The following is a 57,226-nucleotide window of genomic DNA, read 5'->3' as shown; positions in this document are numbered from 1 at the left end:
TCGCGCCCCGCCGGAGGCCTCGCGGTCCATCCGCATATCGCGCTTGATCGCGCCAAGCCGGGTTCCCTGATCGTCAACCGCCATGGCGAGCGTTTCGCAAACGAGGCGCTCAGCTACCACGATTTCTGTGAAGAGGTGTTCCGGCACGGAGAGGACGCGGTGCCGGCCTGGATGATCGTCGACCGCGACTTCATCCACCGGTACGGTCTCGGTGTCATCCGTCCGCGCACCCGGTCGCTTCAGCCCTATGTCGAGAGCGGATATCTCAAAGCGGCATCGAGCCCGGAAGCGCTGGCCGCACAGATCGGCGTGCCGGGTGAGGCGCTGGCAAGAACGATCGAACGATGCAACAGCTTTGCCCGCAGCGGACAGGATGAAGATTTCCACCGGGGCGAAAGCGCCTACCAGAGGTCGAACGGCGATCCGGACCGCAGACTGAAAAACCCCTGTCTGGGCCCCATCAATCCGGCCAGGCTCCACGCGGTTTCCCTGTGGCCGACGCCGCTGGCGACGGCGCGCGGCCTCGTCTGCGGGACGAACGGCGAGGTGCTGGATCAGGCGGGCGATCCGATCCACGGCCTCTATGCAGCGGGCGGTGACATGCAGTCGGTATTCGGGGGCCAGTATCCCGGCGCAGGCGCCCAGATCGGCCAGGCCATGACGTTTGCCTGGGCCGCAGCGCGCCACACGGCCAATGGCCTGAAACAGGAGTAGCGAGACATGAGCAAGATGAAGGGCGGCACCTATATTGCCGAAGCGCTGGTGCGGGAGAAGATTCCCTATGTTTTCGGCGTGTGCGGCCACGGCACTGTCGGGTTGATCGATTGCCTGTACGAGGTGCAGGACGAGGTCAAGATGATCTCGCCACGCCACGAGCAGACCGCCGTGCACATGGCAGACGGGTTCTTCCGCGTCTCGCACCGCCCCGCTGCCACCCTTACCTCGACCGGGCCGGGTTCCTGCAACCAGATCATGGGACTGGCGGTCGCCCAGACGGACAGCTCCGCTATCCTGGCGATCACGGCAAACGTTCCAACGCAGCAGTTCAACCGCGCGCCGTTCCAGGAACTCAACATGCACGGGCAGGCCGACTTCTCGCAGGTGATCCGGCCGGTCGTGAAGCGGAGCTTCCAGCCCGTCCGGGTGGAGCAGCTGCCGTTGATGATCCGCCAAGCGACGGCAACAATGACAACCGGACGCCCGGCGCCGGTCAATCTCGACATTCCATACAACCTGTTCCAGGAGGAAGCCGATCTTTCGCCCGAGCCGCCCGGATCCGCCTTCGGCAAGCGGCGTCCCGGCGCTTCGCCCGAAGATGTCGCGACCGCCGTCGACTGGCTGCTGGCATCCAAACGGCCAGTCATTTTCGTCGGGCACGGCATGGCGCTGTCGGAGGGCGGCACGGAACTCACGGCACTCGTCCACAAGCTCCGGATACCAGTCATCTCGTCGCCGAACGGGATGGGAACGCTCGACATGGAGGATCCCCTCTCGCTCGGCTTCATCGGGCGCAACGGCGCCTACCCGGCCAATCAGGCCGGCCGCCACGCCGACCTGGTTCTGGCGATCGGCGCGCGTTTCGACGACAGGTCGGCATCAAGCTGGAAGCCCGGTTACTCTTGGAATTTCCCGCATTCACGGCTGATCCACGTCGATCTCGTTCACGCCGAGCTGACACGCAACGCAACTATACGCCCGATCTCGCCATTCTGGCCGATGCAAAGACATTCGTCCGGCAGCTGCTGCAGGAGCTTGAAGCGCGCTCGTTCGTCCCCGACGACAATCGCCTGGCGGCCTGGCATGCCGATATTGCGCGCTGGCGTCAGGAGTGGGAAGCCTATGTCGGTCCAAACTTCGAGCTCCACCAGTCGCCGATCCGACCCGAGCGGATCGTTACGGACTGCCAGAAGGTGTTGCCGGAGGACGTGATCATCTCTTTCGACGCCGGCATCCATCACAACTGGTTCATGCAATTCTGGAAGGCCCGCCGTCCGCAGAGCATGCTGAATTCGTGCGGCTATTCCGGTATGGGGTTCGGCCCCTCCTCCATCCTGGGCGCCAAGCTCGCCGCGCCGGATCGCGTCTGCGTGTCGGTGTGCGGTGATGGCGGGTTCACCATGGTCCCGCACGTGCTGTGCACTGCCGTGGAGTACAACATCCCCGTTGTTTGGATCGTCTGGAACAACTTCGCATGGGCCGCGATCCGGGACCTGCAGTACGGCTATTTCGACGGCCGGGAATACGGCACGGCCTTCTACCAAGGGCCGAACGGTGCCCCATACAATCCCGACTTCGCGGCATGGGCCCGGGCGGCGGGCGTCACCGGCTATACGGTCACGCGCTCGGAGGACTTCGCAGGCGTGCTCGCGGAGGCGATATCGCTCAACCGTCCGGTGCTGATCGACGTCCACGTCGACGCCAACATCCGTCCTCCGTCGACGGGAACCTGGGAGCTGCCGCCTCTCACGCCCAAGGAACCAGCCTTCGGCTCAGCCTGGCGGCCGGATTGAAATCAAGGAGACCCGCATGACAAAGACAAGGGCCATCGTCCGCAACATCGCCGAGGAACCGTGGCAGCAGTTCCCCGCCCATTTCGGCGGAGCGCTTTCGAAGGCGCTCGTGGCGCCCTCCACGACCGGATCCGGTCTCCTCGACTACCGCATCTCCACATACGCCCCGATGGCCTATGTGGAACGCCATGTCCACAAGGTGCAGGAGCAGGTCTACCACATCCTGGATGGTGAAGGGCTGATGGAGCTTGATGGAGAAAAGAGGGTCGTACGCAAGAACGACGTCATCTTCATCCCGCCTGGCTGCTGGCACTCGATCAGGAACACCGGCCTCGGACAGCTGACCTTCATCGTTGTCACGACGCCTGTCACCGACGAATAGCCACGTCGGCCGGCCAGAGAGCGGCCGGCCGAAGCTGAGGATACCGATTTCGAAAGGACGCCGGATGCGACCTCCATTTGACGTTTCCACTTCCGCCGCAGATCTGCCCCAGGTGGCCGCGCTCCTGGCTGGCGAGTGGGCACTGGGAGAAGGGAACAGGATCACCGTTCTCGACAAGTATACCCTGGAGCCCTTTGCGGAAGTGCCGGCAAGCTCGCCGGAACAGATCCGGCGGATGATCGACGCGGGGCAGACCGCATTCGAGAACGACCGCCTCACGCCATATGAACGCGGTCGCATTCTGGACGGCGTTGCCGACCTGCTCTCATCAAGGCGCAGCGAGGCCCTTGCCATCATGCAGCGGGAAACGGGCTTCACCGTTTCGGACTGCAACGGCGAGATCGCGCGGACGATCGATACCCTCCGCCTGTCGGCCGAAGAAGCGCGCAGGCTGGCCGGAGAGGTCATTCCCCTTGCCGGAGCGGCTGGACAAGGCAACAGGTTTGCCTACACACTGCGCGTTCCGCTCGGCATCGTCCTCGCGGTAACCCCGTTCAATGCTCCCCTCAACACCGTCACGCACAAGATCGCGCCGGCACTCGGAGCAGGCAATGTCGTTCTTCTGAAGCCCGCCGGACAGACGCCGCGCTCAGCGTGCTTCCTTGCCTCGCTGTTTGTCGAAGCGGGCTTGCCGCCCGCATATCTTCAGATCTTCCACGGCAGCGGAGAAGAGGTAAGCCTGGCGATAGAGGACGAACGCGTCCGGTTCATCGCCTTCACCGGCTCGACCGAGGTTGGCCGTCTCATCCAGGCCCAGGCGGGCCTCCGGCGAACCCAGATGGAGCTCGGCTCCATCGCATTCACCATCCTGGCCGAGGACGCCAATCTGGATGACGCTCTGCCAAAGGTCGTCTCTGCCGGATACCGCAAGGCCGGCCAGGTGTGCACGTCCGTTCAGGTGCTGCTGGTCCACGAGACCATCGCGGATGAGGTCGAGGAACGCCTGTCCCGCATGGTGAGCAGTCTCGTCTTCGGTGACCCGCGCGATGCAAGCTGCAATACCGGCCCGTTGATCTCGCTGCGGGATGCCATGCGTGTGGAGGAATGGATCCGCGAAGCGGTCAGCAAGGGAGCGCGGCTTCTCGCTGGCGGCGAGAGAAACGGCGCCGTCGTCGCACCGACGCTGCTCGCCGATATCAGCGGAGACATGAAAGTGGGCTGCAGGGAAGTGTTCGGCCCGGTCGTGTGCCTCGAACGATATTCCGACTTCGATGCGGCGATCGCCCGGGTCAACAGCACGCCCTACGGCCTTGCCACCGGTGTCTTCACCTCCAGCCTGCCGAAGGCATTCCAGGCCATCCGGGGCCTGCGGGTGGGCGGCGTGCATATCAATCAGACCTCGTCCGCCCGCGTGGACATGATGCCCTACGGCGGATCCAAGGAAAGCGGGTTCGGCCGCGAGGGGCCCCGCTATGCCATGCAGGAAATGACCGAGGAGCGGCTGGTCAGCATCACACTCTGAAGCGCACAAGGGGAGCCCGGAATGACCGACCTGCTGGCCATGGAACGGCCGCCTGCCATCAACACCTATGGCTATCTCTGGAGCCATCGCGCCGACGAGGCGGTGGCGATCCTGGCCAGCAACGGCTACCGGGAATTCGAGCTGATGCTGCAGCCTCCGCACATGAGTCTCGATCCGCAAAGTGCGGAGGCACGCAACCTGGCGGCGCAGGTTCGGGACAGGAGCATCGTTCTGCATGCGCTGAACATGCCGAGCCTGGACCAAAACCTCGCCTCGGCGATGCCGGAGATGCGGTCGTACACGCTGGACCTCTTCATCCGGCAGATCCGCCTCGCCGGGGCCATCGGTGCCCGGCGGATCGTGGTGGCGCCCGGGCGCGTCAGCCCGCTCTTTCCCGCACCCCGCGACATGCTGAGGCAATGGTTGCTCGACGCCCTGGCCGCGCTGCTGCCGGTGGCGAAGAGCGAAGGCGTCGTCCTCGCGATCGAAAACCTGCCCATTGCCGCCCTGCCACGGGCGGCCGACCTTCTCGAATTCATGGAGGCCATCGGCCCCCATCCTAACCTTGGCATCTGCTATGATGCTGCCAATGCTCACTTCGTCGGCGAGGATCCGGTCGAAGGCATCCGGCTCCTCCGGAACCACCTGCAGATCATCCACTTCTCGGACACAGGACGACAGGTCTGGCGGCACGACATGATCGGCAGGGGAGAGATCGCCTTTTCTCCGATCTGCAAGGCGCTGTCAGGCATCGGGTGGACGGGTCCGCTGGTGCTCGAGATCATCTCTCCCGACCGGGAACCGCTTGCGGCAATCACAGGCAGCCATCGGGCCCTCAGCGGACCGGAGCATTCCTTCGGGCTCACGTAAGCAGCCTGGACGCCGTCCATCTGCACCCCGGCTCCGGCCCGACCGGCCGGAACGCTGGCCTGATCAGGCACCGTCAGCCGCAGAATAAACCGGTCGCGCCATGCGGGCGCCTGCCGGTCCGCATGCTGATCGCCAGTCTCACCCCAAGCGCCAGACCCGGCATGTGCGACTCAGCGCGTCAATACAGCCGGCATCACCGCGCCTCGAGTTCGTAGGCGCCCCAGTGTGCCGAACACGGGTTGCCATGGCTGAAGGTGAGCTTGCGGGAGCGGCAGGCATAGATTGCCGTGGACAGGGTTACGCTGCCAGCCTTTTCCCTGTGCTGACAAAGAGATCCGGGCCCTTCCGCAACATGACTGGCCATCAGTGCTTTGGCATCGTCGACGGACCAGAAACGCCCCGGCAATTCCCTCTCGAGAAATGCGAACCGCCGGGTGGAACTTGCATCAACCGCATCGGCAACGGGGGCTTCCCCGGTGCCCGGATAATGGTTGGTCCTCCAGCAAACAGTTCCTCGCGTGACGTAGGCCCTGGGGCCAGAGAAATCCACCGCGGCCACACCACCCTCGCTATCCGCGAGCATCAGGGTTCCCCCGCCTGCGTGCACAGTTCCTTCAATAATCCCGAGGGCCTCCCCGACGGTTCTGCATGTCATGAGGAGTTTTGTCATGAGGAAATAGCGGTGCCACCCCACATTGACCGAGGGGGGGATGACATGCGTGTCCGCGACCACAAAGCCCCACGCGTTTATCCCGCTGGAATAGGCACCCGGGTTGCCGAGACTGCCTATGCAGAGCATGGTGCCGGCCCCCACATCCGGTCCCTCGTGGAAGAACACCCGCTGCGTTCCGTAGTCGGGGCCAGAGGTATCCCGGTTCTTCGCCAGAAGAGGACCGTCGGCGCTGGCCGACGCCGCCCATGTGCTGCAACCGTCTGTCTCCCGGGAACCGGTTTGCTTCAACCTTTCCAGCAGCGCGAAGTGCAAATGGGCGAACAAATCCCCGGGGTCCAGTGCAAAGGCCTCGGCGATGCCGCGCACTTCCTGAAGCAGCTCTGCGTCCTGCGCCTCGTGAAACTCCCACTGCTGACGGAGATAGCTTTCGGCCCGCCCGTCCAGCAGGCCGTCGTTGCGGGCCTTCTCAATCCGCCCCACCGTTGAGGCCCTGACGGCAGCAAGGTCGATGTTCCCCGCTGCTGCCTGTTCTCGCCCCCTTTCGTAGGCGTTGCCGCGCAGGAAAACGGCTTCATTCTGGCCGACTGATCCGCTATTCGTCATGCGCCCTCCTGATCAGCATTACTGGAGCCTGCGGGGCTGCGCAGAACTCCCGTCCCGGAAATGCAGGAGGGGGTCTCGCCGCCACACCAGATCGAGAATTTCACATAACGGGGCGCTTCCGGGTTGATGTCAAAGCGCGGCCAGTTCGTATTGGCGACCTGCAGGCGCAGCCTGTGACCGACACCAAAAACATTCGACAGATGGAGCGGACCGATTTCAACTCTCCTGGGCTGCCCGTCATCGGCGGGCAGCTCCGAGGTCCAGGACGCGAAGCGCTGGTAATGCTCGGCGATGTTCATGGCAAATCCATCCGGCCAGTCGGCGCTCGGCGGATATTCGTCGACGATCTTGACCGAAAGATCACAGGCGGGGGCGCTTGCCGTGATCCAGAGCGTGACAAAGACCGGTCCGGTCATTTCCACCGGCTTCCCGAACGGCTCGGTGCGGAAGACTGCGACGTCATGACGGCTGGAAAGCGGCAGCCCGGTTCCCGGTGAACGATGGACGTCGGGGCGCTCCACCTGATTGCACGCCCCCGAGCTCAGGAAGCCCGGCATGATATCGGGATTCCGGATGGAGCTTCCAACCGTGGGGACGGGAGCCTCGTGATCGATGCTGATCGTCCGTCTTTCACTCCGCGCTGGGCCATTGCCGTGCTCGAGCGATCCGGAAGCCGCAAGGAACAGCTTCAGGTCCTGCCCGCCTCCTGGCGGCCAGGCCGCAGCAAAACGCCAGGCGCCGCCATGTTCCAGGCGTCCGGAAGCATCACGCCTGCCGCTGCCTCCGCCCATCACGAAGTAGGCGATGCGGGGGGAGGCCTCCAGTTCCTCCCGGTCGATGCCGCGCAGCGTGGCATCGAACCACCGTTTCTGAATCTCCGTCATGTTCAGGCTTGCCGCGGGGCCGAACGAGACATCGCCCGAGAACGGCATCTCGCCATAGGGATCGGCGTGAATCCAGGTGCCGATGATGACACGCTTCGGGGACGCGTGGCGGGAGAAATATTCCAGCTTCCGGAAAGTGGACCAGACGTGATGTCCATACCAGCTGCTGACCATCAGCACAGGGATATCCGGGTACTTTTCGATATGCGCCTCGATGTTCATCTGGGGATTGCGCCAGCGCTCGTCCTCCCCTGGCGTGTTCTGGGCGAAAAGCAGCCAGTCCTCGTACCCAGGCAAGGCCGAGACGGGCGTATCGCCCTTTCGCCACGGCAGGCGCGAAAACCATTGCGGGGCATTCCTGGCTGCCTGCTCGAGGCGGGCGCGAACCAGCGGGTCACGCCTCGCCTCCGGAGAGGTCAGGGCCATACGCAAGGCATAGGTGGCAAGCTGGCCCGGGACGAAGGCGCCCTTCTCGCGCACCGTGCTCTTAAAGTAGTTGATGCCCGCATCCAGGATCACCTGCGATTTCAGCGCAGGATGCTGCATGATCGCCAACGCCTGCTGGTTGGAGCCGGTGTAGGAAAACCCAGTGGTGCCGACAGTCCCATCGGACCAGTCCTGGGCGCAGATCCACTCCAGAAGGTCGTATCCGTCCTCGCCTTCGTGCGGCGTGGCTATGTAGTGCTGGAAGGATCCTTCGGAATCGCCCCGGCCGCGCGTGTCCTGCAGCACCACGTTGTAGCCGCTTGCCGCCAGCGCAGACGCCAAGCGGAGATTGTCCACATTTCTTCGGTCGTAGGGGGTGCGCTTGACGATTGTCGGTCCGGAGGCCCTTCTTGCCGCAGGAATGTAAACATCTGTGGCCAGACGAACCCTGTCGCGAACAGGGACCATGACCGTCATGCGGCGGATGTTGCCTCGCAACAGCCAGTCGGAATTGTTCTTGTTCACATGAGCCTCCGTGCGGGGAAACGCGGACATTGATCAGGCCACCATGGCAACGCTGCTGCGCGGATCCAGAAGATCCCGCAGGATGTTGCCGAGGTAGTTGATGGCCAGAACAACGATGGAAATCACGATGCCCGGCAGGGTCGCGAGCCACCAGGCCGAGGAGATATAGGCCCGACCTTCGGAAAGCATCGCTCCCCAGGTGGGCTGGGCGGCCGAGACTCCGAGCCCCAGGAAGGAGAGCGAGGCCTCCGTGACGATCACGACGCCCACCTCCAGCGTGGCCACAATGATCACCGACGGCCACACCGCCGGGAGAATATGCTGCACGGCAATTCGCACATCGCTTACGCCCAGCATACGCGCCGACGTGACGAATTCGCGCTCGCGCAGGGAAAGGACCTGCCCCCGGACGAGCCGCACATAGATGGCCCAGTGGCTCGCGACCAGGGCAATGATCAGGTTCTCGATTCCGGGCCCCAGAACCGCAACGAACGCAATGGCCAGCAGGATGAAGGGAAAGGCAAGCCAGGCATCGGTCAGGCGCATCAGTATGGCGTCGACAGCGCCACCGACATAGCCGCTGATCAGACCCACCGCCACGCCGATCAGGATCGACAGGGGAACGGCCGTCATCGAGACAATCAGCGGTACCTGCGCTCCGGCAATCAGGCGCGAGAGCACGTCACGCCCAAGGGCGTCCGTGCCCAGCGGGTGCCCCGGCGAAAATGGAGGCAGGAGGCGTGTCAGCAGGTTCTGGAAGTTCGGATCTTTCGGCGCGAGCCAGGAACCGAACACGCCGACGAACACGAAAACCGCGCAGACCAGGGCCGCAATCCAGGCGCCTGCCGGAAACCGACGGATGATCATTTTCCTTCCCTCCCATCCCGTATCCGGGGATCCAACAGGATGTGAATGATGTCCGTGATCAGGCTGACGATCACGAAGGCCATGGCCATAAGCAGCACCCCACCCTGCACCAATGGATAGTCCCGGGCACGGATGGCATCGATGATGAGCCGCCCCAACCCAGGCCAGGAAAAGACGGATTCGGTAATGATGGCGCCGCCCAGAAGGCCTCCCAGCTTCACGCCGAGAATGATCACGGTGGGAGGAGCGGCATTGCGCAACATGTGCCGGTATATCACGTCCTGCGTGAGGCCCCGCGATCGCAGCGCGTAGATGAACTCTTCTTCCTTGACGGCAATCAGACTGCCCCGCAGCACCTGCATCACCGAGGCTGCGAGGGCCACGGCGATCGTCAGCGCCGGCAGGGCAATGTGCAGGAGGCCCGATCCGAGAGCCCGGAGATTGCCGGTGAGAATCGAGTCGAGAATGACGAATCCCGTGATCTTCTGGAGCGCCACGTCACCACCAATGCGTCCGCCCGTCGGGAACAGGCCGAGGTGCACAGAAAGCCCCAGGATGAGGATGATGCCCAGCCAGAAGGTGGGAATGGAAAACCCAAGCAAGGCACCGGCGCTCAGAAACCGGTCGCTCAGCCGGTTATGGTTCATCGCCGCCACCAGTGCGGCCGGCACGCCCATCGCAACCGCGATCAGCACCCCCACGACGGCCAGCTCCGCCGTGGCAAGAAACGCATTGAAAACGAGACTGCTGACGCTCGCCCTCTCATAGATGGACTGACCAAGATCGCCCTGAACGGCATTCCAGAGAAAATTGAGGTACTGGACAAAGATCGACTGATCCAGGCCAAGGGCACGACGGTAGGCTTGCCGCTGCTCCGGACTGACATTCTGCTCGCCAAGGAAAATATCGACGGGATCGCCCGGCGTAAGCCTGATCAGGAAAAACACAATGGCCGAAACGAACAGGAGGACGACTACTGCCTGGCCAAATCTGTAGAGGATGAGCTTGAGCATAATCCGGTCTTGCCGATACTGCTGGTAGGACCGGCAACACTCGTGCTGCCGGTCGAAAGGGTATTTCGCGCCTACTTCAGCGTCGCGGTCGTCATGAAGTAAAGACCCGTGGACTGCGGCTCCCAGCCGGAGAGATTCGCCGACACACCGTAGACCTCCGAGGGGTTGACGAGCGGCGCCCAAGGCGCGTCGTTGTTCAAGATCTCGATAACCTTGGCGTAGAGAGCCAGGCGCTCGTTCTGATCGGTGGTGCCGCGGGCGGCAGCGAACAGCTCGTCAAGCTCCGGATTCTCGTAGTTGGTGTAGCGACTGGTTGCGCCACGACCGCTCCAGAAGTGACGGTAGAGAATGGCATCCAGATCGCCCTCGGCAACGCCCCAGGAGCTGACATAGGCCTGGCTGCGGCCACTCTGGATACTGTCATTGAATGCCGAATCCTCGACCACCTGGACTTCCGCCTTCAACCCCGCCTGGGAAAGGAAACCCTGGGTGGCCTGTGCCAGCATGAGGTCGGCCTGGCGGACGTCGATCCGAATGGGCGTGGTAACCGAGGACAGAACCGCCTTGGCAGCCTCGGGATCGTAGGTGACGCCTTCAATGGAAGCCTGATACCCGAACATTTCGGGGAACGCGGGCTGGTTCAGCGGACGCGCCTGCCCCTTGTATAGCGCGGACACCATCAGGTCGCGGTCAATGGCCTTGGAAACGGCCCGGCGCACTTCCGGATCCTTGAACGGATCCTGGTCGACGTTCATGCCCAGGAAGTAGATGCGCGTGCCGGAAGCTACCGCCGGCTTCACGTTCCCCGTCAGCTCATCGGTCAGATCGTTCGGAATCCTGTCGGCGATGTGGATCTCTCCGGCCTTGAGCGCGGCTATGCGTGAAGACACCTCGGGAATGGTCTTGAAGACAAGCTCTGATATCTGCGGCGCGCCACCCCAGTAATTTTCGTTACGCGCAAGGGTCACGGTGCTGCCGTCGCGGCTCACGAACTTGAACGGACCAGTGCCGACGGGCGCGGCCTCGAAACCTTCGGGCCCCTTCTCCATGTAGTACTTGGGCGCCACCATCTCCTGGAAAGCCAGGATGACCAGCAGTGTAGGCGCAGGCTTGAAGGTCGTGACCTGCAGCGTATACGGCCCAATGACCTCTACCTTCTCGATGAGGGAGCTGAGCTGCGAATGCCAGGCGGACTTGCTGTCGGGCGCAATGATCATGTCGAGATTGAACTTTGCGGCCTCGGCGTCAAACGGCTCGCCGTTATGGAAGGTCACATCATCGCGCAGGTGGAAAGTCCATACCGTGCCATCCTTGACCTCCCAGGATTTGGCAAGCTGCGGCTGCGGCTGCAGCGAGTTACCCTGAACCACAAGCGCGTCAAAGATCTGGCGTTTGATGGCTCTTGTCTCTCGGCCGCCCGCAGGCACCTGGAGCGGATTGATGAGGGCAGGCTTGTCCGATTGGCCGACTACCAGCCTCGATTGCTGAGCAAGCGCGCTACTGCCAATGCCGATTGCTGCGATTGCTCCGATAATCAAAGAAGCTACTTTCATCTGCAGACCTCATGGCTCTTTCGGAAGTTACACATGTGCAGGACGCCGACGTCTCGAGGGTTCAGGGATTGGCGTGGCCTCGACGAGGGTGCGGGTGTATTCGTGCGACGGATAATGGATGACCTCTTCCGTCGGGCCGGTTTCCACGATCCGGCCCGACTTCATCACGATCAGCCGGTCGCACAGTTGCTCGACCACCGCCAGGTTGTGGGAAATGAACACGTAGGTCAGGCCCAGCTCGCGCTGCAGCGTCTGAAGAAGAATGAGAATCTGTGCCTGGATGGACACATCCAGAGCAGAGACCGGTTCGTCGAGAACGAGGATCCTGGGCTCGACAGCCAGGGCGCGGGCTATGCAGATGCGCTGCCTCTGACCACCCGAGAACTCGAATGGATACCGATTGGCCGCATCGGATGGCAGCCCGCACTGGTCAAGCAGAGCCAGGACCCGCTTCCGCCTCTCGCGGCGGTCTCCGATACCATGCACGCGCATGCCCTCGGCGATCAGATCACCCACCTTCCAGTGAGGATTCAGAGCAGCATAAGGGTCCTGAAATACCAGCTGCAGGATCTTGCGGAACTTCAGCCGGTCACCACGCCGCAAACGGCCGACATCGATCCCATCGACAATGATGGATCCGGAGTCGAACCGTTCCAAACCGCAGATCATGCGCGCGGTCGTGCTCTTGCCGGACCCTGATTCCCCCACGATGCCGAAGGTCTCGCCGCGCCGGACGGAAAAGCTTATGCCGTCCACGGCCTTCACGATCCGGGGCCGCCACGAGAACGTATGCCCGCTTCGGAACGTGCGCCGCACATTGTTCAGCGTGATGATATCGGGCGAGCTCATCATGTGTAGGGATTGATGCATCTGTAACGGTGATCGGGAGACACGGTTTCCGGAGGTAGCCGGGCGCCGCATTCAGGAAGGGCACGGTCGCAGCGCGGCGCGAACGGACACTGCTCCAGCTGCTCGACGACCTTCGGCGGCGACCCCGGGATCGCCTTGAAGGCCTTCCTCACCCCAAGCACAGGCAAGGATTCGATGAGCGCAACGGTGTAGGGGTGCCTCGCCTCCTTGAAAAGCGTGAAGGTGTCAGCTTCCTCAACGACCGTTCCGGCATAGAAGACGGCCGTACGGTCACACACCTCGGCAACCACGCCAAGATCGTGGGTGATGAGAATAACAGCAGCGCCGCGGGCCGCCGCAATCTTCTGCAGCAGTTCGAGGACCTGCTTCTGGACGGTTACGTCGAGCGCGGTCGTGGGCTCGTCAGCAATGATGAGCTGCGGATCGGCGATCAGCGCGGCCGCGATGACGACGCGCTGTTTCATGCCCCCCGACAGCTGATGGGGGTAACTTGCGAGGCAACGCTCCGGATCCGAAATTCCCACTTCGGCGAGCAGGGAAAGCGCACGGCTGTGCGCCTGTGAGGCCGACACCCCCGGCATCTTTGCTCGGCAAGCCTCGACCAGCTGATATCCGATCGTATAAACTGGGTCGAGTGCGGCAACGGCATCCTGAAAAACGAAACCGATCCCCGAACCGCGGAGCTGGCGCAGCTCGTCGGGAGAAGCGGAAAGGATGTCCGTCCCCTCGAAGGTAATCCGGCCCTCAACCCGTGCGGAGGGCGGCAGCAGCTTTATGATCGAACGGGCGGTAATACTCTTCCCCGAACCGGATTCTCCGACGATGCCAAAGAACTCGCCTCTGGACACCCTGAAGGAGACATTGGTCACCGCCCTGACGGAGCCGAACCGAACGGAAAGATCGCGCACATCGAGTATGGGCTCCCCCTGGGAGGGCGACGAGACGGCGAGGCCGTTGCTTTCACATGCATCCGTTGATGAAATGATCATTACCGACCCTGGTATTCCGGCAAGCCCGTCAAGATTAACCAGGCGGGATCAGAGCAGATGTTGCAGCGATCTGCCCGGTCGAAAAGATAAAGCAGCGGAGAATGGGCCTGCATTTCTCCTCCTGAAATCGTGGCTACTTGCGGATTTTCCGCGGTTATGTTCCCCTGCAAATATCCATACCATCATCCGAATGTACGAACAATATAAATATTGGCCACACTCCCCATCTGTTGAACCATCACCAAAGGAATTCTTGCAACTTCCAGGATATTCGGTCGGCGCTTCTTCCTGGAACCGCCCGCACAGAGCTCTCCCTGCCATCAGGATCGCGGCTATCGCCTGCTGACTGTTCAGCGCATCGTCCGGATACCCAACGGTTCAGAGGGCTGTGCACGGCGAGAGACGTTGGCAATAGGATCGATTCAGGAGCCAGACAGACTAAGATCTGTCACCGGACCGGGAAGCGTCCCTTCCGGGCCAGTCTATATCGTCCAGCCCGTCACCTGCCAGCGTGCGCAGCAGCCCCACGATGGCGGCATGCACATCCTCGGACAGACCGTCTGACGACGTGCCCGTGGTGCCGGTGACGCCATCGATCAAGCCCTCGAAAGAACTTGCCGCCAGCATGCGCCTTTCGGTCGCCTCGTCATGCATGATGGACGGGTTACGCAGCAGGCCAGCCAGTGCGGCCGCCAGCCCGTACCCACCCCAGTTCGAGACGGTGGCCGGTATCACGTAATCCGTTTCCTGCGCCGGCACGATGCCGCCGTTGTACTTGGGATCGCCATATTCGAGCAGGGTGCGGAGAATGCCGCCCGCGTTCCCCATCCCCATTTCATTACCGCCATCACCGATGCCGATGGTGGGAATGCCTCGCTCGCGGCAAAGCCGGACCAAGGGATCGATCTTCCCCACCGTGGGCGTGCAGATGCGCCCGCGACTGAAGAGGATCTCGCCCTGCGGATTGCTCGCCCCCTTCTCGATGGCAATGAACGCGCCAACAGACTCCTGGTGCAGCAGCGTCCGGGCCTGTTCTTCAGCGGCAGACCAGTCGGTCGGCGATGCGAGAATTGCCGCCGCGTCCATCGTGACAGAAGGATCCGCGCATTTCTTCGCATTTGGAAGGTCCAGAACCCGCAGGCCGCAGCTGTGCAGGATACGGATCATGGCCGGTATAATCTGTTCCTCGACGAGGAGCACCGGAACAGCGCCAAGCCCGACATGAACGGCTCTCGCAAGCACCGCTGCGCCAACCGGCCCGTCGGACTCGGCAATGATCGTGTCCACCTTGGGTCGATTGACAAAGCCGGTGGCAATCAGAACCAGCTGCCCCCGCTCCACACTGGCCAGCGCCCTGGCTGCGAGATAGGTGAGCGGCAGGCCATAGTATTCCCTGAACGCCCGGTAGGCGATGTCGATCACTTCACGTTCAGGAAAATCGATCGACAGCAGCCGATCTATGCATTCGTAGAGACTCAGGTCAGGCGTATCCTGCCGCTCAGCGAGCATCTTTCCCTCTCTCGGCAGCCAGTTTCTCCAATCTGTCCGGATAGTTGCGCCATGCCGCGGTATTCACCCCGTCATTGACAAATGTCCTAAGCAGACGCACGAGGTTGAGATGCACGTCGAGGCTCAACCCATCCGCCGATGGACCCACATACCCCGTCACACCGTCAATGAAGCCCGCAGCCGCGCAGGCCTCCAAGATTCGCTGCTCCGTTTCGACGGTGTGCAGGACGCCTGGCCGGTCGAGCAACATGGCCAGCGCCGCGGCCACGCCATAGGCGCCCCAGTTGGATACGGTGGCTGCGACGAGCGCGTCTGTCCTGTTAACCGGAACGACACCGTCATCGCTGGTGCCATCGGAGCCAATGGAATTCCTGAGCCTGCCGGCCAGCCGCTCATGGATCAGGCCCATGCCGATCTCGTTGCCACCATCGCCGATGCCGAGAGTGGGGACCCCTCTGGCGCGGCAGGCTTCGAGCACCGCGTCGGCCTTGCCCAGCGCGTCCGTGGTGTCGGCGCCGCGACTGGTGCGGATCCGCCCGCGTCGGTTCTCGCCACCCTTTTCGATGGCGACAAACGCGCCGACATCGAGCCTGTCCAAGAGATTTACGGCGAGACGCTCGGCTTCGCGCCGCTCCTTGGGAAGAGCAATCACCGAGGCAGGGTGAAGGGCGCCCGATCCGCCCGCCGCCATCAGGGCCTCGTCTGGCGCCACGCACCGCAGGCCGGCGGCATGCATGACCGATGTCATCGGCCCGAGAATTTCCTCCTCGACGAGAACAACGGGAATGGCGCCCAGCCCGACGTGCAGTGCCCTCGCCAGTACTGCAGCCCCGGGCGGACCATCGGTTTCGGCAATACTCAGGCTGACGTGGGGACGGTCGAGCCAGCCGGTGGCGATCAGGACGACCCGGCCAGCCGAAAGCCCGTTCTTCAGCATTTCCGCAGCGTGGAGACAGAGAGGACGTCCCAACTCCTCGCGCGCCGCCTCGTAAAGCAGGCCTATGACACCCCGCCGGGGAAAGTCGATGGTGACAAGACGGTCTATTCGCTCAAACCGTCGCTCGACAGCACTGGATGCAGTGTCGGATGGCATTTGACCGTTTCCCGTTCCAATCATGACAGACTGACCGCCGTCACCCCGGCGCTCGGTGCCGCCGGACCGACAACGTACGTGAGCCGTCACTCATCGAGGCTACTCGGAACACCGATATCCAGCAGCGGCGCATATTGCTGCGAGCCGAAGATGTCGCTGTCGCCGGGACTGCCGCTTGGCCGCTCCCTGTAGATGGTGAACTTGATGGCCATGGCTGGGTCAAACTCGACGAAATCTGAGATCCTCTTCTCCGGAATGTTATACAGCTGGGCAATGGTCTTGCGGGTGAGGACGCCAGACTTGCGCACCAGGTCGTAGGCAGACCTGTCCGTGAAGATGATGTCAAACGTGATCTTATCGACGCCCGCATTCTTGCTGCGGATGGTCTTGGCCAGTTCGGAAAGCGGAATCGTGTTACGCATCGGCTCCCCCCTTATTGCACAAGGATCGTATGGGTCGGGAAGAATTCAAGAGGATCCCCGGCACGAATAGTGTGATTCAAGGTCCACTCATAAGCGGGAGAAGCAGGCATCACCTCATCGAGGGGGAAAGCAACACCTCCCGCGGTTCCCTTCACGTTCGGCAGACGAGCATAGAACATCTGCCTGGTTCCGGTCATGCAGATTTCCTCGGCAAGCTCCTTCGTGGGTGCCACGCCCTGGACCAGAATGCACAGTTCGTGGGCCGGCGTGCGGACAGCCTCCAGAGCCCCCATCACGCCATTCCTGCCGTAGACGGCATAATGCAGTTCATATCCCGTCCTGCCGAAACGTGCCTCGACCTGCTGGCGGGCCCAGGCGATCACGGCATCGATATTGGCGATCGTGTACGGGTCCCGGATCGCGGCGATGCCGACATAGCGCTCGCCGATCTTGCCCGCGCCTTCCAGCTTGATGCGCAGCTCCTTTGCCGAATGATAGGTCTGGCCGGTTACATAGGTCGTCTTCTCGTCAAGCTGGGTGTACCTGCAGTTGGTCATGTCGAGATGACCGCCGGCGAAGTACTCGAAATAGGGGTTCGACCGCTCATACATGGCATGTCCGGCAACGGAAGCGATCGTGCACCGCTGATCGGGGTGCATGGCCGTAACGGCAACCCCCTCCCCGTCGATCCGGCCCAGGACCGTCTCCTTGCCGCCATAGGGCTCGGCGCAGAAGGAGGCACATTCCAGAACCTTGCCCAGGAAGTAGGAGTCGGCTTCGCTGCACCCCTTGTGCAGGGCGGCGGCGGCGAAAATGGCACAGTCGCTGGAGCGGCCACCGATTATCACGTCAGCCCCTTCCTCGAGGAGCTTCATGTAGGGGTGGACGCCAGCGACAGCGACGATCCTGTCGGTGCAATCGAGCTGCTCCAGCGTCAGGGGGGACCTCCCGTCTAGACCCTCGATCACTTCGCCGGCTTCAAGCTTTTCCCGGATGAAGGACTTGTCCAGCTCGGAATAGAAGTAGCCAAGCTTGAACGGCGCGAGATTGTGCTTGCGGGCCAGATCCTTGATGATCTGTACATAAAGGTCCACGCGGCTGTTGGTGCCTGTGTCGCCCGCTGAGCCGATGATCATCGGCACCTTCAGTTTGCGTGCCGCCAAGAGCATCATTTCCAGGTCGTGCGTCTGCCACGCGACAGGACTCGTCGACGTGTCGCTGCCCAATGGTCCCGGCCCGATGTCGTCACTGCCGGAGTCCGCAGCTATGAAATCCGGATTTTGCGCAATACCCAGCGCAAAGCTCTCGGGTTTTGATGGAGCAAATCCAAGGTGCCCGTTCGGGCAGATGATCTTCACGGAAGGCATGGTCTTTCCCGTCTGATGATAACCGTCAAAGAAGAGGACTCTCGGTGCGGCCCGGATTGAGGCCAAGCTGAACAGTCGTGCGGAGCAGCTCCACCACGGCTTTCTGCGCGGGTAGTGGAATGCCGTCCGCGCTGGGTTCAACCCACCCCGTCATTCCGTCGATGAGTCCTGCCCCGGCTGCCGCGCGGAGCATGTCCTCCTCGATGGTAGCGGTATGAAAATTGTCGATGTCTTGGGTGAGAGCGGCGATGCAGGCCGCGATGCCATAGGCTCCCCAGTTGGAGACAGCAGCGGCGACGAGCACATCAGGAACCAGATCCGGTGCGAACTTGTCGCCATGACGCAGGTGCTGCCGGATCTCCGCAGCGATGAGGCCCATGCCGAGCTCGTTACCTCCGTCGCCAACACCGATGGCCGGCATGCCGGCAGCCAAGGCCCCGCGCATGAAGAAGTCTGCCTTGCCGTGAGAGCTGGTGGTGTCCGCTCCCAGGCTCGTGCTGATCCGCCCCTCGCTGTTCAGGCCGCCCTTCTCAATTGAAACGAACGCGGTGGGTGCATGGCGCCGGAAGAATTCCTCTGCCGCCCGCATCGCCTCATCCGGATCAACCGGAAGGGGAAGTATCGCCGCAGCATGAATGGGAGCGCGGTTCTCCGCAGCCAGAAAACATTCCTCGAGGGCCTGCGCGCGCAATCCAGCCGCCTGCAGGACCGTCCGCATCGCCGGAACAAGCTGCTCCTCAATGAGGATCACGGGAACCGCCCCCGTCGCCCTGTGCAGCGCTCGAGCCAGAGCGGCAGCACCAACGGGGCCGTCACTCTCGGCGATCGAGACACTGACGTTGGGACGGTCGGGCCAGCCTGTGGCGATCAGAACCGGCTTTCCCTTCGCGGCGCGTTCAAGCAGTTTTTCCGCCGCCAGCAGGCAGAGGGGCCGCCCCTGGCGCGCGCGGGCCCATTGGTAGAGAGGATCGATGACCCGCCGCGCCCCGACATCCGTCGTGACGATCCGGTCGATTCTCTCCGCGATTCCCAACACAGCGCTCGTGTCCATTTGCCAACTTCAGCATTATTGTACGTACAATCGAACAACATAATTTTATGTTTGACAAGACCTTTTCATGATGCTTTCCTCAATCATGTTGAACGCACGGGAGGAGCAGCAAAAATGCGTATAAGCCGGAGGAGTGTCCTGTGTTCAATCGCCGCTCTGGGCATCCTCGCGGGACCGATGAGGGCGGCAGCTCAGGACGCGGCATGGCCCACGCCTCCAGACGCCGGAGAAAAGGGCTCGCCAGAAAATCCCATCAAGCTTGGAAGCAACTGGACCGTCGGCTTCCTGCCTGCCTATTCGATCGGGGAGATCGCAAAGGCGCACGGCTGGAACATCGAGGTGATCGACTTTGCATCGTCCAGCCAGCGCGCCACAGCTCTGGCTCAGGGCAGTCTGGATGCGGCAATGCTGGGCTGGGCCGCTTCAATCAAGCTCGCTGCTGATGGCTTCCCTGCCGTCGTCATCGCGAATTCGTTCTCCAACGGATACGCCATCATAGCCGGAAAGGACACCGGTATTAAATCCGTCGAGGATCTCAAGGGAAAGACGGTGGCCATCACGATTGGCTCGATGAACGAGATCCACCTCCTGAGCCAGCTCGAGCGTGCGGCCATCGCGAAGGAGTACGTCGACATCGTCCAGATGAACCTCTCGGACATGTCCCTTGCACTCGCCCGCGGCGACATTGACGTCATGGTGAGCGATGAGCCTGCGTCTTCCGTCGCCCTGACCTCAGGTTTCGGCGTACTGGTCAAGCATCCCAACGACACGGACATGGGCGGCATCAACGCCAATGTGACCACTACACGAGACTTCATCGAGAACTCGGAACCGGCGGTTCAGGCGCTGGTGACGGCGTTTGTCGAGGCCGCGGACCATCTCAAGGCCAATCCCGACACGGTGCTGGAGCAGGCCAAGGAGATCTTCAAGCGTGATGAAGACGTCGTGAAGCTCGCCCTGCAGAACATTTCGATGGACTATCAGATCAATCCGACCCAGGTCCGCGCCCTCATCGACTGGCAGATGAAGCTTAATCAGATCAAGAGCGAGCCAGACATTTCAACGCTGATCACGACCCAATATCTCGAGGCGGCCAGCGAGTAAGCGCCGGGTCAGGACGGGGACTGCTCTCGCTTCTCGGCCAGGTCGAACCGAGGCAGTCCCGATTTTTCAGCGGAAATGGCCGCAAGTTGCAGAATGGGAGACGAGCAATCTCCAGCCAAAGGAAACGCTTAGGAGAACCCTATTTCCATGAGATTGTGAAGGATTTACCCTTCATCATCTTCCTCCGGAGAAGAACGAAGAAGCTCCATTACGTGATGATAGCGGTCTGAACGGTAGTAGTTCTCGGCATATTCAATAGCGAGACCATCATTCGTAAAATATGTTCTTTGGACGAGCAGAACAGGTTCCCCCGTTTCAACGCCAAGATTCTTGGCGATCTCCCGCTCTACCGCCACCGCTAGGGTTATCTGTGTCGCACGGGCTGCACGATGCAAACATTCCTTCTCGATAAGGCGAATGACAGGCTGCGAGGACAGCTCGTCGATGCTGAGCCGGCTGCCGAAGCGGTGAGGCACGAAGATGTAGGAGAATCCGTACGGCCCGCGGCCGTTCTCCCGTGCCGTGGTGATGAGGGTGATCTTCTCGTTCAACGCCAGCGCGAGCTGCCGGGCGGCCGCGGAATGCACCTTGCCGGTGGTCGTCGTGACGCTGATCACGCGTCGGGTGCCTTCGACAGGCGTGGCGAGGACATCCTCCAGCGTCCGGATGGTCCATCCTTCACGCTTGTCCGGCGGCTCAGTGACGAACGTGCCGCGGCCGGCGGTACGCGTGATGATGCCCTCGTTCACCAGCGCCAGCAGCGCAGTCCGCACCGACTGGCGGCTCACTTTCAGCTCGGCCGCCAGAACATTCTCCGGCGGCAGCTGCTGGCCAACAGCGTAGGTACCGTCGGCTATGCGGGCCCTCAGCAACTCCTGGATCTGAAAGTACTTGGGAATAGGGCTTCTCAGCATGGAAATCTCCTATCGGCATGCATAGCATGTGCAACCCCTACGGGTTATTGACTGAATATTCGTACAAATCAAGTTCAAACTTCCGGAGGGGTCGGCTGGATGCTGAAGATTGTATACCGATTACTGCTCTCCCTGGTACCGCTAGCGATCCTAGTAATCCTCTGGTATTGGGCGCTGAATTTCGGTAGTCCATACCTTCGTCAATTCATGCCGTGGCCAGGACAGACTTTGGCAAGATTCGTTGAACTTGTCCTGTCCGGAGAATTGCTTAGAAATGCTTTGAGCAGTATAGGTCGAGTTTTCTTCGGCCTGTCCCTGGCTGCCGTCGTGGGCATCCCCCTGGGCATCGTCATCGGCCGCTTCCAGACCGCTCAGGCCATCCTGGGACCGACCTTCGATTTCCTGCGTCCCATACCCATCGCTGCCTGGGTTCCGCTGTCGATCATGCTGTTCGGCATCGGAGAAATTCCCGCTATCGCACTGATCTTCCTCGGCTGCCTCTATCCCATCGTCCTCAACGCACGCGATGGCGTGCAGGCCGTGGAGCCCATTCACCTTCGGGCTGCAGGCATGCTGGGCGCGGGGCCGATGCAGATCCTGACGCGCGTCGTCCTTCCGTCCGCCCTCCCCGACATCATCACGGGCCTGCGCCAAGCGCTGGCGATCGGCTGGTGGGTGGTGATTCTGGCCGAGCTTCTCGCCGTCCGCTCCGGCCTCGGCTACATGATGATCCACGCCCAGCAACTCTGGGAACCGGCCACGATCATATCCTGCATGGTGGCCATCGGGCTTATCGGCATCGCGATGAACGTTCTGACGGGCCTGGGGGAAAGATATCTGCTGCGGTGGAGGGCATAAGTCGTGGGAAACACATCAGTCGTTCTCAGGAATGTTTCCAAACAGTTTCACCGCAAGACAAGCGGTCCTCTCACCGCCCTGTCTGACGTGAATCTCGAAATCGCCCCAGGCGAGATCTATGCCCTGGTCGGGCCCAGCGGCTGCGGCAAGTCAACGATCCTGAATCTGGTTGCCGGGTTTGATCATCCGACCGGGGGCAGCGTGACGGTCGACGGGCAACCTGTTTCCCGCCCGGGGCCTGACCGGGGCGTGGTGTTTCAGGAGCATGGGCTGTTCCCCTGGCTGACGGCGATGGACAATGTCCGCTTCGGACTGGATGTGCGCAAGATTCCGGACTCGGCCGAAAAAGCCCAGTATTTCCTTCGCGCTGTCGGGCTTGCGGGTTTTGAGAAACACTATCCGCGCGAGCTCTCAGGTGGAATGCGCCAGCGTGTGGCTCTGGCGCGGGTACTGGCCAACGGCCCGAGCGTCATTCTCATGGACGAGCCCTTCGGTGCCCTTGACGCCCAGACGCGGCTTTCCATGCAGGAGCTTCTTCTGGACGTATGGACCGAATTCAGGCCAACGATCCTCTTCATCACCCATGATGTCGATGAAGCCATTTTCGTGGCCGATCGCATCGGCGTCATGACGACACGGCCGGGTCGCATCATGACAGAGCTCCGATCCGCCCTACCGCGGCCCCGAACCTATCATGATCTGGCCAGTGCCGAATTCGGCCGGCTGAAAGAGCAAATCCTGATGAGCATCCGTGAGGTCATCGCGGCCAAGACCGAGTGATGCTTTCCTGTCTGGATCTGGCTGAAGCCGTCGCCTGCAGCCGCTGGGCCCTCAGGGGCCCGGGTCCCCATCGGCCTTCCGGCGTGACGTGGCCCCGAGCAAGTCGATGCCCGTTTCCGGCCGAATGGCCTCGGCCACCTCCCTATGTCAGACCCCGGATACGGCCCTCGCCTTGTGCATGGGGCGCGCAGGCTTTTCCAGTTCACCGATCCATTCCACGCCAAGCCACCGGCGAGATGTCACTTCCTCATGGACTAGGCCAAGAAGCTCCTCCCGAACCGCAGCGACGGCCGGAGCCAGCGTCTCGCGAGGCGGAGAATAGAGATAGTTGAGCCTGGTCATTGACGCCCCCCGGAAGGGAAGGCAGCGCCACTGCGACGCCTGTGCGGGACCATGCACGTTGATCGCAGCCATGGGCTTCACCGTGGCGCCCATGCCCCTCAGAAGGCATTGCATGAGGATCGACAGGCTGTCGATCTCCGCCACCGGATTGCACGTCAAATTCAGGCGCTCGTATTCGAGATCGACCCTCCGCCTCAGTCCATGCTGGGGGCTGGGCAGAATGAGCGGAATGTCGAGCAGATCAGAAATGGTCACGGAGGTGACGTCGTCGGGAAACAGCTTGTGCTCGCGCGGGTAGACCAGAAAAAGTTCCTCGCGCAGGAAGGGCGTATCTTCCCAGTTCTCGACAGCCGATGGCGTGAAAAGGACGGTCAGGTCCAGATCGCCGGCCAGAGCCAGATTCCGAAGGTTTCCGCTGAGCCCCTCGATCAGGTTGAGAACGATGCCGGGATAGCGCCGGTTTAGTCTCTGCACGAGCTGCACGCCGATCTGCGCCGAGGTGGTGGGAGGCAGGCCCAGCGTGACGCGGCCGGCGATCTGCGTTTCCGCCTCGCGCGTTATGACTAGGGCCTGCTCGATCTGCCTCAGGATGAACTTCGCCTGGCGGTGCAGGGTTATGCCTTTTGCCGTGGGGGTGACGCCACGGCTCGACCGCGTGAACAGCGGAGCACCAACCTCATACTCCAGACGTGCGATCTGCTGGCTGAGCGCCGGCTGGGCAACGTTGAGCTGGCGGGAGGCCTGGGAAAAGCCTCCACAGTCGACGATCGCGACGAAGTACTTGAGTTGCTTGACATCCATTCGCGTGGTGCTCCCCTCCCGAGTCAGCGAGGACGCGCTTGCCCGCCAGACGACCAATTAACAAGTATATTCCGGCTTCTCTCCCCTGGACAATTGCCACGCCTCCTTTCGATCACCGGAGTTCAAAGCCAGAGGATCTTCTTGCGGTATTCCATGTCCTCGCAGAGGGGCTGGGCCGGGCCGCTATGGAACACCCTCCCGTTCTCGAGTGCAAACACCTGATCGGCAAGCGCCAGCACCAGGTCCAGATTGTGCTCCACGATGATGATGGGCACTTCCTGGCGCAGACGGTCGAACACCCTGAAAAGATCCTCGACGACGGCGGGTGCGAGCCCCTCGAACGGCTCGTCGAGCAGCAGCAGGCTCACATTGCCCGAAAGCGCCCGCGCCACGGCCAGCATCTGCTGTTCACCTCCGGACAGGTAATCCGCGTGGCTGTTGATGCGCTCCTTGAGCCGCGGAAAGAACTCGAAGATCCTCTCTTCGCTCCAGACCGTGCCGGTTGATCCATCGGTCGCCCGCGCCAGGCGCCCGAGCGCAAGATTGTCCCGCACGGTCATGCCCGCGAATACACCGCGGCCTTGCGGGACATAGCCGATGCCGGCCCTGGCCATCTGCCAGGCGGGATAACCTGTCACATCAAGGCCGCGCAGAACGAGTTTTCCGTCGGCGGCCTTCACGATGCCAGCGATGGTCTTGAGGAAGGTGGATTTTCCGGCGCCATTCCTGCCGAGCAGGGCCACAATCTCACCTTGCCGAACAGTGATGCTGGCGCCATTGAGGATGTGGCTCTTGCCGTAATAGGTGTGAATGTTTTCGGCCTGCAGGACGATATCGCCGACCTTCGCGGCGCTGTCCCGCCGCCCAACAACAGGCGGGGTTCCGGTACCCGTGTAGATCTCCTGAACCTTCCTGTTGTTGCGGACGACTTCGGGCGATCCATGCACCAAGACATTGCCTTCGTTCATGACGGTGACCTCATGGCCGAACGAAAGCACGCGGTCGATGTCATGCTCCACGATGAGCACCGGAACGTAACGGGACATGGTGGTGATGAGGCGGACGACACGCTCGCGCTCGGCCTGGGCAAGGCCGGCGAGCGGTTCGTCCAGCAGGATGACCCTGGGCTTGGAGGCTAGCGCAATGCCAAGGTCCACCAGCCGCTGGCCACCGTAGGACAGGTCGCTGCACTTCACGTTCTCGATGCCTTCCAGTCCCAAGAAGCGGATGAGCTCGGCAGTCTCGCGATTGACGTACTGCAGCGACCGCGCGTCGCGCCAGACGGCGTAGCGGCGAGAGTCCTTCGCCTGGAACGCAAGACGCAGGTTCTCCTCGATGGTTAGGTTATTGAAGAGAGACGTGATCTGGAACGAACGGGAAAGCCCCGCATGACAGATCTCCTGCGGCGGCAGCCCGGCAATGTCACGTCCAAGCAGCTGCACACGTCCCGTCGCGGGCGTGTAGAGACCGGAAATGAGGTTGAACAGTGTGGTCTTGCCTGCACCGTTGGGACCAATCAGGACATGGATCTGGCCGGACTTGACCGAGAGCGAAGCCTCCTGGACAGCCTTTATACCGCCGAAGCTGATGGACACCTTGTCGACCACCAGCACATCGCCGGCAGCGGGCTGCGGTCGAAGGGGTTCCGGCAGCTCCAGGCCCTCGTAGATCTTGCGGCGGCTCATGGCGGCGCTTTCCTCCGGAAGCGGCCGGAACCGGCGCCAGATCTTCTCGCCGATGCCGACGATACCCCCGGCAGATACATGACGAAGGCGATGAAGATCAGTCCGAACCAGAACATCCAGTTGCTCGTCGTGATGGAGAAGAGCTCCCGGAACAGGATGTAGAAGAGAACGCCGACTCCCGGGCCGAGGATATGCGCATGCATTCCGCCGATGACCACCATGGCCATGAGTTCTCCGGAAAACTCGATCGAGGTGCTCTCGGCGGTGACGATATAATGAAGGAAACCGGATAACGCGCCCGCCAGACCCGTCACGGTCGCTGAAATCACAAAGGCGATGAGCTTGTAGCGCTGGACATCGTAGCCCTGGAATTCGGCCCTCAGCTGGTTCTCGCGGATGGCGACAAGCACCGTTCCGAAGGGTGAGTGAACGAGGCGCAGAAGCGCATAGAGCACGCCAAAGCCAATGACGGCAACAACTGCATAATATGTGAAATTGTTCGCAAGATCGATTGGGCCGATGAAGCCGCGCGTAAACCCGCCGAGCCCGTCCTCGCCGCCGGTGAGCGCCGTCCAGCGATAGGAGACGGTGTAGACGAGCGCAGTGAAAGCCAGAGTGAGGAGCGCGAAATAGACCCCGCGCCGGCGCAGGATGAACCAGCCCACGATGGCCGACATCGCGGCAATGATGATCATGGAGCCGATCACCGGAAGGATGAGCTGATCGGGCAGGAAGTTCTTTTGCAGCAACGCCGCCGCATATCCGCCCATGCCAAACCAGGCGGCATGGCCGAAGCTGATCAGCCCCGTGTAGCCCATCAGGACATTCAGGCCGAGGGTGGCGATACACAGGATCACGACCATCGTCGCTGTGGTTGCCGTCAGCCCGATCGCCTGAAAAACGAAGGGCAGCAGGCACAGAACGATCGCGCCGGTCAGAAGTGTACGGGTCTTGGAACTCATAGCTTCTTCAGCTTTCGAATTTCACCATGCGCTCGCCGAGGAGCCCGCGCGGACGGAGCAGCAGGACAAGGAACATCAGAATGTACATGGAGGCGTCGGCAGCGGCGGGGACGTACTGAACGGTGACGGAACGGACCACGCCCACCAGAATTGCGGACAGCACAACTCCCCAGAATGAGCCCAGCCCGCCGATGATGACGACGATGAATGCGATCGTCAGGATCTCCGATCCCATCGCGGGATGGACCGTCGTGATCGGCGAGAAAAGCGCGCCGCCCACGGCAGCGAGGCCGACACCAATCATCACCACCGTCGTCATGTAGGGTTGCAGCCGGATGCCCAGCGCACCCACCATGTCCGGATTCTGTATGCCTGCCCTGATGACGCGGCCGAAGGAGGTGCGGTTGAGCAGCAGCCAGATTGACGCGAGAAGTGCAATCACCACACCCAGCATGATCAGCCGGTATTTCGAAAAGAGCAGCGGTCCGATCTCCACGCCACCCTTAAGGAAGGATGGCAGCACCTGCGACAGCGGCGAGGCTCCCCAGATCATGCGGATCGCCTGTTCGGCCACCATGGCGAGCCCGAAGGTGACCAGCAGGCTGAGGATCGGATCCTCCCGGTAGAACCGCTGCAGGATGAACCGCTCGAAAAGAATACCCAGAAGGGCGATAAGAAGGGGAGACGCAACGACGGCCGGAACGAAGCCCAGCTTCGGCGTCAGTGTGACGGCCAGATAGGCGCCGAGAGCGTAAAACCCTCCATGCGCCAGGTTCACGATCCCGCCCACAGAAAAGATCATGGACAGCCCGAGGGCGATCAGCAGGTAGTAGCCCGCGAGCACAAGCCCGTTGACGATCTGCTCGAACAGGAAAAAGAGTTGCATGAGCTCATCCCGGTAGCGGGCCCTGCGGAAGCCACCTTTCGCAGGGCCGTTTGACCATCGACCGTTACAGCTTGCAGGCGCCGGTATCCGCCGGATAGATCGACTCCAGGGCCACATCCGGAGCCGGCACCACCTCGCCGAGCTCCAACATGTCATAGACGCTGGTGTAGGTGCCTTCGGACTTCACCGAGAAGGAATAGGCTTCCTGGATCAGCTGGTGATCGAACTTGCGGAAGTAGGCCGGCCGGTTCTTGAGGATGTCGAACTCGACTTCGGACTCGAAGTAGTCGATGATCGCCTCGTTGTCGGTTCCGCCGACAGCCTCGAAAGCCTGCGCGAGGATCTTGCCTGCAATGTACTCGATCCAGGCGTGGTTCTCCGGTACCTCCCCGCTGTAGGCCGCCTTGTAGTCGGCCACGAACTGCTGAGTGCCGGACGTATCGATCGTATCAAACCACACCGTGGGCCAGACACCGCCGAAGTTGCCCATCCCGGCAGCCCATGCGTCCGCAGTGTTCAGGTTGAAGCCCACGGTCGGGATGGACAGGCCGAACTCGGCGTACTGCTTCAGGAAATTGGTAACCTGGTTGCCGCCAAGATTGAGGCACACGATGTCCGGCTGTGCCTGGCGGATCTTCAGAATGTTGGCCGAAAAATCGGTTGCCTCGGTGGGCACCAGCTCGTCGCCGATGAGCTCGGCATTGTTGGCGGCGAAGAAGGCCTTGGCAGCCTTGAGCAGGTCATGCCCAAAGACGTAGTCGGACGTGATGGTAAAGAACCTCTTGCCGTCCACCATGCCCTGCTGCTTCAGCGCCGTGCCGACGGCGTTGACCATAACCGCGTTCGGAATGTCCGTGCAGAACATGTAGCGGCTGCAGCGTTCCGCTCTCAGCACGTCCGAGCGCGGGCCCGTGGCGATGAACAGTTTCCTGTTGCGGGTGGCCACCTCGGCGATCGCCAGCGCCGATGCGGACGAGATCTCGCCGATCAGCACATCGACATTGTCACGCTCGATCATGCGCTGGGCCTTGGCCGAGGCCGTTTCAGGATTGATGGAATCCTCGGCGATGATCTCGATCTTGCGACCATTGACCCCGCCCGCCGCACTGATCTGGTCAACGGCCAGCTTCAGGCCGTTGATCGCATATTGCCCCAGCGTGCCGAGGAATCCCGTAAGCGGCACAAGGTGTCCAAGAACGATCGGCTTTTCCTGTGCCCGAAGAATGGTCGGCGCGGCAATCCCGGCCGCCAGCATTGTGCCAGCGCCCACCCCGGTCTTCAGCACCTGACGCCGGGAAAGGCCCGATTTGCGTTCGATATCCATTTGCTCCTCCCTTTGGCTCCTGTATCAGTCGTTTCGGTAAGTGACAGTCACGCAGATGCCGGGTATTTCGTCTCCCGCATGAGCGCCGTCTGCGCGAAATCCGTCACCCAGTCCGATAGTGCTGGCCACGCGGCGCGCCATTCAAGGTCTGGATGCCGGAAATCGAGGTACTCGAGGGCCGCCGCCGTCGCGAGCGTGCCCAGGTGGGATGCTGCAAGCTGGGGAATGCGCCCCGAAAGGTGGCGGAGAACGGCGTGGATACGCGCCCTCTGGGCGTCAACCCATTGCTGCCAGCGGAGCTCCGCCGGCCTGTCGTTGAGTTCGTAACGGAGGTTGACGGCAGCATCCATCAAACCGTCAGCCAGGGATTCAAGAACAAGTATTTCCCAGGTATCCGCCGTCTCTGAACTGTAGAGACTCGGTCCTTCTCCCCTGCGGTCAAGAAATCTGCAGATCACCCTGCTGTCGTGGATCGGCCCATCCGGCGTGATGAGCACGGGAATCTTCACGAGAGGATTGAATTCTGCGAGTCTCTCGCTCCGATTCACCGGATTGACACGCACCAATTCCAGCTGCAACGGCACACGCCGCTCCAGCGCGGCCATACGAACCTTGCGCGCAAAGGGTGACGCAGGAGAATAGAGGAGCTTCAACATCTTGCTAGACGAGGCCACCATTGGGTTGAATGATCTGACCGCTGATCCAGCTCGCCTTGTCGGAGGCGAGGAACGCGATCACATTCCCGATCTCCTCCGGCCGGCCGACGCGGTTGAAGGGTGACATCGCGGCGGACCGGGCGATCGCCGCCTCATCCTTGCCGGACCGAAAAAGATCGGTGTCCACCGGGCCGGGAGCAACGCAGTTGACTCTCACACCCCTCCCCGCAAGCTCGCGGGCCAGGGAGCGGACCATCGTCTCGACGGCTGCCTTGGTGGCTGCATAGGGTCCGACGCCGGGGACGGCATGCCTGACGAGAGACGTGGTGAGGACAATTATGGTGCCTCCGTCCTGCACCTTCTGCGCGGCGGCCTTCAGAGCGTTGTAAGCTCCCACGATGTTGGTCTCGACAAGAGCCCAGAAATTCGCGTCATCGAAGTTCGCGAGGGGAGCGGGCGGAACATTGATGCCGGCGCTGACGACAACGCAATCGAGCCCGCCAAGCCGCCGCTCGGCCTCTGCAAAGGCCGCCCCACGCTGGCCGCATCGCGCACATCCGCCGCAATCGACCCTGCGGAGCCGGACGTCGAAGTGAACTCCACCTGCCAGCCGACAGCGCGCAGCGCCTCGACAGCCGCCGACCCAATTCCTCGAGAGCCCCCGACAACCAGAGCTGTCTTCGCCATCGCTGCACCTCCTCCATGACGGCCACGAGATCTGGCAGCCGCCTCCCACCAACCCCTTGTTGAGGTGTAACGTGCTCGCTTTTTTTCATTTTCGCCAATACGAATTCCAATGAGGTCCATAAGCCGATCATATGGAGCGCCGTGCGCGCCGGCGTTGGTTGGCAGTCTCGCAAGCGTGCGGCGTCGGTGAGGACAATGCGGGTACGATGCCATCCGGGTACGAGGTCTTGTTACCGCTCCGGCGCCCGTTCCTCGATTACGGGTGGCATCTGCGATGGAGCTCATTCCGGGAGCAGAAAGGGGGCAATTCGCCGGCGTCTGGCATTGGCAGAGCGATCGATGGTCGCCAAAGGGCGTCCATTGACCCTCTGCAACAAAATTGCGGGCGCCAGGGATGTTTCCCTGACGCCCTGTGACTCAATAAAGGCAGAAGATGATCCGGTCGGGGACCAACAGGGCCCGCAGACCTCACCCCAGCGCGGTGAGCAAGCCTACTTCCGGCGCAGCTCTGGGCGCGTACCGACCAGCTGCCAGGCCAAGGGCAGTATCAGCGCGGCAAGGGCCAGTTTCGTCAGATCACCGAGAGCGAACGGAAACAGGCCCAGTGCGAGAACCGGCTTGTCCCAGCCGATCACTGCACCCAGCCAGGCCAGTCCAAACGTATGGATGACCACGTTGCCAGCGAGCATGGCAAAGGCGGTCTTCATGATGCTGCGGTCCCATCCCCGTTCGGCCAACCATCCACACAGGGCGGCCGCCGGCAGATAGCCCAGGAGATAGCCACCCGTCGGCCCCATCACATAGGCAAGGCCAATGCCGCGTTCCGGCGTGCCGGCAAACACGGGAAGTCCAAAGGCGCCTTGAGCAAGGTACAGGGCAACCGCAGCCGCCGCCAGGCGCCAGCCGAAAGCCATGCCGAGGGTCAGCACAACAAGGGTCTGCATCGTCATCGGCACGGGATAGAGCGGCACCTGGATCTTGGCAGAGGCCCAGAGGACGAGCGAACCTCCAACCACAAGCGTCAGCCTTACGGCGCGGGAGACATTCAGGCCAAACAGCCTGCTGGCAAGCGTCGGATGAGTTACGGCAGTCAACATGTCAGACCTCCTGCAGTTTCAATTTCCAGCAGCTGCGCCCCACCAGCACGCGGTAGCGGAACTGGTCGATGATGACGGCAAGGATAAGAAGTCCGCCCAGCAGAATTATCTGCAGATATGATCCGATCTGGGCGATGTTCATTCCATTCTGAACCAGCACGATGAAGAAGGCGCCCAGCACCGCGCTCTCCGCACGACAGGACGGAGGTGCTTCGTGCCGGCGACGCCTACCAGTTTCCCTCTACGCGGCCGCACCGCTTCCGCAACATCGGCAAGGAGACCTGCGCCATCATCTCTGCCTGCACGCCACCAACATTCTAAGCTTGAAGCGTCTGCAGAAACGGATGCACGCTCCGCCCCCGGCATGTGCCCCCGTTCTGCCGACAGCGCGAAACTGGCGGTCGCGTCAAAGGCTGCCTGCCCGCAACGCGGTGGCTATTCGTTGGCGCTGATGCGCTGAGAGGCCGTAGGCCAGGCAAGTTCCGTCGTGCGCGCGATCAGCGCCTCCACCAGCGCGAACATGGCCGTATTCGCGTCCCATGTCCGGTCGATCGACACGCGGCACGGCAGAACCACCTTGGCAAAGCGGGCGGCGGGCGAGATCCATTCGTCGGTGATCAGCACCACGAAGGCGCGGCGGTCGCGCATCAGCTTGACGGTATCCAGCATCTCGGGATCATAGCGGCGCATGTCGAACAGTATCGCCGTGTCGCCCGCCTTCACGTCCAGCAGCTGGTCGACACGTGCCGCCATGCGGCCGTCCAGACGCCGCACGCCCGGACGCACGAGACGCAAATGCGCTTCCATGTAGGCGGCCAGAGCATCGGTGAAGCGGCCGCCGGCCAGATGGCAGGCACGCCTGGTGTCGGCCAGGCGGCGGCAGGCGGAGTCAAACTCGGCCTGCGGGATACGGCTCGCCGTCGCCGAAATGTTGGCCGCGAGCTGAGCGGCAAAAGCCGTAAGAAAGTTTCCGCTCTCCTGTCGCGGCCTGTTGCGGCTGCGCTGGAGCGGCGACTGGGTCCGCGCCTGCAATTCATCGCGCAGGGCGCGCTGGAAATCGGGATAGGACCTGAAGCCGAGCCGGGCGATGAAACGTAGAACGGTGGCCGGGCTCGCGCCCGCCTGCTTGGCGAATTCGGCGACCGGCGCAAGGCCGAGCATCGGATAGTTCGCCAGCAGCCCGCGCGCGGCACGCCGCTCCGCCGACGTCAGCTGTTCGATCGCTTCGTGGATCCTTTCCTCCACGGTCATCTCGGCCATCGGCCCCATCCCAATGTGAAACGTATGTTTCAGTATTGACAGTTTTTGCGGTTCTGGAATTACATGATCATGGAGAGGGAGAAAAGGGTGGGAGAGTGAGTGCTTCAGAAGAAAGCGTCGTCGGCGTTGTGAACCCTTACGGGGCCTCGCCTTTCCTGCTGGTCTGCGACCACGCATCAAACCGTATTCCGGACAGGTATGGCACGCTGGGGTTGAGCGAGGGGGAGCGTGTCAGCCATGCCGCCTGGGACCCGGGCGCACTGGGGCTTAGCCTAGTCCTGGGCGGCATCCTTGATGCGACGCTTGTTCATTCGAACGTGTCGCGTCTCATCATCGACTGCAATCGGACATTCGACGCGCCGGGACTGATCTCCACGCAATCGGAGCTCATCCGCATCCCGGCGAACGAGAACCTGGACGAGGCCGAACGCCAGTTCCGCATCGCCAACTACTACCAGCCGTATCATGACGCGGTGGCGGCTGCGGTCCGCCAGCGCAAGGCCGAGGGCAAGGAAACGATCCTCGTTTGCGTGCATTCCTTCACGCCGGTCTATTTCGGCAAGCCGCGGCCCTGGCCGGCGGGCATCATCCACGGAAGCGACGAACGCTTCTCGGCGGCGGTGCGGGATGCCCTGCAGGCGGAGAGCCCGGACCTTCTCGTGGGCTGGAACGAGCCCTATTCGCGCGCCGACGGCGTCACGCTGACACTTGAACGGCACGGCGACGCCAATGGGCTCGACTCCGTCATGATCGAGGTTCGCAACGACGAGCTGGCCACGCCCGACGGCATCCTGACCTGGGGCAGAAGGCTCGCCACCGCGCTGCACACGGCGCGGGCCGCTCGCGCAACGGAAACAGAAAACGCAGAAAGACTTGCAAGAGGGGAAGGGTAAAGAGGGTGCCCAGGGCAATCCGACTTTACGTCCATTACGTGGATCTCGTGAACCACCGCATCGGGCGGGTCGCGATGTATCTGCTCTTTGTGCTGATTGGCGTTCTTCTCTACTCGACCGCATCGCGGGCGTTTCTCGGCGTTCCCGTGAACTGGTCGCTGGAAATGAGCCAGTTCCTGCTTTCCGCCTACTATCTCGTCGGCGGGGCCTATTCGCTGCAGCTCGACTCGCATGTGCGCATGGACCTCTTTTACAGCCGGCTGTCGCCAGGCAAGCGCGCAACGCTCGATGCCTTCACGATCCTCTTCGTGATCTTCTACGTGATCGTGCTGTTCTGGGGCGGCGTGTCCAGCACCACCTATGCCATTGAGTACGGCCAGAAGAACTACACGTCCTGGGCACCGTTGCTGTGGCCCATCAAGGCGGTGATGACGCTCGGCATCTTCCTGATGCTGCTGCAGCTGATCTCGACCTTCTTCAAGGACCTGGCCCACGCATTAGGGAAGCCGATCGCATGAGCTCGGAACTCATCACACTATTCATGTTCACCAGCATGATGGTGCTGCTGATGACCGGGCAGCGCGTGTTTGGCGTGATCGGATTCGTTGGCTCGGCAGCGGCACTGGCCCTGTGGGGCACCGGCTCGGCGGAGCTTCCCTTCAACGCCAGCTTCCAGGTGCTGAACTGGTATCCGCTGATCACGGTACCGATGTTCGTCTTCATGGGCTTCATGTTCTCGGAGTCCGGCATGGCGAACAACCTGTACCGCATGTTCCACGTCTGGTTCGCAGACCTGCGGGGCGGGCTGGCGCTGGGCACCATCGGCCTCATGGTGCTGATCGCCTGCATGAACGGCCTCAGCGTGGCCGGCATGGCGATCGGGGCAACGGTGGCCCTGCCCGCGCTTCTGAAGCATGGCTACAACAAGGTCATGGTGACTGGCGTTATCCAGGCGGGTAGCTCGCTGGGCATCCTCGTACCGCCGAGCGTGGTTCTGGTGCTCTACGCGATGATCGCGCGCCAGCCGGTACTGCAGCTCTGGCTCGCCGGCGTGTTCCCTGGCCTTTTGATGGCTACGCTGTTCGCGCTTTACATCTACATCCGCTGCCGCATCAACCCGGAACTCGCGCCTGCCATGCCGAAGGAAGAGCGCGATGCCATCACCCCGGCGGAGAAGTTCCGCCTGCTCGGCGCGGGCGTACTGCCGCTCATGGTCTTCCTTGTCATGATGGGCCTGTTCCTGTCGGGCATGACCAGCCTGGTGGAGAGCGCGGCCGTCGGCGCGCTGCTGTCGATCCTGTCGGTGGTTTTCTCCGGCCGTTTCACATGGCGGGTGTTCGAGGTGAGCACGAGGAACACGCTCAGCATCAGCTGCATGTTCCTCTGGATCATCCTGGCGGCGCTGTGCTTCGGCGCGGTCTACGACGGCCTGGGCGCAGTGCGCGCAATCCGGACGCTGCTGCTCGAGACGCTCGACGCCGGTCCGTGGACGATCCTCATCCTGATGCTGCTGTCGTTCATCGTACTCGGGATGTTCCTGGACGACACGGCGATGCTCGTCATCGTGGCGCCACTCTACGTGCCGCTGGTGAGGTCGCTTGGTTTCGATCCGATCTGGTTCGGCATCCTTTACACCATCACCTGCCAGATCGCGTACATCACGCCGCCGTTCGGCTACAACCTGTTCCTGATGAAGGCGATGGCACCGCCCGAGATCACGCTGGGCGACATCTACCGGTCGATCGTTCCGTTCGTCGGCCTGATGATTTTGACGATCATTATCCTCATGGTGTTCCCGGACATCGCCCTATGGCTGCCCAACTGGTGGACCGGCCGATAGCCCGGAAACGCCTTGCGCGAAGGAGGTGAGAGGAACACAGTACGGAGAAAACCAGGAGCTGCAGAAACGGCAGTCCGCTCACAACAACGAAAGGGGAACCGGACATGAGCGAGAACAAAGTTACGAAACGCGACTTTATCCGCAATGCTGGCCTGGCGACCGCAGGCGCTGTCGGTGCGACATTGGCAACGCCGAACATCGTCCGCGCGCAGAGCCCGATCCGCTGGCGTATGCAGACCTATGCCGGCCCGGCTCTGGCCGAACACGTCATCAAGCCCGCGATCGACGCCTTCAACAAGGCGGCCAACGGCGAGATGGTCATCGAGCTCTACACCGCCGACCAGCTCGTGCCGCAGGGCGAGCTGTTCCGCGCCGTCCAGCAGGGCACGATCGATGCCGCCCAGAGTGACGACGACTCCATGGCCGCGCCGGTCGACGTGGCCGTCTTCGGCGCCTATTTCCCGTTCGCCTCGCGCTACAGCCTCGATGTCCCGGTGCTGTGGCACTGGTATGGCCTCAAGGAGATCTGGGAAGAGGCATACAGCGAGGTGCCGGGCGTGACGTGGCTGTCCGCCGGCGCGTGGGACCCGTGCAACTTCGCCACGACCAAGCCTATCCGCAGCCTCGAGGACCTCAAGGGCCTGCGCGTCTTCACCTTCCCGACGGGCGGGCGCTTCCTCAGCCGCTTCGGCGTCGTGCCGGTCACGCTGCCGTGGGAAGACATCGAGGTCGCCATCCAGACCGGCGAGATCGACGGCATCGCCTGGTGCGGCGCGACCGAGACCTACACGGTCGGCTGGGCGGACGTGACGAAGTACTACCTCACCAACAACATCAGCGGCGCCTGGGCCGGCTCTTTCTTCGCCAACACCGAAAAGTGGCAGGCCGTTCCGGATCACCTCAAGACACTGTTCCAGCTCGCGATGGACTCCTCGCACTACTACCGCCAGCACTGGTACTGGTGGGGCGAAGCCCATTACCGCACCACCGGCGGCAAGCTGGAGCTGACCACTATTCCCGAGAGCGAATGGAAGCAGGTGGAGGACGAGGCGATGGCCTTCTGGGAAGAGATCGCCGCGACCAGCGAACGCAACAAGCGCGTCGTCGAGATTCTCAAGAAGTATCTCGAGACGATGCGCAAGGCTGGCGCTCCGTACCGTTACTCCTGAGAAAGCGGGGCCGGCCGCGCATGAGGCCCGGCCGGCCCTTCCCCATCTGGCAAGGAACAACGAATGACCGCCTACACGCTTGAAGCGCTCAAGGCCGACGTCTCTGCGGGTGTCATCGACACCGTTCTGGTTGCCTTTCCCGACATGCAGGGGCGCCTGATCGGCAAGAGATTCCAGGCTGAATATTTCCTCGAAAGCGCGCTGGAGGAGACCCACGGCTGCAATTACCTGCTGGCCGACGACATCGACATGGAGCCAGTCCCCGGCTATGCCGCGGCAAGCTGGGAGAAGGGCTATGGCGATTTCGTCATGAAGCCCGACCTGTCGACCCTCATGAAGACCACATGGCTCGACTGCACGGCGCTGGTGCTCTGCGACGTGCTCGACCACCACGGTCACCCACTACCGCATTCGCCGCGAGCCATCCTGAAGGCGCAGCTCGCCAGGCTCGAAAAGCTGGGGCTCACTGCCAACATGGCCTCCGAACTCGAGTTCTACCTCTTCGACGAGGACTACCGGACGATCCACGAGAAGGATTACCGGGACATCAAGACGGCCGGCTACTACATCGAGGACTACCACATCTTCCAGACGACCAAGGAAGAGCCGGTCATGCGGGCCATCCGCCGGCACCTGCAGGCTTCGGGAATTCCGGTGGAGAATTCCAAGGGCGAATGGGGTCCGGGCCAGGAAGAAATCAATGTGCGCTACGCCGACGCACTGACGATGGCGGACCGGCACGTGGTGCTCAAGAACGCAGTGAAGGAAATCGCCCATGCCCAGGGCAAGGCGGTGACTTTCATGGCCAAATGGCGGTATGACCTGGCCGGTTCGTCCGGGCACATCCACATCTCGCTCGCCAGGGACGGGAAGAACATCTTCCTCGACGAGAAGGATCCGCTGGGCATGTCCGAGACGATGAAGCATTTCGTGGCGGGCCTGGTGAAGTATGCGCCGGACGTCACGGTGTTCCTGGCGCCCTATGTCAATTCCTACAAGCGGTTCCAGGCCGGCACCTTCGCTCCGACGACGCTCACCTGGAGCCAGGACAACCGCACCGCGGGCTTCCGGCTGTGCGGAGAAAACAGCAAGGGCATCCGCATCGAGTGCCGCATCGGCGGCGCCGACCTCAATCCCTACCTCGCCTTCGCCGGCCTGCTGGCGGCGGGCCTCAAGGGAATGGAGGAGAAGCTGCCGCTTGATCCGCCCTTCTCCGGTGACGCCTATTCCGTCGGCGAGCTGCCGCAGATACCGAAGACCCTGCGGGACGCAATCGTGGCGCTCGAGGGCTCCACGATGCTGCGCGAGGCGATGGGTGATGCGGTGGTGGACCACTACGTCCATACGGCGAAATGGGAACAGCTCGAGTACGACCGCCGCGTGACGGACTGGGAACTGAAGCGCGGCTTCGAGCGCTACTAGACAATTGAGGTTTTCGCATGCGCGCCGTTAACCTCAACGGGTGACAGCCCAGCGGCCCTCGCCCCCGACGCAACGAAGGGTGAGGACCCGATGATCACCAACGCTCTTCACCTCATCCTTCGACAAGCTTCGGGATGAGGTGTGGAGGAACCGGCCTCTCCTGGCTTTCAAGAGGAAGCGCGACCCTGATGGTTTCAGGATAGATCAGATGACACAACAAACGATAAAGATCATTTCGCCCATCGATGGCTCCGTCTATGCGGAGCGCACCTGCGCCACCCCCGAACAGATCGAGGCGGCGGTCAACCGCGCCCGGGCCGCCCAGCGCGCCTGGGCGGCCACCGGCCTCGCCGAGCGCACTGCGGCGCTTACGCGCTTCACCGACGCGCTGCTCGCCATGAACGACGAGATCGTGCCGGAGCTTGCCTGGCAGATGGGCAGGCCCGTGCGCTATGGCGGCGAGAAGCGTGGCCTGGAAGAACGCGCACGCTACATGATCTCCATCGCGGAAGAGGCGCTGGCGCCGCTCGAAAAGAAGGACAAGCCCGGCTTCGTCCGCTACATCCGCCGCGAGCCGCTCGGACTCGTGCTGGTGATTGCGCCGTGGAACTATCCGTTCCTCACGGCCATCAACTCCATCGTGCCGGCGCTGATCGCGGGCAACGCGGTGCTGCTCAAGCACGCCAGCCAGACGCTGCTGGTGGGCGAACGCTTCCAGAAGGCCGCCGACGCCGCCGGCCTGCCGGAGGGCCTGTTCTGCAACATCGTGATGGATCACGAGAGCACCGAGAAGCTGATTGCATCCGGCCGCATCGACCACATTTCCTTCACCGGATCGGTGGAGGGCGGCCGGAGGATCGAACGGGCAGCCGCGGGCACCTTCGCCACGCTGGGGCTGGAGCTCGGCGGCAAGGATCCGGCCTATGTACGGCGGGACTGCGACCTCGCCTACACGGTCGAGAACCTCGTGGATGGCTCCTTCTTCAACTCGGGCCAGAGCTGCTGCGGCATCGAGCGCATCTATGTGGATGCCGCCATCCATGACGAGTTCCTGGAGCGGTTCGTCGAGACGGCGAAGGGATGGACGCTCGGCAACCCGCTCGACCCGGATACGGTCGTCGGGCCGATGGCGCGGGCCAATTTCGCCGATCTCGTCCGCCGGCAGATCGACGAGGCCGTGCGCCAGGGCGCGGTCGCCCATCTCGACACGAAGCATCCCGAGGACCGGGAGGGCTCGCCGTATCTGGCGCCGCAGGTGCTGTCGAATGTCAACCACCAGATGTCCGTCATGCGCGAGGAGAGCTTCGGCCCGGTGGTGGGCATCATGAAGGTCTCCGGCGACGAGGAAGCCATCACGCTGATGAACGACAGCCCCTACGGCCTCACCGCCTCGATCTGGACGAAGGATCTGGAAGCGGCGGCGCGCATCGGCGCGCGGATCGAGACGGGCACCGTGTTCGCCAACCGCTGCGACTATCTCGACCCGGCGCTGGTCTGGACGGGCGTCAAGGACACCGGCAAGGGCGGCGCGCTGAGCGAGATCGGCTACCACAACCTTACCCAACCCAAGTCGTACCACCTGAAAGAAGTCTGATCCCCCGATGACCATCAAAGCCAACTGGAACTATCCCACCACCGTCCGCTTTGGCGCGGGCCGCATCGCGGAACTGCCGGACGCGCTGAAGGCTGCCGGAATCTCCAAGCCGCTGCTCGTGACCGACGCGGGGCTCGCCAATCTTCCAGTCACCCAGAGGGTGCTCGGCATCCTGCGCGACGCGGGTTACGAGGCCGCGATCTTCTCCGACGTGAAACCGAACCCCGTTGCCTCCAATGTCGAGGCGGGCATTGCCGTACTGCGCAAGGGCGCCCATGATGGCGTCATCGCCTTCGGCGGCGGCTCGGGCCTCGACACGGCCAAGGTGATTGCCTTCATGGCCGGCCAGACGCGTCCCATGTGGGACTTCGAGGACATCGGCGACTGGTGGACCCGCGCTGATCCGAACGGAATCCTGCCGATCGTGGCGGTTCCCACCACTGCGGGCACGGGTTCTGAAGTCGGCCGTGCGGGCGTGATCACCGACGAGACGACGCACACCAAGAAGGTGATTTTCCACCCGCTAATGATGCCGAAGGTGGTGATCGCCGATCCGGAGCTCACCGTCGGCATGCCGCGCTTCATCACCGTGGGCACGGGCTTCGACGCGCTCGCCCACTGCATCGAGGCCTATTGCGCGCCGGGCTATCATCCGATGGCCGACGGCATCGCCGTCGAGGGCATCCGGCTTGCGATGGAGAACCTGCCGAAGGTTGCCGCCAAGCCCGACGACATCGAGGCGCGCGGCCACATGATGAGCGCCGCGGCGATGGGAGCCACGGCCTTCCAGAAGGGTCTCGGCGGTATCCACGCCCTGTCGCACCCGATCGGCGCGCTCTATGACACGCATCATGGCATGACCAATGCCGTGTTCATGCCCTATGTGCTGGTGGCTAACCGCCCGGCGATCGAGGATCGGATCAAGCGGCTCGCCGCCTATCTCGGCCTGGAGCCCACCTTCGAGGCTTTCCTGAAGGCCATCCTCGACCTGCGCAAGGAGCTCGACGTGCCGCACACGGTGAAGGAGCTTGTCCAGGGCGAGAGCATCGACGCGGCCCAGCGCGACCGCATCGGCGAGATGGCGATCGTTGACCCGACGGCGGGTGGCAATCCGGTCAAGTTCACCAAGGAATTCGCGCTGGAGACCTTCGACCGCGCCATGGAGGGACGGCTGGACTGACTTCCCGCCAGCCGGGCTTCCGATAACTCTCCGCAATAACGAGAGCGCCGGCTGCCTTGAGCAGCCGGCGTTCTTGTCAAACGGACTTCCGTTGCTGCGCGGACGGGTTCCTCCGGTTGACCGCGATCTTCAATCAGACGCGGACGGAGATCCGGCGCGACAATCCAATGTCATGCCCCATAGGGTACCCAGATCGTCTTCACCTGCGTGGCACGGTCAAGCCACTCAGGGCCGCGGGCGACAGCATCGTCCACCCAGTCGATGGCAAGGCCGTTGTTCGTCCACACCTGCTTGAGATTGCCAGCAGACAGGCGCTCCACTTCGGCGGCGCCCTCAGCGGTGCCGCAGTACCAGAGGCCGTTGACGGCATCGTGTTCAGCCAGCACCTTGGCCAGCGTGTCGCGGTCGCCGGTGACCAGGTTCACCACGCCCGCCGGAACATCCGAGGTGTCGAGCAGCTGGTAGAGCGGCTGGACGATCAGCGCACAAGCCGGCGACGGCACGGCAACCACGCGGTTGCCCGTGGCGATCAGCGGCAGCACCAGCGACATGAGCGAAAGCAGCGGCGACTGATCGGGCGCGGCGACACCGACGATGCCAATCGGCTCCTTCACCGAGAGGGTGAGATGGCGCGGCTTGGCAGCGTGGATGAGGCCGTCGTGCTTGTCGGCCATGCCGGCATAATAGAAGCAGCGCTCCAGCGTCTGGCGCACCTCCGCCGCGGCCTTCTCCTTCGAGACGCCCGTCATCCGCTGGAGCAGAGCAGCCACCTCGGCGGCGCGGGCGGAGAGGTTCTCCGCAAGATAGTAGAGCACCTGCGCGCGGTTGTGCGCGTTTCCGGCCCAGGAAGCCGCCTTGGCCGCCGCTTCCACGGCGTTGCGGATGTCCTTGCGGTTGGAGATGGGCGCGAGCCCCAGGATTTCGCCGCTCGGATCGCGCACCGCATAGCTCGCACCGCCATCGGGACGGGCCTGCTTGCCGCCGATGTAGTTCTTCATCGTGCGGTCGATGTAGGTGGCAACCGCGCCTTCCGTCTGCGGCATCGCGGTGAGGTCAGCCGGGACGATCTCGGCGGGAGCAGCCTTCCTGACGCTACGCTTGAGGTAGCCGAGCATGCCCTCGCGCGCGCCCTCGCGGCCGTAGCCACTTTCCTTGTAGCCGCCGAACGGTGCGTTGGCGTCGAAGATGTTGGTGGCGTTGATCCACACCACGCCCGCCTTCACGCGCGCGGCAAGCTCCGTCGCCCCGTTGATGTTCTCCGACCAGATGGAGGCGGCAAGGCCATAGGACGTGTTGTTGGCGAGCTGCACCGCCTCATCGACCGTGCGGAAGGTCATGGTGACTGCAATGGGTCCGAAGATCTCCACCTGAGAGACCGTGGCGGACGGCTCGGTGTCCGCGAAGAAGCCGGGGGCGATGAAGCGACCGCGTTCAGGCAGCGGGCAGGACGACTGCTCGAGCCGGTAGCCCTCCGCCTTCGCGCCCTCCAGAAGGCCCATGATGCGCGCCTTCTGACCGGCAGAAACAATGGCGCCCATATCGGTCGACTTGTCGAGCGGATCGCCCACGCGCAGGCGCTCCATGCGGGCGCGCAGCTTGGCGAGGAAGCGGTCGGCAATCCCCTCCTGCAGGATCAGGCGGGAGCCGGCGCAGCAGACCTCTCCCTGATTGAACCACACGCCCTCGACCACGCCCTCCACGGCAGCGTCAAGGTCGGCATCGGCGCAGACGATGAAGGGCGACTTGCCGCCAAGTTCCAGCGACAGCTTCTTGCCCGAACCGGCCGTGGCGCGGCGGATTTCGCGGCCAACGGCAGTCGAGCCCGTGAAGGCAATCTTGGCGATGTCGGGATGGCGGACGATGAGCGCGCCGGTGGCGCCGCCACCGTGAACGATGTTGACCACACCCTTCGGCAGGCCGATCTCCACCAGAAGCTCGGCAAAGGCGATGGCGGTGAGCGGCGTAAGGTCCGCCGGCTTCAGCACTACCGTGTTGCCTGCGGCGAGCGCCGGGGCGATCTTCCAGGCCAGCATCAGCAGCGGGAAGTTCCACGGGATGATCTGGCCGCAAACGCCGAGGGCCTCATGGCCGGGGAACTCGGTGTCAATGGCCGCCGCCCAGCCCGCGTGGTGGTAGAAATGGCGGATGGCGAGCGGAATGTCGGCGTTGCGCGTCTCCTTGATCGGCTTACCGTTGTCGATGCTCTCGAGCACCGAGAAGAAGCGCTCGCGCTGCTGCAGGTGTCTGGCGATCGCGTAGAGATAGCGCGCGCGCTCGAAGCCAGGCAGCCTCGACCAGGCGGGGAAAGCTTCCTTCGCTGCGGCGACGGCCGCGTTGACCTCGGCTTCCGTGCCTTCTGGAATACGGGCGATGACCTCGCCCGTCGCCGGGTTCTCGACCTCGATCGAGGCATTTCCGGCACCGGTGAAGCTGCCGTCGATGAAGTGGCCGAACACGCGACCGCGGCTTTCCAGCCACGCCTCAACGTCGGTCGATGCTTCCGGAGCCGGGCCGTAATCCATGGTTTCCATAATGTCCTTGATGTTCATCTCTTCCGACCTCAGCTCAACGCATGGTGCTCGGCATTGGCGTAGCGCCCGGTGACGTGGTGTTCGAGCTGGCGCTCGATGTCGCCGAGCAGCGAGGAGGCGCCAATGCGGAACAGGTCGGGCTGGAGCCAGCGGTTGCCAAGCTCCTCCTTCATCAGGGCGAGCCAGGCGAGCGCGTCCTTGGCAGTGCGCAGGCCGCCGGCCGGCTTGAAGCCGATGGCGTGGCCAGTGAGCTCGCCATAGTCGCGCAGCGCGCGGAGCATGGTGAGCGAGACGGGCAGCGTGGCGTTTTCCGTTTCCTTGCCCGTCGAGGTCTTGATGAAGTCCGCACCTGCCTGCATGGCGACCATAGAGGCGCGGTAGACGTTGGTGAGCGTGCCGAGTTCGCCGGTAGCAAGAATGGCCTTCATGTGCGCCTCGCCGCAGGCCTCGCGCATGGCGCGGATCTCGTCGTAGAGCGCCTGCCAGTTGCCGAGCAGCACATGCTCGCGGGTGATCACGATGTCGATCTCGTGCGCGCCCTCGCCCACCGCATAGGTGATCTCCGCAAGGCGCTGCGGCAGCGGCGTCAGGCCGGAGGGGAAGCCGGTGGCGACCGAGGCCACGGGAATGCCCGAGCCTTCCAGCGCCTTCACGGCATGCGGTACCATCGTGGGGTAGACGCAGACCGCGCCCGTGGTGATGTTGTCGACGCCGAGCGCCTCCAGGATGTCGGGACGCACGGGCTGGCGCGCCTTGGCGCAAAGGCGGCGCACCCGGCCCGGCGTGTCATCGCCTGCAAGCGTGGTGAGATCGATGCACTGGATGGCGCGCAGCAGCCAGGCGGCCTGGTAGTTCTTCTTCACCGTGCGGCTGGCCGTGATGGCGGCAGCGCGCCGCTCGGCGGCCGTGCGGTTCACCTGAACGTCCTCGAACCATTCGGGCCGAAGCTCCGTTCCGGGATTGCGTGTGGGGGAGACTGACATTTACTGCTCTTGTTATTCGGAAGCGGAAAGCGACTTGCAGAATTCCTCGAATTCGGCGGCGGTCGCGTAGGATTTTTGCGTACCCCGGCGCCCGACCGAGAACGCCGCGTAGCGCGCCGCCCTGTTGAGCGACTGCTCCACGTCGCCGGTGGCAGCAAGGAAATGGGCGAAGGAACCGATGAAGGCATCGCCAGCGCCGGTGGTGTCCACGGGCTTCACCTTCACCGCTTCGATGACCTTCACGTCATCGGCGGTGACGAGCCGGGCGCCGCGGCCGCCGAGGGTCACGATCACGGTGCCGATGCCCTGGGCAATGAGGCTGCGGGCGGCAGCGACGATCTCCTCTTCGGTCGTCGTGGGCATGCCGGAGAGAAGTTCCAGCTCGCTCTCGTTGGGCACCAGGAAGCTCAGGCTGCTGATGTCGGAAACCTTCAGCTCCTTCGTGGCCGGTGCCGGATTCAGGATGGTGCGCACGCCCCATTCCGCCGCGCGGCGGATGGTGTAGGCCACCGTCTCGAGCGGAATCTCGAGCTGCAGCAGAATGAGGTCGGCCTGGCGCAGCATGTCCTCGGCAGCGTCCACGTCGGCCGGGGAGAGGTCGGCATTGGCGCCCTTCACGATCAGGATCGAGTTCTCGCCCGAAGGCTCGACGAAGATGGGCGCGACGCCTGAGGACTTGCCCGCCACCTTCTTCACATGCGTGGTGTCAACGCCATTCTCCGCGAAGTTGCGGATCGTGTTGTCGCCGAAGAGGTCGTCGCCGACCTTGGTCACCATGCTCACCTGCGAGCCGAGGCGCGCGGCCGCGATGGCCTGGTTGGCGCCCTTGCCGCCGCAACCGATCTCGAAGTCAGGCGCCTCGACGGTCTCGCCCGGTTTCGGCATGATCTGCACGTAGGTGATCAGATCCACCATGTTGGAGCCGACGATTGCGATGCGGCCCGTCTTTTCCGAAGACACCATTGGCTCAACCCCTGCTCAGATTGTTGACTTCCGTGATCGCACCACCCGCTTCCGCGGCGCTCAGGTAACCGAGCGTGACCGGGAAGCGCGCCGTCCCGCCCGGCGCCAGCAGGCGCACATGGCCCTTGGCCTTCTCGGCCGTATAGCCCTCCGGCTCGCAGGTGGACGGCAGCGCAAAGGCCGCGACCTGCGCATCGCCATCATTCAGGATCCAGCGCACGCAATGCGGCAGGTCCTGCGGCCGGTAGGCGATGGAGAAGGCGTCGCCTTCCGGCAGTTCCATCACCAGGCGCGTGCGGCCGTTGCCGTCGGTACCGAGGCCCCTGATGTAAAAGACCTGCTCGGGGCTGTAGAGATCCGGCTCAGCCAGACGCTGCATGCGTTGCGGGTTGCGTCCGAGTTCGTCGAGCAGATCCAGGAAAGCCTGTGACGGCTTCACGTGGCCCGGAATGCTCTTGCGGACCACCGTGCTTTCAGGCGTGTAGGGCGCGGGCTGGTGGATCACCGCATTCGCCACGAAGGCGAAGTTGGCATGGAGCATGTACATGAGCTCCATCTCATGGGCGGACCGGTTCTCCACCACCATCTCGGCATGGAGCAGGCCGCTTGCTCCATGCAGGCGGACGCGCGGACGGGCGACGTAGTGCGGACCGAAGCCCATGACGTATTCGGTGTGACCGCCGACCTCGACAAAGGTGCCCCCCTCATCCTGGCCGAAGCGCACGTGGGCGCTGTCCATCGGGCGGACCGGCATCTCGCCATGCAGCGGATGCGTGTCCTGCGGGCCAGGCGTGCCGTTGCGCAGGACGCCGGCGTGATAGGCAAAGGCGCCATAGGTGTCGAGGATCGAGCTGCCGTGGCGCGGATACGGGAAGACGTTGCCCATGGTCAGGCGGCGGCCGTCGAAGACCGCATCCCAGATCATCTGGCCGAGATAGGGCAGCACCACCACATGGCCGCGCGCATTGTCGATCCGCAGGCCCTCGACGCCGGAGAGATAGCGGAAGGCCGTCACCCGGAACGGGCCGCTCTCCGCAATGACGCGCTCCCCGCGGGCCGGAAAGTCTTCCGGCTGCAGGTGAAGGATGACGTCGTTCACGGTGCTCATTTCGCAGACCTCAGGTAGTTGATCGCGATCACGACGACGAGGAACGCGCCCCAGATCGCGTCGATCAGGAAGTTGGACACGCGCATGATCTGCAGGCCGGAGGAGAGCAGCATCAGCGAGACCAGCGCCAGCAGGACGCCCGCCACGCGACCCTTGCCGCCCGCCGGATTGGTGCCGCCAAGCACGGCGATCAGCACCGCCTGCAGCAGATAGGACGAGCCGAAGTCGGCCTTGGCCGAATTGGTGCGGCCCGACAGGAGAATGCCCGCGATGGCCGCCATCACGCCGGTCATCGTGTAGCTGTAGATGATCATGCGGGCGCTGCGGATGCCGACAAAGACGGCGGCGCGTGCGTTCGTGCCGATCAACATCAGGTTGAGGCCGATGTGCGTGCGCGTGAGGATCACCGCCACAACCGCCGCCACGACGATCAGGATCCAGAAGGGAACGGCGAGTCCCAGCAGCTTGCCCGTGCCGATCCACGTCCAGGCGTCAGGGAATCCTGCGATTGCCGGACCGCCGGTCAGTACCAGCGCGAGGCCCGCGAAGACCTGACCCGTACCGAGCGTGGCAAGGATCGGAATGATGCGCAGGCGGGCGATCAGCACGCCGTTGAGCAGGCCGGAGAGCAGGCCAACCATCAGCGCAATCAGCACGCCCATCGTGACATGGAACGCGGCCCCTGTCCCGCCCGCCGCCAGCGCCTCGGCAACGCCCGGCTGCTTGAAGTAGATGCCCGCCGTGATGGCCGCGAGGTTGGCGATGGCGACAATCGACAGGTCGATGCCGCCCGTGAGCATCGCCACCATCATGGCAAGGCAGAGAATGCCGAGCTCCGGCATCACGTAGGTGATGGACTCGAAATTGTAGTAGCGCAGGAACTTGTCCGGGTTCATCACGGTCATCAGAACGAAGATGACCACCGTGATGACGGCAAGCTGCAGGATCGATGCGTCCGAGCCGAGAAGGCGGCGGAACACGGAGTTGCTCCTGGTTTCGGCAACCATGTCTCTTCCCCTCCTCAAGCCAGCTTCTTGCGGTCACGCCAGGCGGTTATCGCCGTGGCGATGATGATGATCGCGCCCACCACAACGCGCTGCCAGGTCGTGTCGACCTTCATCAGGATAAGCGAGTTCTTGATCATGACGAGCGTGAAGACGCCGAGCATGGTGCCGAGGACCGAGCCGCGCCCGCCGAAGATCGAGGCGCCGCCAAGGACCACCGCGGCAATCACATCGAGCTCCCAACCGACGAAGTCGCGCGGGTTGGCCTGCCAAATCATCGAAGCCTGCAGGAGGCCCGCGAAGCCCGCGAGAAGCCCGGCCGTGCAATAAACGAAGAAGATGGTCTTGCGGATGTTGACGCCCGCGCGGCGGGCCGACTCCGCATCGCCGCCATAAGCATAGATCGAACGGCCGATCATCGTGTGGCGCAGGATGAGGTGCATGACCACCGCAACGCCGAGATAGACCAGCACCATGGCCGTGAGGCCGACCGTCGCGCCATTGGCGGCGGTGACGGAGACCAGATCAACCTTGCCGAAGGCGATAAGCTCTTTCGGCATCTTGTTGATGTTGACGATGGAGGTGCCGAGCAGGCCCAGCACCAGGCCGCGGATGATCGATGCCGTGCCCAGCGTCACGATCAGCGGGATCATCTTGAAGCGTTCGATGATGAAGGCGTTGAAGGCGCCGAGCAGGATGCCCAGCACGCACGCTCCGATGAATGGCAGCACCACGCCATCATAGCCGATGGCTACCATGGTGCGCACGGTGATGTAGAGTGCTGCCGCCGCTATGGCCGGGAAGGACACGTCGATGCCGCCGGCGATCATCACCAGCAGAACGCCAAGCGCCATGATGCCGATCACCACGTTCGACTTGGCCAGGCTGAACAGGTTGTCCACGCCCCAGAAGGCAGGGTTGATGAAGCCGATCGCCAGCATGACGAGGATGAGAACAGCGGCGATGACGGCTTCCGTCGACTGAAAGATCTTCATGCTCGCTGCCTCACCTCAACGCCTTCAGACTGTCGTTGATGTTGTCGTCGGTCATGTCATCGCCACTGAAGGTGGCGACCATGCGCCCCTCGTGCATGACATGAACGCGGTTGCAGTTTCCGGTGAGCTCCGGAACATCGTCGGAAATCATGAGAACGGCCAGACCCTCCTTTTCGGCGAGGCCGCGGATGATCTGGTGAATCTTGGCCTTCGAACCGATGTCGACGCCCACCGTGGGGCCGTTGAGGATCAGGATCTTCGCACCGGTGAGCAGCCAGCGGCCGAGCATGACACGCTGGGCGTTGCCGCCCGACAGGAAGCCCACGGGCGTCTCCGGCGAGGGCGCGGCGATCTGCATCGCGCCGAACATTTCCTCGGTGCGGGAGCGCATGGCCTTGCGGTCGAGGAACAGGCCCTTGCGCAGCCAGTCGAGGATGCTCACCACCATGTTGCGCTCGATGCTCTGGCTGAGGAACAGGCCTTCTGTCAGGCGATCCTCCGGCACGTAAGCGATGCCGAGCTCGATGGCCTCCTGGACGGAGCGCGGAAAGGCGTCCTTGCCGAAGATCCGGAACTTGCGGGCGGCGGCTGTCTCCATGCCGAACAGGGCGCGTGCGAGTTCTGTGCGGCCCGAACCGATGGGACCGGTGATGCCCACGATCTCGCCCGGACGAACCGTGAGGCTCACGTTGTTGACAAGGCCGGAAACGGAGAGCCCCTCAACCTCAAGAGCCGGGACAGCGGTCATGTCGATGTCGGGCCGGTAAGGTGTTTCTTCGAGCTCAAGGCCCGTCATGGCACGGATGATGGCCGGCTCGTCAAATTCGCTCATCGGGCCTTCCGCCACCTTGCGGCCGTTGCGGAAGACGGTGAGCCGCTCGGAAATCTCCAGCATCTCGCGCATCTTGTGGCTGACAAAGAGCGTGGCGATGCCCTGCGCCTTGAGGTCGCGCACGATGCCGAACAGAGCGTCAACCTCCTTGCCCGTCAGCGCCGTGGTGGGCTCGTCCATTATGATGAGTCTGGCTTCCGCCAGCAGGGCGCGGGCGATGGCGACCAGCTGCTTGCCGGAGGCCGGGAGGCTCTCGACCTCCGCGTCGATGTCGATCTTCACGCCGAGGCGGGCGAGCACATCCTTGGCCATCTGCCGGGCACGGGCCCAGTCCATGCGCTTGCGGTCTTCCAGGAGGAAGCTGTTGATGGCCAGGTTTTCCGCCACGGTCAGATTCCCGAAGAGGGAAAAGTCCTGGTAGATGACCTGCACACCGCTGTGAACCGCGCGGATGGGATCATAGCTGCCGACCGGGGCGCCATCGATCCAGATCTCGCCTTCGTCCGGCGTGTAGATGCCGGACATGACCTTGATGATGGTCGATTTTCCGGAGCCGTTCTCACCTGCCAGGCAGTGGATCTCGCCGGGCCGGATTGCAAGCGACACGCCGTCGAGCGCACGCACGCCGCCAAAACGCTTGCTGATGTTCTTCAGTTCAATGAGATATTCGGACATGACCTTCCGGCGGGCCGAGAACAGCCCTGCCCTCGCTGGAGAAGCGAAAGGCCGGCGCCAGCTTCCGCCGGCGCCGGCCGTCCGTTCGGGATCAGAAGTCGTACTGGTCCATGTTGTCGGCCGTCACACCGACCCAGCCTGCGCCATAGAGCAGGTTCGGACGGCTGGCGTCCGGGGCGGTCAGGGACTCGTAGCCGACGAGGCCGAGGTTGAGACCTTCCTTGATCTGGTCACGCTTGCCCTCAAGGGCGGCAACGGCCAGCATGTTCATGGCATAGCCCGCGACGGCCGGATCCCAGAACTGGATGTACTGGATGTCGCCGCTGGCGAGATACTCACCAGCCACGGATACCAGGCCCGTACCGGCGAAGAAAACCTTGCCCTTCAGGCCGCTCTCGGCGATCAGGCGGCCAGCGCCAGCCGAAGTCGGCATCGGAGCGCCGAGGATGCCCGTGATGTCCGGATAAGCGGTGAGAGCTTCCTTCAGCTTGGTATAGTCGATCGCGGCGTCGTCATAGGTCTCCAGACGGTCGCCGACCAGCTCCATGTCGGGGAAGTTTTCCTTCTGGTAGGCGACAGCGCCGTCGATCCACTCCATCTGGCTCTTCGAGGTGAGCGAGCCGACGGTGGCGACGTACTTGCCCTTGCCGCCCATGTACTCGCCGAGCACCTTCATCAGATTGGCGCCATAGGCGTGGTTGTCGAAGGCCTCAAGGTCAAAGTCGGTGTTCACGAGGTTGGAGGCCTCGTGCGAGATCACGACAATGCCGCGCTCGCGCGCCTTCTGCAGAACCGGCTCCACGCCTTCCACCGAGAACGGCACCACGGCGATCGCGTCGACGCCCTGGGCTATCAGGTTCTCGATGATCTGAACCTGGGCCGCGGCGTCGGCCTGGCTCGGGCCGACCATCCAGACGTCATGCCCGGTGTCTTCCTTGAACTGCTCGACGCCCTCGCGCATGCGGTCAAACCACGCGATGCCGTCCACCTTCACGACCGTCGCGATCGTGTATTTCTTGTCATCCGCCGTCTGGATCAGATCCTTGTTGACGTTGGACGTGTCAACGACCTGAGCAAAAGCGGTCGATGCCATCAGCGAGACGGTCAGCGAAGCTGCCGCCAGGATAGTCCTTATCACGGTCCTACTCCTCCATGATGCCATAAGTGGGCGTTTTCTCCCGAATTAACCCGTACCTTGCATCCGTACGTATTGATTAATTCGCTTCATTATGATCATGTCTGATCAAAATGCGCAAGCCTCTTGCAAGGCCTGTAATTATGAAAGAGTGGATTGCGTCGGGAAAATCAGCGGCGGGTCACATTCAAAGAGGGAACGCGTGGCGAGGACGTCCGGACGAGCAGCACGGATAAAGGCGCTTCAGAAGCTGTGCGCTTCCGGGGCGATCATCCACATTTCCGAGGCGGCCCGGCAGCTTGGCACATCCGAAATCACCATCCGGCGCGATCTCAGCAAGAGGGACAAGGGTGTCGTTTGCCTCGGCGGCTACCTGATGCTGGCGCAGGACAACGGCGAATACTATTCGCTCTCACGCGCTGAGGGCACCAACACCCAGGCCAAGATCGAAGTGGCGCGCAAAGCGGCGGAGCTGATCACGCCCGATGACACGATCTTCATCGACTGCGGCTCGACGCTGCCGCATCTGGTGAGTCGCATCCCGCAGAACGCCAACGTGACGGTGGTGACGCCCGCGCTCAACATCGCGGAAGCCGTTGCCCGCATGGAGGGTATCAACCTGCTGCTGCTGGCCGGCATCTACCATCCCTCGAGCGGCAGCTTCAGCTCCGACACGGCTCTGAAGATGCTGAAGGAAATCAACATCACCAAAGGCTTCTTCTCCGCCGCTGGCGTGCACGAGAAGGAAGGCGTGACCTGCTTCCACTTCCACGAGGTGGCGGTGAAGCGCGCGGCCATGGCCCGCTCGCAGCAGCGGTTCCTGGTGGCGGATGCGTCCAAGTGGGGCAAGCTCAGACCCGCTACCTTCGCCCAGCTTGACGAGTTCGACCTCTGGATCGGCAAGCCGGAAGAAGTGGCCGCTCAGTGAGAGCGGGCGGTCGAGCCCATCGCCACTCCCCAAGAACGACGATGGCAGCCGTGCGGCTGCCATCGGGATTCCTGTTCGTTTGAGCCCGGCGCCTATCGCGCTCCCCAGCCGCCACCGTTGGCGGTCTGGATGAGGATCTCGTCGCCGGGTTCAATCACGAGGCCGCTGACAAAGGCAAAGTCCTCGCGGCGGCCATCGGCGCGGATCACTGAAAGGCCGTTCGTGCCGCCATTGGCGCCGCCGTTGAGGCCCCAGACGGGCTCCTGATTGCGGCTGTAGCCGGCCGAGAGAACGGCCCTGCCCCGCGGCCGGTAGCTCGCGGTGAGCCCGCGGCCGCCCCGGTGCAGGCTCGTTTCGTCGTCCTGCTCGTTCAGCCGCTTGAAGCCCACGTCGATGCCATAGCGCGCCTCGCAGATCTCCACGGGGCAGTTGAAGGTCTCACCGTGGCTGCAGGAGTACATGGCGTCGAGGCCGTCGCGCCCGGCGGTTGCGCCCCAGCCGCCCATCTGCGGTTCGACCATGGTGTAGCGACGGCCGGTGTCGGGGTGATTGCCCGCGATGACGGTGCCGCAGATCGAGGCGAAGTGGCCCGCCGGCAGGCGGTCCGGCATGGCGTTCGCCATGCAGCGCCACAGCATGTCGTAGAGGCGGATGCGCGTCTCGAAATAGTAGCCGTGCGGGGCGCTGCCCTCGGCATGGAAGATCGTGCCCGGCTCGGTGATGACTTCCAGCGGCCGGAACGATCCCGCATTGGCGAAAAGCGTCGGATCGGTCAGAGCCTTGAAGATCATCTGGGCGGAGATGACCGCGCCGTCGCGGCTCGTGTTGTACGGGGCCGCGCGCTGCTCGGGGTTGCCGCGCAGGTCCACGATGAACTTCTCTGGCGTGATGGTGATGGCCGCACGCCAGATAGCGCCATCGTCCTGACGCTCCTCGATCTGCCAGGTGCCGGTGGGAAGCTGCGAAAGGCCAGCGAGACCGCGCCGCTCGCCCTCGTCGAAGAGATCGGCGACGGCCTTGCGGCAGGTTTCCAGCCCATATGTCTGGACGAGCTGGCGGATGCGCGCCTCGGCCTTGCGGCTTGCCGCCACCTGCGCCCAGAGGTCGCCACGGACGAAGTCCGGCAGGCGCGAATTGGCGCTGATGATCTCGAAGACCGAGCGGATCGGCTCGCCCTTCTCGAACAGACGCACGGCGGGAAGGCGCAGGCCCTCCTGGTAGATCTCGGTGACGTTCACCGCCATGGAGCCCGGCGTCATGCCGCCGATGTCATTCCAGTGGGCGATGGAGGCGGCCCAGGCGAAAAGCTCGCCATCGGCGAAGACCGGATGGGCGATCACCACGTCGTTCAGGTGGGTCACGCCGCCATAGTACGGGTCGTTGGTGATGAAGACGTCACCCTCACGGATGTTCTCAAGGCCCGTGAGTTCGACAATGCGCTTCACCGCCTTGTCGAGCACGCCGACGAAGGTCGGGATACCGGCGCCGGAACTCACCAGCTCGCCACGGGCGTCGGTGATGCCGGTGCCAACGTCCAGCACCTCGTAAATGATCGGGCTCATGGCCGTGCGCTTCAGCACCGCGAACATTTCGTCCGCGGCCGCGGAAAGGCCGGCCTGGATAACCGCAGCGGTGATCGGATCAATCGGCAATCCTGCCATCGTCACACCTTTGCCCGGGATACGTCGCGCGGCAGCGACGAGAGGATTTCGGCGCCATCCTTGCGCAGGATCACAATCTCCTCCAAGCGGATGCCGAAGCGGCCCGGCAGGTAAATGCCCGGCTCGATGGAGAACACCATGCCCTCGTCCAGAACCAGCTCGGAGGTGGCGGTGATGTAGGGCGGCTCGTGAATGTCGATGCCGAGGCCATGGCCGGTGCGGTGGACGAAATACTCGCCATAGCCAGCGTCGGTGATGACCTTGCGGGCAGCGGCATCGACGTCCCTCGCCTTCACGCCGGGCCTGGCGGCGGCGACGGCAGCCTGCACGGCCTTCTCCACGATGGCGTGGACTTCCTCATAGCCTCCCGGGGCGCGGCCCAGCACCGCCATTCGGGTAATGTCGCTCGGATAGCCGTCCTTGCGGCCGCCGATATCCATGACGACCGCATCGCCCTCCTGCAGCAGGCGGTCGCCGGTGTGGTGGTGCGGGAACGCGCCGTTCGGGCCGCCGCCGATGATGGAGAACTCCACCACGGCGCCTTCCGAGGCGAAATGGTCGCGCACCACACCGGCCACATCCTTCTCGGACATCCCGGGACGAAGTGCTGCCCAGGCGGCCTGCATTGCACGGTCGGCGATGAGGGCGTTCATCTTGAGCCTGGCGTATTCGTCCTCGTCCTTGCGCATGCGCAGCGCGCCGACCGTATCGGCAAGGAAAGTGTGCTTGGCGTCCGGAACGGCGCCGAGCAGCAGCAGGGCGAAGTCGGCACGCATGGTCTCGTCGAGAGCAATCTTCGCGCCCGGTTTCACGCCGACCTCGGCGAGCGCCGCAGCGAGCGCCGCGTTCGGGCCCTGGTCGTCGCTCCAGGTCTGGAAGGAAATGTCCGTGTGCTCGCGCGAGCCCTCGGCATTGAGCGCGGGCATGAGAAAGGTCTCGCCGGTGGCGGAGACGAGCAACAGGCACGGGCGTTCATCGGGATGCGGGTAGAAGCCAAGCAGCCATTGCATATGCGAGCCGGGCGCAAGCGCCACGAGGTCCGTGCCATTTTCCTTCATCTTCTCACGCAGGAGCGCGAGGCGCCGTTCGGTAACAGCCATGATTTATGCCTCCAGAAATCCTGTCATCTTTCCGCGGTTCCAGACCGCGCCGGGACCGCCAGCCGGCGGTCCCTTGTGTCTTGTCAGTCCCGAAGCGTCAGCCCGCGAAGCCGTAAACCTCGAGCGCGCGCTCCCGCGTGATGTAGCCGTTGCGGATATCCTCGATGATCGCCTGCCGATCGCGCTCCTTCGGGTTGCCGTAGCCGCCGCCGGTGCCTGTGCGGATGCTGATCACGTCGTCCCTGTTCACGGTGAGGCCCGAGACGAAGGAGTAGCGTTCAGTGCTGCCGTCGCGGCGGATCACCTCAACGTAGTTGGGCGTGCCTTCGTTGCCGCCTGCGAGCGACCAGGGCAGAACCTTCGATCGTGTGTAGCCCGCCGTCAGGAAGGAGCCGTCGACGCGGATGCGGTAGTCGAGGCGGATGCCCCTGCCCCCGGTCCAGCGGCCCTCGCCGCCGTCCTCGACATTGAGTTCCATGCGATCGACGAAGAGGCCGTTGCGCGCCTCCGAGATTTCGGCCGGACAATTGTAGGTCTCGCCGTGAAAGCCGGAGAAGATGGCGCAGTTGCCATCGCGTCCATGGCTCGCGCCCCAGCCGCCGACCTGCGGCTCGATGATCGTGTAGTGACGGCCGGTGTCTGGATGGATGCCGCCGATGAAGGTGCCGCAAATGGACGAGAAGTGGCCGGCAGCCAGGCGCTCCGGCACGTGGCGGGCGAGGCAGCGCCACATCAGGTCGTAGGCGCGGACCTCCGTCTCGAAATAGAAGCCGATGGGCGACGGCTCCTTGGCGTGGAAGACTGAGCCCTCTCGCGTCAGCAGCCGGATGGGCCGGAACGAACCCTCGTTGCACGGGGAGTACGGGTCGGTAAGCGACTTGAAGATCATCTGGGCGCAAACCATCACGCCGTCGCGGCTGGTGTTGGTCGGGCCGTTGTCCTGATCCGGGTTGTCGCGCAGATCGACGATGAACTCCTTGTCGGTGATGGTGATCTTCACATTGTAGACGCGACCGTCATCCTGCTCCTCCGACAGCTCGAAGGTGCCGTGCGGAAGCTTGGCGAGTTCGGCCAGCGAGACCTGCTCGCCGAAGTCCATGAAGGATTCCATGGCCTTCTCGAAGGTTTCGACGCCGTATTTCTCGGCGAGATCCTGCAGGCGCTTCGCACCGATGCGCACCGAGGCGATGGCCGCCCAAATGTCGCCCTCAAGGAAGTCCGGCATGCGCGAGTTGGTCTTCATGATCTCGAAGACCGGGCGGATGGGCTCGCCCTTCGAGATGATCTTGATGGCCGGAAGGCGCAGGCCCTCCTGATAGATTTCCGTAGCGTCAGCGGAAAGCGAGCCCGGCAGCTTGCCGCCGATGTCGGAATTGTGAGCGATGTTCGCCGTCCAGGCAATGATGCGGCCGCCGGCAAAGACCGGCATGGCGACCACAATGTCATTCAGATGCGTAACGCCACCATAATAGGGGTCGTTGGTGGTGAAGACATCGCCGGGCTCGATGTCGCCCGGTTTGTTGAACTTTTCCACGATCACCTTCACGGCCTTGTCGAGCACGCCGATGAAGGCGGGAATGCCGGCGCCGGAGCTGGCGATCTGACCCTTCGCATCCAGAATGCCGGTGCCCATGTCGAGCACCTCGTAGATGATGGAACTCATCGCCGTCTTCTTCATGGCGACGAACATCTCGTCAGCCGTCGCCTGAAGCGAGTTCTGGATGATCTCGAGGGTGATGGGATCAGTGACCTGTCCGCTCATGACACACCTCACTCGGCCAGGTGAATGTGGATGTTGCCGTAGCCGTCAACCTCTACCCGGTTGCCCGGATGGATAACGATGGTGGTGCCGGGATCCTCGACGATGGCCGGACCGGCGAAGGTCATGCCAGGTTCAAGCTTTGTGCCGTCGTAAATGCCGGCCTCGTGGATGCCCTCCAGCGCGTAGTCCACCTTGCGGCGGCCCTTGAGAGCGATTTCCGCCGGCGTGCCGGTGGGCTCACGGCGGGTCATGACGAGCTTGCCCACCTCAGCCGCGGCGACGACATGGATGCCCACCATCTCCACCGGTGCGTCGAGACGGTAGGTGTATTCGCGCTCGTAAGTCTCGTGGAAGGCCTTCTCGATATCGGCCAGACGCTCGTCGGTGATCGCGCCGCCATCAAGCAGAACCTCGGTGGTGTGCTCCTGGTTCTGATAGCGGAACTTGCCGTAGCGGAGGAACTTCACCTTCTCCGGCTCGATGCCCTCGCGGCGGAACTGGTCGCGGGCGCGGGCCTCCGTCTCGGCGAAGACAGCCTCGATGCCGGCAGCCGCACCCGGGCGCAGGTCGGCCAGGCGCGTGACGAAATAGTCGCGGCGCAGGTCCGACATCATCATGCCCCAGGCCGAGAAGACCGAGGCGGCAGCCGGAACGACGACCTTCTTCACACCGAGTTCGGCGGCGAGCGCCACGGCGTGCATCGCGCCGCCGCCGCCGAAGGCGATGAGCGTGAAGTCGCGCGGGTCGTGGCCGCGATTGAGCGACACGAGCTTCAGCGCGTTGACCATGTTGTTGTTGGCAATGCGGATGATGCCGCGCGCCACCTCGTCGTCGTCGATGCCGAGCTTCTCGCCGAGGGCGCTGAGAACGGCGGTGAGAAACTAGTCCACGGAAGCGGCGGCATGGAGCTGCTGCGGGCGGTGTAAAAGTCGTCCACCCTTTCCCTTTCTGCGACAGCAGGGAGGG

52 protein-coding genes and 2 pseudogenes (1 of these 54 cut by a window edge) are annotated in these 57,226 nt (G+C 63.1%); 18 read left to right on the top strand and 36 right to left on the bottom strand.

The genetic code is table 11. The features are described 5' to 3' along the window. The 6 genes from ABD906_RS12640 to ABD906_RS12615 form a co-directional block, all read left to right on the top strand. On the top strand, window positions 1-714 hold the 3' portion of the coding sequence (locus ABD906_RS12640) for an FAD-binding protein (RefSeq protein ID WP_345099769.1). It extends 153 nt beyond the left edge of the window; only the last 714 of its 867 coding nucleotides appear in the window; its start codon lies beyond the left edge, outside the window; the stop codon is at window positions 712-714. Between the two features lie 6 nt (window positions 715-720). Next, the gene (locus tag ABD906_RS12635; RefSeq protein ID WP_345099768.1) at window positions 721-1,929 is read left to right on the top strand and encodes a thiamine pyrophosphate-binding protein; all 1,209 of its coding nucleotides are present in this window, start codon (window positions 721-723) and stop codon (window positions 1,927-1,929) included. Continuing rightward, a complete protein-coding gene (locus ABD906_RS12630) occupies window positions 1,926-2,510 on the top strand; it encodes a thiamine pyrophosphate-dependent enzyme (protein ID WP_345099767.1) in 585 nt (194 codons plus the stop codon). Before ABD906_RS12635 ends, ABD906_RS12630 begins: the two co-directional genes overlap by 4 nt. Window positions 2,511-2,526: 16 nt before the next feature. Beyond that, window positions 2,527-2,892: a cupin domain-containing protein gene (locus ABD906_RS12625; protein WP_345099766.1), complete on the top strand. Its 366-nt coding sequence runs from the start codon at window positions 2,527-2,529 to the stop codon at window positions 2,890-2,892. A 64-nt stretch (window positions 2,893-2,956) separates the two neighbouring features. Next, on the top strand, window positions 2,957-4,414 hold the full coding sequence (locus ABD906_RS12620) for an aldehyde dehydrogenase family protein (RefSeq protein WP_345099765.1): 1,458 nt from the start codon (window positions 2,957-2,959) through the stop codon (window positions 4,412-4,414). Window positions 4,415-4,435: 21 nt separating this feature from the next. Continuing rightward, a complete protein-coding gene (locus ABD906_RS12615; protein WP_345099764.1) occupies window positions 4,436-5,284 on the top strand; it encodes a sugar phosphate isomerase/epimerase family protein in 849 nt (282 codons plus the stop codon). A 193-nt stretch (window positions 5,285-5,477) separates the two neighbouring features. Here the strand turns inward: ABD906_RS12615 and ABD906_RS12610 are convergent, their stop codons facing one another. The 12 genes from ABD906_RS12610 to ABD906_RS12555 form a co-directional block, all read right to left on the bottom strand. Continuing rightward, window positions 5,478-6,560, bottom strand: coding sequence for a C45 family autoproteolytic acyltransferase/hydrolase (locus ABD906_RS12610; protein WP_345099763.1), 1,083 nt, complete (start codon window positions 6,558-6,560; stop codon window positions 5,478-5,480). Further along, window positions 6,557-8,395 (bottom strand): CocE/NonD family hydrolase, encoded by a 1,839-nt coding sequence (locus ABD906_RS12605; protein ID WP_345099762.1) that lies wholly within the window; start codon window positions 8,393-8,395, stop codon window positions 6,557-6,559. Before ABD906_RS12605 ends, ABD906_RS12610 begins: the two co-directional genes overlap by 4 nt. A 33-nt stretch (window positions 8,396-8,428) precedes the next feature. Further along, a complete protein-coding gene (locus tag ABD906_RS12600; RefSeq protein WP_345099761.1) occupies window positions 8,429-9,262 on the bottom strand; it encodes an ABC transporter permease in 834 nt (277 codons plus the stop codon). Then, window positions 9,259-10,275 carry an ABC transporter permease gene (locus ABD906_RS12595; RefSeq protein ID WP_345099760.1) on the bottom strand — a complete coding sequence of 339 codons (1,017 nt, stop codon included), beginning with the start codon at window positions 10,273-10,275 and terminating at the stop codon, window positions 9,259-9,261. Before ABD906_RS12595 ends, ABD906_RS12600 begins: the two co-directional genes overlap by 4 nt. 71 nt (window positions 10,276-10,346) lie before the next feature. Next, a complete protein-coding gene (locus ABD906_RS12590) occupies window positions 10,347-11,828 on the bottom strand; it encodes an ABC transporter substrate-binding protein (RefSeq protein ID WP_345099759.1) in 1,482 nt (493 codons plus the stop codon). A 27-nt stretch (window positions 11,829-11,855) separates the two neighbouring features. Continuing rightward, entirely contained in the window at window positions 11,856-12,680 is an 825-nt protein-coding gene (locus ABD906_RS12585) for an ATP-binding cassette domain-containing protein (RefSeq protein WP_345099758.1), read from the bottom strand. Further along, on the bottom strand, window positions 12,677-13,687 hold the full coding sequence (locus tag ABD906_RS12580) for an ABC transporter ATP-binding protein (RefSeq protein WP_345099757.1): 1,011 nt from the start codon (window positions 13,685-13,687) through the stop codon (window positions 12,677-12,679). Before ABD906_RS12580 ends, ABD906_RS12585 begins: the two co-directional genes overlap by 4 nt. 438 nt (window positions 13,688-14,125) lie before the next feature. Next, entirely contained in the window at window positions 14,126-15,196 is a 1,071-nt protein-coding gene (locus ABD906_RS12575) for a glutamate cyclase domain-containing protein (RefSeq protein ID WP_345099756.1), read from the bottom strand. Further along, window positions 15,186-16,289 (bottom strand): glutamate cyclase domain-containing protein, encoded by a 1,104-nt coding sequence (locus ABD906_RS12570; RefSeq protein WP_345099755.1) that lies wholly within the window; start codon window positions 16,287-16,289, stop codon window positions 15,186-15,188. Before ABD906_RS12570 ends, ABD906_RS12575 begins: the two co-directional genes overlap by 11 nt. Window positions 16,290-16,375: 86 nt before the next feature. Continuing rightward, window positions 16,376-16,711 (bottom strand): DUF4387 domain-containing protein, encoded by a 336-nt coding sequence (locus ABD906_RS12565; RefSeq protein WP_345099753.1) that lies wholly within the window; start codon window positions 16,709-16,711, stop codon window positions 16,376-16,378. An 11-nt stretch (window positions 16,712-16,722) separates the two neighbouring features. Next, the gene (locus tag ABD906_RS12560; RefSeq protein WP_345099752.1) at window positions 16,723-18,078 is read right to left on the bottom strand and encodes an acyclic terpene utilization AtuA family protein; all 1,356 of its coding nucleotides are present in this window, start codon (window positions 18,076-18,078) and stop codon (window positions 16,723-16,725) included. A gap of 25 nt (window positions 18,079-18,103) precedes the next feature. Then, a complete protein-coding gene (locus ABD906_RS12555; RefSeq protein ID WP_345099751.1) occupies window positions 18,104-19,129 on the bottom strand; it encodes a glutamate cyclase domain-containing protein in 1,026 nt (341 codons plus the stop codon). Between the two features lie 114 nt (window positions 19,130-19,243). On the opposite strand from ABD906_RS12555, the gene ABD906_RS12550 reads away from it, so the two are divergent. After that, a complete protein-coding gene (locus ABD906_RS12550) occupies window positions 19,244-20,233 on the top strand; it encodes an ABC transporter substrate-binding protein (RefSeq protein ID WP_345099750.1) in 990 nt (329 codons plus the stop codon). A 164-nt stretch (window positions 20,234-20,397) separates the two neighbouring features. Here ABD906_RS12550 and ABD906_RS12545 read toward each other — a convergent pair whose 3' ends face one another. Continuing rightward, complete coding sequence (locus ABD906_RS12545; protein ID WP_345099749.1) at window positions 20,398-21,147, bottom strand: GntR family transcriptional regulator; 750 nt, start codon at window positions 21,145-21,147, stop codon at window positions 20,398-20,400. 279 nt (window positions 21,148-21,426) lie between these two features. On the opposite strand from ABD906_RS12545, the gene ABD906_RS12540 reads away from it, so the two are divergent. Then, window positions 21,427-22,005: an ABC transporter permease gene (locus ABD906_RS12540; protein ID WP_345099748.1), complete on the top strand. Its 579-nt coding sequence runs from the start codon at window positions 21,427-21,429 to the stop codon at window positions 22,003-22,005. A gap of 3 nt (window positions 22,006-22,008) precedes the next feature. Then, window positions 22,009-22,785: an ABC transporter ATP-binding protein gene (locus tag ABD906_RS12535; RefSeq protein ID WP_345099747.1), complete on the top strand. Its 777-nt coding sequence runs from the start codon at window positions 22,009-22,011 to the stop codon at window positions 22,783-22,785. Window positions 22,786-22,932: 147 nt separating this feature from the next. Here the strand turns inward: ABD906_RS12535 and ABD906_RS12530 are convergent, their stop codons facing one another. The 9 genes from ABD906_RS12530 to ABD906_RS12490 all read right to left on the bottom strand — a co-directional run bounded on the left by ABD906_RS12530 (window position 22,933) and on the right by ABD906_RS12490 (window position 31,406). After that, entirely contained in the window at window positions 22,933-23,928 is a 996-nt protein-coding gene (locus tag ABD906_RS12530) for a LysR substrate-binding domain-containing protein (protein ID WP_345099746.1), read from the bottom strand. Between the two features lie 122 nt (window positions 23,929-24,050). Beyond that, window positions 24,051-25,613: an ATP-binding cassette domain-containing protein gene (locus tag ABD906_RS12525; protein ID WP_345099745.1), complete on the bottom strand. Its 1,563-nt coding sequence runs from the start codon at window positions 25,611-25,613 to the stop codon at window positions 24,051-24,053. After that, the gene (locus tag ABD906_RS12520; protein WP_345099744.1) at window positions 25,610-26,575 is read right to left on the bottom strand and encodes a branched-chain amino acid ABC transporter permease; all 966 of its coding nucleotides are present in this window, start codon (window positions 26,573-26,575) and stop codon (window positions 25,610-25,612) included. The genes ABD906_RS12525 and ABD906_RS12520 overlap by 4 nt, the downstream gene beginning before the upstream one ends. A gap of 7 nt (window positions 26,576-26,582) precedes the next feature. After that, window positions 26,583-27,461 (bottom strand): branched-chain amino acid ABC transporter permease, encoded by an 879-nt coding sequence (locus ABD906_RS12515; protein WP_345099742.1) that lies wholly within the window; start codon window positions 27,459-27,461, stop codon window positions 26,583-26,585. 64 nt (window positions 27,462-27,525) lie between these two features. Continuing rightward, window positions 27,526-28,785 (bottom strand): ABC transporter substrate-binding protein, encoded by a 1,260-nt coding sequence (locus tag ABD906_RS12510; protein ID WP_345099740.1) that lies wholly within the window; start codon window positions 28,783-28,785, stop codon window positions 27,526-27,528. 47 nt (window positions 28,786-28,832) lie between these two features. Next, window positions 28,833-29,441 (bottom strand): glutathione S-transferase, encoded by a 609-nt coding sequence (locus ABD906_RS12505; RefSeq protein ID WP_345099739.1) that lies wholly within the window; start codon window positions 29,439-29,441, stop codon window positions 28,833-28,835. 4 nt (window positions 29,442-29,445) lie between these two features. Then, window positions 29,446-30,177 (bottom strand): SDR family oxidoreductase, encoded by a 732-nt coding sequence (locus ABD906_RS12500; RefSeq protein WP_345099737.1) that lies wholly within the window; start codon window positions 30,175-30,177, stop codon window positions 29,446-29,448. A 442-nt stretch (window positions 30,178-30,619) separates the two neighbouring features. Continuing rightward, window positions 30,620-31,225 carry a biotin transporter BioY gene (locus tag ABD906_RS12495; protein ID WP_345099736.1) on the bottom strand — a complete coding sequence of 202 codons (606 nt, stop codon included), beginning with the start codon at window positions 31,223-31,225 and terminating at the stop codon, window positions 30,620-30,622. 1 nt (window position 31,226) lies between these two features. Next, entirely contained in the window at window positions 31,227-31,406 is a 180-nt protein-coding gene (locus ABD906_RS12490) for a hypothetical protein (protein WP_378188681.1), read from the bottom strand. Window positions 31,407-31,420: 14 nt separating this feature from the next. On the opposite strand from ABD906_RS12490, the pseudogene ABD906_RS12485 reads away from it, so the two are divergent. Beyond that, window positions 31,421-31,546 (top strand): annotated as a pseudogene (locus tag ABD906_RS12485) (cupin domain-containing protein); the annotation flags it as partial. A gap of 114 nt (window positions 31,547-31,660) precedes the next feature. On the opposite strand, the gene ABD906_RS12480 reads toward ABD906_RS12485, so the two are convergent. Then, the gene (locus ABD906_RS12480) at window positions 31,661-32,485 is read right to left on the bottom strand and encodes a MurR/RpiR family transcriptional regulator (RefSeq protein ID WP_345099735.1); all 825 of its coding nucleotides are present in this window, start codon (window positions 32,483-32,485) and stop codon (window positions 31,661-31,663) included. 95 nt (window positions 32,486-32,580) lie between these two features. Here ABD906_RS12480 and ABD906_RS12475 point away from each other — a divergent pair, with 95 nt between their 5' ends. The 7 genes from ABD906_RS12475 (at window position 32,581) to ABD906_RS12445 (ending at window position 40,583) form a co-directional block, all read left to right on the top strand. Then, a complete protein-coding gene (locus ABD906_RS12475) occupies window positions 32,581-33,378 on the top strand; it encodes an N-formylglutamate amidohydrolase (protein ID WP_345099734.1) in 798 nt (265 codons plus the stop codon). Window positions 33,379-33,383: 5 nt separating this feature from the next. Continuing rightward, window positions 33,384-33,896: a TRAP transporter small permease subunit gene (locus tag ABD906_RS12470; RefSeq protein WP_345099733.1), complete on the top strand. Its 513-nt coding sequence runs from the start codon at window positions 33,384-33,386 to the stop codon at window positions 33,894-33,896. After that, window positions 33,893-35,218 (top strand): TRAP transporter large permease, encoded by a 1,326-nt coding sequence (locus ABD906_RS12465; RefSeq protein ID WP_345099731.1) that lies wholly within the window; start codon window positions 33,893-33,895, stop codon window positions 35,216-35,218. The genes ABD906_RS12470 and ABD906_RS12465 overlap by 4 nt, the downstream gene beginning before the upstream one ends. Before the next feature lie 104 nt (window positions 35,219-35,322). Continuing rightward, window positions 35,323-36,387, top strand: coding sequence for a TRAP transporter substrate-binding protein (locus ABD906_RS12460; RefSeq protein WP_345099730.1), 1,065 nt, complete (start codon window positions 35,323-35,325; stop codon window positions 36,385-36,387). Window positions 36,388-36,450: 63 nt separating this feature from the next. After that, window positions 36,451-37,809, top strand: coding sequence for a glutamine synthetase family protein (locus ABD906_RS12455; RefSeq protein ID WP_345099729.1), 1,359 nt, complete (start codon window positions 36,451-36,453; stop codon window positions 37,807-37,809). Window positions 37,810-38,017: 208 nt separating this feature from the next. Further along, window positions 38,018-39,403 carry an aldehyde dehydrogenase family protein gene (locus ABD906_RS12450; protein ID WP_345099728.1) on the top strand — a complete coding sequence of 462 codons (1,386 nt, stop codon included), beginning with the start codon at window positions 38,018-38,020 and terminating at the stop codon, window positions 39,401-39,403. Between the two features lie 7 nt (window positions 39,404-39,410). After that, window positions 39,411-40,583 carry an iron-containing alcohol dehydrogenase gene (locus ABD906_RS12445; protein WP_345099727.1) on the top strand — a complete coding sequence of 391 codons (1,173 nt, stop codon included), beginning with the start codon at window positions 39,411-39,413 and terminating at the stop codon, window positions 40,581-40,583. 170 nt (window positions 40,584-40,753) lie between these two features. Here the strand turns inward: ABD906_RS12445 and ABD906_RS12440 are convergent, their stop codons facing one another. The 8 genes from ABD906_RS12440 to ABD906_RS12405 form a co-directional block, all read right to left on the bottom strand. Further along, window positions 40,754-43,132 carry an aldehyde dehydrogenase family protein gene (locus ABD906_RS12440; protein WP_345099726.1) on the bottom strand — a complete coding sequence of 793 codons (2,379 nt, stop codon included), beginning with the start codon at window positions 43,130-43,132 and terminating at the stop codon, window positions 40,754-40,756. An 11-nt stretch (window positions 43,133-43,143) separates the two neighbouring features. Next, complete coding sequence (gene deoC, locus ABD906_RS12435) at window positions 43,144-44,097, bottom strand: deoxyribose-phosphate aldolase (RefSeq protein ID WP_345099725.1); 954 nt, start codon at window positions 44,095-44,097, stop codon at window positions 43,144-43,146. Window positions 44,098-44,109: 12 nt separating this feature from the next. Next, on the bottom strand, window positions 44,110-45,060 hold the full coding sequence (gene rbsK, locus ABD906_RS12430; RefSeq protein ID WP_345099724.1) for a ribokinase: 951 nt from the start codon (window positions 45,058-45,060) through the stop codon (window positions 44,110-44,112). Window positions 45,061-45,064: 4 nt separating this feature from the next. Then, a complete protein-coding gene (locus tag ABD906_RS12425) occupies window positions 45,065-46,168 on the bottom strand; it encodes an aldose 1-epimerase family protein (protein WP_345099723.1) in 1,104 nt (367 codons plus the stop codon). Then, entirely contained in the window at window positions 46,165-47,175 is a 1,011-nt protein-coding gene (locus tag ABD906_RS12420) for an ABC transporter permease (RefSeq protein ID WP_345099722.1), read from the bottom strand. Before ABD906_RS12420 ends, ABD906_RS12425 begins: the two co-directional genes overlap by 4 nt. Window positions 47,176-47,189: 14 nt before the next feature. Beyond that, window positions 47,190-48,167: an ABC transporter permease gene (locus tag ABD906_RS12415; RefSeq protein ID WP_345099721.1), complete on the bottom strand. Its 978-nt coding sequence runs from the start codon at window positions 48,165-48,167 to the stop codon at window positions 47,190-47,192. A 10-nt stretch (window positions 48,168-48,177) separates the two neighbouring features. Next, entirely contained in the window at window positions 48,178-49,674 is a 1,497-nt protein-coding gene (locus tag ABD906_RS12410; RefSeq protein ID WP_345099720.1) for a sugar ABC transporter ATP-binding protein, read from the bottom strand. A gap of 91 nt (window positions 49,675-49,765) precedes the next feature. Next, window positions 49,766-50,767, bottom strand: coding sequence for an autoinducer 2 ABC transporter substrate-binding protein (locus tag ABD906_RS12405; RefSeq protein WP_378188699.1), 1,002 nt, complete (start codon window positions 50,765-50,767; stop codon window positions 49,766-49,768). A gap of 244 nt (window positions 50,768-51,011) precedes the next feature. Here ABD906_RS12405 and ABD906_RS12400 point away from each other — a divergent pair, with 244 nt between their 5' ends. Next, on the top strand, window positions 51,012-51,737 hold the full coding sequence (locus ABD906_RS12400) for a DeoR/GlpR family DNA-binding transcription regulator (protein ID WP_345099719.1): 726 nt from the start codon (window positions 51,012-51,014) through the stop codon (window positions 51,735-51,737). Between the two features lie 92 nt (window positions 51,738-51,829). Here ABD906_RS12400 and ABD906_RS12395 read toward each other — a convergent pair whose 3' ends face one another. The 5 genes and pseudogenes from ABD906_RS12395 to ABD906_RS12375 form a co-directional block, all read right to left on the bottom strand. Then, window positions 51,830-53,398: a hydantoinase B/oxoprolinase family protein gene (locus tag ABD906_RS12395; protein WP_345099718.1), complete on the bottom strand. Its 1,569-nt coding sequence runs from the start codon at window positions 53,396-53,398 to the stop codon at window positions 51,830-51,832. Window positions 53,399-53,400: 2 nt separating this feature from the next. Then, complete coding sequence (locus ABD906_RS12390) at window positions 53,401-54,498, bottom strand: M24 family metallopeptidase (protein WP_345099716.1); 1,098 nt, start codon at window positions 54,496-54,498, stop codon at window positions 53,401-53,403. A 97-nt stretch (window positions 54,499-54,595) separates the two neighbouring features. Beyond that, window positions 54,596-56,260 (bottom strand): hydantoinase B/oxoprolinase family protein, encoded by a 1,665-nt coding sequence (locus ABD906_RS12385; RefSeq protein ID WP_345099715.1) that lies wholly within the window; start codon window positions 56,258-56,260, stop codon window positions 54,596-54,598. Window positions 56,261-56,268: 8 nt separating this feature from the next. Next, entirely contained in the window at window positions 56,269-56,871 is a 603-nt protein-coding gene (locus tag ABD906_RS12380) for a hydantoinase/oxoprolinase family protein (protein WP_345099771.1), read from the bottom strand. Beyond that, a pseudogene (locus tag ABD906_RS12375) lies at window positions 56,863-57,117 on the bottom strand (hydantoinase/oxoprolinase family protein); the annotation flags it as partial. The gene ABD906_RS12380 and the pseudogene ABD906_RS12375, both read right to left, overlap by 9 nt. Between the last annotated feature and the right edge of the window lie 109 nt (window positions 57,118-57,226).

Origin of the sequence: Chelativorans composti (assembly GCF_039541695.1) — a bacterium.
GTDB classification, from domain to species: Bacteria; Pseudomonadota; Alphaproteobacteria; order Rhizobiales; family Rhizobiaceae; genus Chelativorans; species Chelativorans composti.
Note: the sequence above shows the minus strand (reverse complement) of the source record. Positions and strands in the feature narration are given on the sequence as shown.

What these genes read in the sequence shown, in the direction of transcription:
- ABD906_RS12635 (WP_345099768.1), top strand. Translation starts at nt 721, where the DNA reads ATGAGCAAGATGAAGGGCGGCACCTATATTGCCGAAGCGCTGGTGCGG.
- ABD906_RS12625 (WP_345099766.1), top strand. Translation starts at nt 2,527, where the DNA reads ATGACAAAGACAAGGGCCATCGTCCGCAACATCGCCGAGGAACCGTGG.
- ABD906_RS12620 (WP_345099765.1), top strand. Translation starts at nt 2,957, where the DNA reads ATGCGACCTCCATTTGACGTTTCCACTTCCGCCGCAGATCTGCCCCAG.
- ABD906_RS12615 (WP_345099764.1), top strand. Translation starts at nt 4,436, where the DNA reads ATGACCGACCTGCTGGCCATGGAACGGCCGCCTGCCATCAACACCTAT.
- ABD906_RS12610 (WP_345099763.1), bottom strand. Translation starts at nt 6,560, where the DNA reads ATGACGAATAGCGGATCAGTCGGCCAGAATGAAGCCGTTTTCCTGCGC.
- ABD906_RS12600 (WP_345099761.1), bottom strand. Translation starts at nt 9,262, where the DNA reads ATGATCATCCGTCGGTTTCCGGCAGGCGCCTGGATTGCGGCCCTGGTC.
- ABD906_RS12595 (WP_345099760.1), bottom strand. Translation starts at nt 10,275, where the DNA reads ATGCTCAAGCTCATCCTCTACAGATTTGGCCAGGCAGTAGTCGTCCTC.
- ABD906_RS12590 (WP_345099759.1), bottom strand. Translation starts at nt 11,828, where the DNA reads ATGAAAGTAGCTTCTTTGATTATCGGAGCAATCGCAGCAATCGGCATT.
- ABD906_RS12585 (WP_345099758.1), bottom strand. Translation starts at nt 12,680, where the DNA reads ATGATGAGCTCGCCCGATATCATCACGCTGAACAATGTGCGGCGCACG.
- ABD906_RS12580 (WP_345099757.1), bottom strand. Translation starts at nt 13,687, where the DNA reads ATGATCATTTCATCAACGGATGCATGTGAAAGCAACGGCCTCGCCGTC.
- ABD906_RS12575 (WP_345099756.1), bottom strand. Translation starts at nt 15,196, where the DNA reads ATGCTCGCTGAGCGGCAGGATACGCCTGACCTGAGTCTCTACGAATGC.
- ABD906_RS12570 (WP_345099755.1), bottom strand. Translation starts at nt 16,289, where the DNA reads ATGCCATCCGACACTGCATCCAGTGCTGTCGAGCGACGGTTTGAGCGA.
- ABD906_RS12565 (WP_345099753.1), bottom strand. Translation starts at nt 16,711, where the DNA reads ATGCGTAACACGATTCCGCTTTCCGAACTGGCCAAGACCATCCGCAGC.
- ABD906_RS12560 (WP_345099752.1), bottom strand. Translation starts at nt 18,078, where the DNA reads ATGCCTTCCGTGAAGATCATCTGCCCGAACGGGCACCTTGGATTTGCT.
- ABD906_RS12555 (WP_345099751.1), bottom strand. Translation starts at nt 19,129, where the DNA reads ATGGACACGAGCGCTGTGTTGGGAATCGCGGAGAGAATCGACCGGATC.
- ABD906_RS12550 (WP_345099750.1), top strand. Translation starts at nt 19,244, where the DNA reads ATGCGTATAAGCCGGAGGAGTGTCCTGTGTTCAATCGCCGCTCTGGGC.
- ABD906_RS12545 (WP_345099749.1), bottom strand. Translation starts at nt 21,147, where the DNA reads ATGCTGAGAAGCCCTATTCCCAAGTACTTTCAGATCCAGGAGTTGCTG.
- ABD906_RS12530 (WP_345099746.1), bottom strand. Translation starts at nt 23,928, where the DNA reads ATGGATGTCAAGCAACTCAAGTACTTCGTCGCGATCGTCGACTGTGGA.
- ABD906_RS12525 (WP_345099745.1), bottom strand. Translation starts at nt 25,613, where the DNA reads ATGAGCCGCCGCAAGATCTACGAGGGCCTGGAGCTGCCGGAACCCCTT.
- ABD906_RS12520 (WP_345099744.1), bottom strand. Translation starts at nt 26,575, where the DNA reads ATGAGTTCCAAGACCCGTACACTTCTGACCGGCGCGATCGTTCTGTGC.
- ABD906_RS12515 (WP_345099742.1), bottom strand. Translation starts at nt 27,461, where the DNA reads ATGCAACTCTTTTTCCTGTTCGAGCAGATCGTCAACGGGCTTGTGCTC.
- ABD906_RS12510 (WP_345099740.1), bottom strand. Translation starts at nt 28,785, where the DNA reads ATGGATATCGAACGCAAATCGGGCCTTTCCCGGCGTCAGGTGCTGAAG.
- ABD906_RS12505 (WP_345099739.1), bottom strand. Translation starts at nt 29,441, where the DNA reads ATGTTGAAGCTCCTCTATTCTCCTGCGTCACCCTTTGCGCGCAAGGTT.
- ABD906_RS12495 (WP_345099736.1), bottom strand. Translation starts at nt 31,225, where the DNA reads ATGTTGACTGCCGTAACTCATCCGACGCTTGCCAGCAGGCTGTTTGGC.
- ABD906_RS12480 (WP_345099735.1), bottom strand. Translation starts at nt 32,485, where the DNA reads ATGGCCGAGATGACCGTGGAGGAAAGGATCCACGAAGCGATCGAACAG.
- ABD906_RS12465 (WP_345099731.1), top strand. Translation starts at nt 33,893, where the DNA reads ATGAGCTCGGAACTCATCACACTATTCATGTTCACCAGCATGATGGTG.
- ABD906_RS12460 (WP_345099730.1), top strand. Translation starts at nt 35,323, where the DNA reads ATGAGCGAGAACAAAGTTACGAAACGCGACTTTATCCGCAATGCTGGC.
- ABD906_RS12455 (WP_345099729.1), top strand. Translation starts at nt 36,451, where the DNA reads ATGACCGCCTACACGCTTGAAGCGCTCAAGGCCGACGTCTCTGCGGGT.
- ABD906_RS12450 (WP_345099728.1), top strand. Translation starts at nt 38,018, where the DNA reads ATGACACAACAAACGATAAAGATCATTTCGCCCATCGATGGCTCCGTC.
- ABD906_RS12445 (WP_345099727.1), top strand. Translation starts at nt 39,411, where the DNA reads ATGACCATCAAAGCCAACTGGAACTATCCCACCACCGTCCGCTTTGGC.
- ABD906_RS12440 (WP_345099726.1), bottom strand. Translation starts at nt 43,132, where the DNA reads ATGAACATCAAGGACATTATGGAAACCATGGATTACGGCCCGGCTCCG.
- deoC (WP_345099725.1), bottom strand. Translation starts at nt 44,097, where the DNA reads ATGTCAGTCTCCCCCACACGCAATCCCGGAACGGAGCTTCGGCCCGAA.
- rbsK (WP_345099724.1), bottom strand. Translation starts at nt 45,060, where the DNA reads ATGGTGTCTTCGGAAAAGACGGGCCGCATCGCAATCGTCGGCTCCAAC.
- ABD906_RS12425 (WP_345099723.1), bottom strand. Translation starts at nt 46,168, where the DNA reads ATGAGCACCGTGAACGACGTCATCCTTCACCTGCAGCCGGAAGACTTT.
- ABD906_RS12420 (WP_345099722.1), bottom strand. Translation starts at nt 47,175, where the DNA reads ATGGTTGCCGAAACCAGGAGCAACTCCGTGTTCCGCCGCCTTCTCGGC.
- ABD906_RS12415 (WP_345099721.1), bottom strand. Translation starts at nt 48,167, where the DNA reads ATGAAGATCTTTCAGTCGACGGAAGCCGTCATCGCCGCTGTTCTCATC.
- ABD906_RS12410 (WP_345099720.1), bottom strand. Translation starts at nt 49,674, where the DNA reads ATGTCCGAATATCTCATTGAACTGAAGAACATCAGCAAGCGTTTTGGC.
- ABD906_RS12405 (WP_378188699.1), bottom strand. Translation starts at nt 50,767, where the DNA reads ATGGCATCGACCGCTTTTGCTCAGGTCGTTGACACGTCCAACGTCAAC.
- ABD906_RS12395 (WP_345099718.1), bottom strand. Translation starts at nt 53,398, where the DNA reads ATGGCAGGATTGCCGATTGATCCGATCACCGCTGCGGTTATCCAGGCC.
- ABD906_RS12390 (WP_345099716.1), bottom strand. Translation starts at nt 54,498, where the DNA reads ATGGCTGTTACCGAACGGCGCCTCGCGCTCCTGCGTGAGAAGATGAAG.
- ABD906_RS12385 (WP_345099715.1), bottom strand. Translation starts at nt 56,260, where the DNA reads ATGAGCGGACAGGTCACTGATCCCATCACCCTCGAGATCATCCAGAAC.
- ABD906_RS12380 (WP_345099771.1), bottom strand. Translation starts at nt 56,871, where the DNA reads ATGTCGGACCTGCGCCGCGACTATTTCGTCACGCGCCTGGCCGACCTG.